This window comes from Rubrivirga sp. SAORIC476, assembly GCF_002283555.1.
Lineage (GTDB): Bacteria > Bacteroidota > Rhodothermia > Rhodothermales > Rubricoccaceae > Rubrivirga.
This window is the reverse complement of record NZ_MVOI01000003.1, coordinates 1,772,921-1,828,758: the sequence shown is the minus strand read 5'-3', so window position 1 is coordinate 1,828,758 and position 55,838 is coordinate 1,772,921. Positions and strand designations below refer to the sequence as shown.

The 55,838-nt window shown below is 68.7% G+C and carries 50 protein-coding genes, 2 tRNA genes and 3 rRNA genes (2 of these 55 running past the window's edge); 35 read left to right on the top strand and 20 right to left on the bottom strand.

The genetic code is table 11. The features are described 5' to 3' along the window. Nucleotides 1–170, top strand: partial view of a hypothetical protein gene (locus B1759_RS09460; RefSeq protein WP_095514759.1) — the final stretch only. 349 nt of this gene lie to the left of the window's left edge; 170 of the gene's 519 nt are visible here — the last part of the coding sequence; its start codon lies beyond the left edge, outside the window; its stop codon occupies nt 168–170. Here the strand turns inward: B1759_RS09460 and B1759_RS09455 are convergent. Together B1759_RS09455 and nusB are read right to left on the bottom strand one after the other, a co-directional pair. Then, nucleotides 167–871 carry a metallophosphoesterase gene (locus tag B1759_RS09455; RefSeq protein ID WP_095514758.1) on the bottom strand — a complete coding sequence of 235 codons (705 nt, stop codon included), beginning with the start codon at nt 869–871 and terminating at the stop codon, nt 167–169. The two genes, B1759_RS09460 and B1759_RS09455, sit on opposite strands and share 4 nt — an antisense overlap. A gap of 4 nt (nt 872–875) precedes the next feature. Continuing rightward, nucleotides 876–1,364, bottom strand: coding sequence for a transcription antitermination factor NusB (nusB, locus tag B1759_RS09450; protein WP_198948804.1), 489 nt, complete (start codon nt 1,362–1,364; stop codon nt 876–878). Nucleotides 1,365–1,475: 111 nt separating this feature from the next. Between nusB and B1759_RS09445 the strand changes: the two genes are divergently transcribed. Beyond that, nucleotides 1,476–3,953, top strand: a complete 2,478-nt coding sequence (locus tag B1759_RS09445) for a DNA internalization-related competence protein ComEC/Rec2 (protein WP_095514757.1) — start codon at nt 1,476–1,478, stop codon at nt 3,951–3,953. Between the two features lie 49 nt (nt 3,954–4,002). After that, on the top strand, nt 4,003–4,905 hold the full coding sequence (locus B1759_RS09440; protein ID WP_095514756.1) for an ROK family protein: 903 nt from the start codon (nt 4,003–4,005) through the stop codon (nt 4,903–4,905). Nucleotides 4,906–4,935: 30 nt separating this feature from the next. Here the strand turns inward: B1759_RS09440 and B1759_RS09435 are convergent, their stop codons facing one another. Next, nucleotides 4,936–5,718, bottom strand: a complete 783-nt coding sequence (locus tag B1759_RS09435) for a hypothetical protein (RefSeq protein ID WP_095514755.1) — start codon at nt 5,716–5,718, stop codon at nt 4,936–4,938. Between the two features lie 256 nt (nt 5,719–5,974). Between B1759_RS09435 and B1759_RS09430 the strand changes: the two genes are divergently transcribed. Continuing rightward, complete coding sequence (locus B1759_RS09430; protein WP_158225191.1) at nt 5,975–7,411, top strand: sensor histidine kinase; 1,437 nt, start codon at nt 5,975–5,977, stop codon at nt 7,409–7,411. 48 nt (nt 7,412–7,459) lie between these two features. Further along, nucleotides 7,460–8,917 carry a cardiolipin synthase gene (gene cls / locus B1759_RS09425; RefSeq protein ID WP_095514753.1) on the top strand — a complete coding sequence of 486 codons (1,458 nt, stop codon included), beginning with the start codon at nt 7,460–7,462 and terminating at the stop codon, nt 8,915–8,917. 39 nt (nt 8,918–8,956) lie between these two features. On the opposite strand, the gene B1759_RS09420 is transcribed toward cls, so the two are convergent. From B1759_RS09420 to B1759_RS09410, 3 genes are all read right to left on the bottom strand, one after another. Next, a complete protein-coding gene (locus B1759_RS09420; RefSeq protein WP_095514752.1) occupies nt 8,957–9,811 on the bottom strand; it encodes a universal stress protein in 855 nt (284 codons plus the stop codon). Between the two features lie 824 nt (nt 9,812–10,635). Beyond that, complete coding sequence (locus B1759_RS09415; RefSeq protein WP_095514751.1) at nt 10,636–11,919, bottom strand: glucose-6-phosphate isomerase; 1,284 nt, start codon at nt 11,917–11,919, stop codon at nt 10,636–10,638. Nucleotides 11,920–12,185: 266 nt separating this feature from the next. Beyond that, complete coding sequence (locus B1759_RS09410; protein WP_095514750.1) at nt 12,186–12,764, bottom strand: hypothetical protein; 579 nt, start codon at nt 12,762–12,764, stop codon at nt 12,186–12,188. Nucleotides 12,765–12,938: 174 nt separating this feature from the next. Between B1759_RS09410 and B1759_RS09405 the strand changes: the two genes are divergently transcribed. Continuing rightward, nucleotides 12,939–13,685, top strand: coding sequence for an SDR family oxidoreductase (locus tag B1759_RS09405; RefSeq protein WP_095514749.1), 747 nt, complete (start codon nt 12,939–12,941; stop codon nt 13,683–13,685). On the opposite strand, the gene B1759_RS09400 is transcribed toward B1759_RS09405, so the two are convergent. Genes B1759_RS09400 through B1759_RS09390 form a run of 3 tightly spaced genes read right to left on the bottom strand, consistent with a single transcriptional unit; the run spans nt 13,645 to nt 15,892 of the window. After that, on the bottom strand, nt 13,645–14,280 hold the full coding sequence (locus B1759_RS09400; RefSeq protein WP_095514748.1) for a GNAT family N-acetyltransferase: 636 nt from the start codon (nt 14,278–14,280) through the stop codon (nt 13,645–13,647). The two genes, B1759_RS09405 and B1759_RS09400, sit on opposite strands and share 41 nt — an antisense overlap. Beyond that, on the bottom strand, nt 14,277–14,816 hold the full coding sequence (locus B1759_RS09395; RefSeq protein ID WP_095514747.1) for a hypothetical protein: 540 nt from the start codon (nt 14,814–14,816) through the stop codon (nt 14,277–14,279). Before B1759_RS09395 ends, B1759_RS09400 begins: the two co-directional genes overlap by 4 nt. Before the next feature lie 8 nt (nt 14,817–14,824). Beyond that, nucleotides 14,825–15,892 carry a DUF1028 domain-containing protein gene (locus tag B1759_RS09390; protein WP_095514746.1) on the bottom strand — a complete coding sequence of 356 codons (1,068 nt, stop codon included), beginning with the start codon at nt 15,890–15,892 and terminating at the stop codon, nt 14,825–14,827. 34 nt (nt 15,893–15,926) lie between these two features. Between B1759_RS09390 and B1759_RS09385 the strand changes: the two genes are divergently transcribed. The 10 genes from B1759_RS09385 (at nt 15,927) to B1759_RS09340 (ending at nt 24,502) form a co-directional block, all read left to right on the top strand. After that, nucleotides 15,927–16,595: a DUF4159 domain-containing protein gene (locus B1759_RS09385; protein WP_095514745.1), complete on the top strand. Its 669-nt coding sequence runs from the start codon at nt 15,927–15,929 to the stop codon at nt 16,593–16,595. A 67-nt stretch (nt 16,596–16,662) separates the two neighbouring features. Then, nucleotides 16,663–16,992, top strand: coding sequence for a hypothetical protein (locus B1759_RS09380; protein WP_095514744.1), 330 nt, complete (start codon nt 16,663–16,665; stop codon nt 16,990–16,992). Between the two features lie 133 nt (nt 16,993–17,125). After that, nucleotides 17,126–18,445 carry a serine hydroxymethyltransferase gene (gene glyA, locus B1759_RS09375; protein WP_095514743.1) on the top strand — a complete coding sequence of 440 codons (1,320 nt, stop codon included), beginning with the start codon at nt 17,126–17,128 and terminating at the stop codon, nt 18,443–18,445. A 282-nt stretch (nt 18,446–18,727) separates the two neighbouring features. Beyond that, nucleotides 18,728–19,336, top strand: a complete 609-nt coding sequence (locus B1759_RS09370; protein WP_095514742.1) for a hypothetical protein — start codon at nt 18,728–18,730, stop codon at nt 19,334–19,336. A 126-nt stretch (nt 19,337–19,462) separates the two neighbouring features. Beyond that, on the top strand, nt 19,463–20,443 hold the full coding sequence (gene tatC / locus B1759_RS09365) for a twin-arginine translocase subunit TatC (RefSeq protein WP_198948803.1): 981 nt from the start codon (nt 19,463–19,465) through the stop codon (nt 20,441–20,443). Between the two features lie 76 nt (nt 20,444–20,519). Next, nucleotides 20,520–20,951 carry a lipocalin family protein gene (locus B1759_RS09360; protein WP_143537328.1) on the top strand — a complete coding sequence of 144 codons (432 nt, stop codon included), beginning with the start codon at nt 20,520–20,522 and terminating at the stop codon, nt 20,949–20,951. A 56-nt stretch (nt 20,952–21,007) separates the two neighbouring features. After that, nucleotides 21,008–22,627: a S41 family peptidase gene (locus tag B1759_RS09355; RefSeq protein WP_095514740.1), complete on the top strand. Its 1,620-nt coding sequence runs from the start codon at nt 21,008–21,010 to the stop codon at nt 22,625–22,627. 14 nt (nt 22,628–22,641) lie between these two features. Further along, entirely contained in the window at nt 22,642–23,229 is a 588-nt protein-coding gene (locus B1759_RS09350) for a hypothetical protein (RefSeq protein ID WP_095514739.1), read from the top strand. A gap of 179 nt (nt 23,230–23,408) precedes the next feature. Continuing rightward, nucleotides 23,409–24,221: a sulfite exporter TauE/SafE family protein gene (locus tag B1759_RS09345; RefSeq protein WP_095514738.1), complete on the top strand. Its 813-nt coding sequence runs from the start codon at nt 23,409–23,411 to the stop codon at nt 24,219–24,221. Between the two features lie 32 nt (nt 24,222–24,253). Further along, the gene (locus tag B1759_RS09340) at nt 24,254–24,502 is read left to right on the top strand and encodes a hypothetical protein (protein WP_095514737.1); all 249 of its coding nucleotides are present in this window, start codon (nt 24,254–24,256) and stop codon (nt 24,500–24,502) included. A gap of 60 nt (nt 24,503–24,562) precedes the next feature. On the opposite strand, the gene B1759_RS09335 is transcribed toward B1759_RS09340, so the two are convergent. Then, nucleotides 24,563–24,775, bottom strand: coding sequence for a dodecin family protein (locus tag B1759_RS09335; protein WP_095514736.1), 213 nt, complete (start codon nt 24,773–24,775; stop codon nt 24,563–24,565). Here B1759_RS09335 and B1759_RS09330 point away from each other — a divergent pair. Continuing rightward, nucleotides 24,756–25,466: a class I SAM-dependent methyltransferase gene (locus B1759_RS09330; protein ID WP_198948802.1), complete on the top strand. Its 711-nt coding sequence runs from the start codon at nt 24,756–24,758 to the stop codon at nt 25,464–25,466. The two genes, B1759_RS09335 and B1759_RS09330, sit on opposite strands and share 20 nt — an antisense overlap. Nucleotides 25,467–25,496: 30 nt before the next feature. Here B1759_RS09330 and B1759_RS09325 read toward each other — a convergent pair whose 3' ends face one another. Both B1759_RS09325 and B1759_RS09320 read right to left on the bottom strand, forming a co-directional pair. Beyond that, complete coding sequence (locus tag B1759_RS09325) at nt 25,497–26,036, bottom strand: hypothetical protein (protein ID WP_143537327.1); 540 nt, start codon at nt 26,034–26,036, stop codon at nt 25,497–25,499. Between the two features lie 69 nt (nt 26,037–26,105). Further along, nucleotides 26,106–26,753, bottom strand: a complete 648-nt coding sequence (locus B1759_RS09320; RefSeq protein WP_095514733.1) for a hypothetical protein — start codon at nt 26,751–26,753, stop codon at nt 26,106–26,108. 393 nt (nt 26,754–27,146) lie between these two features. Here B1759_RS09320 and B1759_RS09315 point away from each other — a divergent pair, with 393 nt between their 5' ends. Together B1759_RS09315 and B1759_RS09310 are read left to right on the top strand one after the other, a co-directional pair. Continuing rightward, nucleotides 27,147–27,710: a T9SS type A sorting domain-containing protein gene (locus tag B1759_RS09315; protein ID WP_095514732.1), complete on the top strand. Its 564-nt coding sequence runs from the start codon at nt 27,147–27,149 to the stop codon at nt 27,708–27,710. 41 nt (nt 27,711–27,751) lie between these two features. Further along, nucleotides 27,752–29,491, top strand: a complete 1,740-nt coding sequence (locus B1759_RS09310; RefSeq protein WP_095514731.1) for a hypothetical protein — start codon at nt 27,752–27,754, stop codon at nt 29,489–29,491. Between the two features lie 120 nt (nt 29,492–29,611). Here the strand turns inward: B1759_RS09310 and B1759_RS09305 are convergent, their stop codons facing one another. Genes B1759_RS09305 through B1759_RS09290 form a run of 4 tightly spaced genes read right to left on the bottom strand, consistent with a single transcriptional unit; the run spans nt 29,612 to nt 34,955 of the window. Beyond that, nucleotides 29,612–30,613 (bottom strand): WG repeat-containing protein, encoded by a 1,002-nt coding sequence (locus tag B1759_RS09305; RefSeq protein WP_095514730.1) that lies wholly within the window; start codon nt 30,611–30,613, stop codon nt 29,612–29,614. Between the two features lie 37 nt (nt 30,614–30,650). Next, nucleotides 30,651–31,658 (bottom strand): WG repeat-containing protein, encoded by a 1,008-nt coding sequence (locus tag B1759_RS09300; protein WP_095514729.1) that lies wholly within the window; start codon nt 31,656–31,658, stop codon nt 30,651–30,653. Then, nucleotides 31,658–33,397, bottom strand: coding sequence for a DUF1501 domain-containing protein (locus B1759_RS09295; protein WP_095514728.1), 1,740 nt, complete (start codon nt 33,395–33,397; stop codon nt 31,658–31,660). Before B1759_RS09295 ends, B1759_RS09300 begins: the two co-directional genes overlap by 1 nt. Before the next feature lie 10 nt (nt 33,398–33,407). Further along, a complete protein-coding gene (locus tag B1759_RS09290; RefSeq protein WP_095514727.1) occupies nt 33,408–34,955 on the bottom strand; it encodes a DUF1800 family protein in 1,548 nt (515 codons plus the stop codon). A gap of 337 nt (nt 34,956–35,292) precedes the next feature. Between B1759_RS09290 and B1759_RS09285 the strand changes: the two genes are divergently transcribed. Beyond that, nucleotides 35,293–36,345: a methyltransferase domain-containing protein gene (locus B1759_RS09285; RefSeq protein ID WP_095514726.1), complete on the top strand. Its 1,053-nt coding sequence runs from the start codon at nt 35,293–35,295 to the stop codon at nt 36,343–36,345. A gap of 24 nt (nt 36,346–36,369) precedes the next feature. On the opposite strand, the gene B1759_RS09280 is transcribed toward B1759_RS09285, so the two are convergent. Together B1759_RS09280 and B1759_RS09275 are read right to left on the bottom strand one after the other, a co-directional pair. Beyond that, nucleotides 36,370–37,842: a 1-acyl-sn-glycerol-3-phosphate acyltransferase gene (locus B1759_RS09280; protein WP_095514725.1), complete on the bottom strand. Its 1,473-nt coding sequence runs from the start codon at nt 37,840–37,842 to the stop codon at nt 36,370–36,372. A 31-nt stretch (nt 37,843–37,873) separates the two neighbouring features. Then, nucleotides 37,874–38,740 carry a DnaJ C-terminal domain-containing protein gene (locus B1759_RS09275; protein ID WP_095514724.1) on the bottom strand — a complete coding sequence of 289 codons (867 nt, stop codon included), beginning with the start codon at nt 38,738–38,740 and terminating at the stop codon, nt 37,874–37,876. Nucleotides 38,741–38,849: 109 nt separating this feature from the next. Here B1759_RS09275 and accC point away from each other — a divergent pair, with 109 nt between their 5' ends. From accC to pyrR, 4 genes are read left to right on the top strand one after another with little or no spacing between them, the layout of a single operon-like run. After that, nucleotides 38,850–40,358, top strand: a complete 1,509-nt coding sequence (gene accC / locus B1759_RS09270) for an acetyl-CoA carboxylase biotin carboxylase subunit (protein WP_095514723.1) — start codon at nt 38,850–38,852, stop codon at nt 40,356–40,358. A gap of 36 nt (nt 40,359–40,394) precedes the next feature. Continuing rightward, nucleotides 40,395–40,871 (top strand): Fur family transcriptional regulator, encoded by a 477-nt coding sequence (locus B1759_RS09265; protein WP_095514722.1) that lies wholly within the window; start codon nt 40,395–40,397, stop codon nt 40,869–40,871. Then, nucleotides 40,868–41,674: a PhzF family phenazine biosynthesis protein gene (locus B1759_RS09260; protein WP_095514721.1), complete on the top strand. Its 807-nt coding sequence runs from the start codon at nt 40,868–40,870 to the stop codon at nt 41,672–41,674. The genes B1759_RS09265 and B1759_RS09260 overlap by 4 nt, the downstream gene beginning before the upstream one ends. Continuing rightward, entirely contained in the window at nt 41,671–42,177 is a 507-nt protein-coding gene (gene pyrR, locus B1759_RS09255) for a bifunctional pyr operon transcriptional regulator/uracil phosphoribosyltransferase PyrR (protein ID WP_095514720.1), read from the top strand. Before B1759_RS09260 ends, pyrR begins: the two co-directional genes overlap by 4 nt. 63 nt (nt 42,178–42,240) lie before the next feature. Here pyrR and B1759_RS09250 read toward each other — a convergent pair whose 3' ends face one another. Continuing rightward, on the bottom strand, nt 42,241–42,996 hold the full coding sequence (locus B1759_RS09250) for a PASTA domain-containing protein (RefSeq protein WP_158225190.1): 756 nt from the start codon (nt 42,994–42,996) through the stop codon (nt 42,241–42,243). A 668-nt stretch (nt 42,997–43,664) separates the two neighbouring features. On the opposite strand from B1759_RS09250, the gene B1759_RS09245 reads away from it, so the two are divergent. From B1759_RS09245 to rrf, 5 genes are all read left to right on the top strand, one after another. Next, nucleotides 43,665–45,197: ribosomal RNA gene (locus B1759_RS09245) — 16S ribosomal RNA — on the top strand. Nucleotides 45,198–45,444: 247 nt separating this feature from the next. Then, nucleotides 45,445–45,518: transfer RNA gene (locus B1759_RS09240), tRNA-Ile, on the top strand. A gap of 39 nt (nt 45,519–45,557) precedes the next feature. Next, nucleotides 45,558–45,630, top strand: a tRNA-Ala gene (locus B1759_RS09235). A 244-nt stretch (nt 45,631–45,874) separates the two neighbouring features. After that, nucleotides 45,875–48,795: ribosomal RNA gene (locus B1759_RS09230) — 23S ribosomal RNA — on the top strand. A 130-nt stretch (nt 48,796–48,925) separates the two neighbouring features. Beyond that, nucleotides 48,926–49,036, top strand: a 5S ribosomal RNA gene (gene rrf / locus B1759_RS09225). Together the 16S, 23S and 5S rRNA genes with 2 tRNA genes alongside form the textbook arrangement of a ribosomal RNA operon. A gap of 45 nt (nt 49,037–49,081) precedes the next feature. On the opposite strand, the gene tmk is transcribed toward rrf, so the two are convergent. Next, nucleotides 49,082–49,699, bottom strand: a complete 618-nt coding sequence (tmk, locus tag B1759_RS09220) for a dTMP kinase (RefSeq protein ID WP_095514718.1) — start codon at nt 49,697–49,699, stop codon at nt 49,082–49,084. 189 nt (nt 49,700–49,888) lie between these two features. On the opposite strand from tmk, the gene B1759_RS09215 reads away from it, so the two are divergent. From B1759_RS09215 to B1759_RS09190, 6 genes are all read left to right on the top strand, one after another. Further along, the gene (locus B1759_RS09215; RefSeq protein ID WP_095514717.1) at nt 49,889–51,313 is read left to right on the top strand and encodes a tetratricopeptide repeat protein; all 1,425 of its coding nucleotides are present in this window, start codon (nt 49,889–49,891) and stop codon (nt 51,311–51,313) included. Between the two features lie 30 nt (nt 51,314–51,343). After that, on the top strand, nt 51,344–52,171 hold the full coding sequence (locus B1759_RS09210) for a shikimate dehydrogenase (RefSeq protein WP_095514716.1): 828 nt from the start codon (nt 51,344–51,346) through the stop codon (nt 52,169–52,171). Further along, the gene (locus tag B1759_RS09205; protein WP_095514715.1) at nt 52,168–52,842 is read left to right on the top strand and encodes a polyphenol oxidase family protein; all 675 of its coding nucleotides are present in this window, start codon (nt 52,168–52,170) and stop codon (nt 52,840–52,842) included. Before B1759_RS09210 ends, B1759_RS09205 begins: the two co-directional genes overlap by 4 nt. A 64-nt stretch (nt 52,843–52,906) precedes the next feature. Beyond that, nucleotides 52,907–54,697 carry a single-stranded-DNA-specific exonuclease RecJ gene (gene recJ, locus B1759_RS09200; protein WP_095514714.1) on the top strand — a complete coding sequence of 597 codons (1,791 nt, stop codon included), beginning with the start codon at nt 52,907–52,909 and terminating at the stop codon, nt 54,695–54,697. Nucleotides 54,698–54,880: 183 nt separating this feature from the next. Further along, nucleotides 54,881–55,579 carry a ferritin-like domain-containing protein gene (locus B1759_RS09195; protein ID WP_095514713.1) on the top strand — a complete coding sequence of 233 codons (699 nt, stop codon included), beginning with the start codon at nt 54,881–54,883 and terminating at the stop codon, nt 55,577–55,579. Between the two features lie 58 nt (nt 55,580–55,637). Further along, nucleotides 55,638–55,838, top strand: the beginning of a protein-coding gene (locus B1759_RS09190; protein WP_095514712.1) for a ferritin-like domain-containing protein. 621 nt of this gene lie beyond the right edge of the window; the window shows 201 of its 822 coding nt (coding positions 1–201); the start codon lies at nt 55,638–55,640; its stop codon lies off the right edge, out of view.

Here is a 55,838-nt window from a genome sequence, read left to right as displayed (position 1 = left end):
CGGCGTTCTTCGAACAGTCGGCCGAGAGCCGGTCGCGGGCGTTCGCCGTCATGATCGATCCGTTCGCACGGGTCACCCTGCGGAGATCCTCCAACCGGGTCTTCTTCGCCGAAGTCGGCACGCAGAGTCCCTCCTTCCGAGCGGGGCTGTCGACGTCGTTCGGACGCTAACCGCCGACCACGTCGACCGTCGGCACGGACAGGAAGCGGCGCTCGGGCATCGCCACGGCGGTCATCCGACCCAGTCCGGCGCGATGCGTGAACACGGCGCCGGTGTCGATGGCGATCAGCGCGGGGTGGTCGACAGGCTCGGAGACCGGCGTGTGCCCGCACACGACCGGCATCTCCCATCGCGAGAGATCCGCGTCGAAGTGCTGGCGCGTCCAGAGGACGATTCGCGGGTCCGGGTCCGCGAGATTGTCCGCGACCGACCGGCGCGTGTCGAGGCCCGCGTGGACGTAGGCCGCCCCGGCGCCCTGAGCGGCGAGGACCGTACGCCGCAGGAAGGCGATGTGCTCGGGAGGAAAGCGCAGGTCGCCCCGTGCTTCGTAGGCTGCGAGCGTCGTCCGGCCGCCGTTGACCCACCAGAGGTCTGCGTCGCCGACGCCGTCGGCGTAGTCGAGCATCATCTGGTCGTGGTTGCCGCGCAGGAAGAGGGCCCGGGGACCAGTCCCCGCTTCCGAGGCAGCCTCCAACTCCAGCATCCGGTCCAGCACCTGCGGGCTGGCCGGGCCACGATCCACGTAGTCGCCGACGAACACGAGCGTGTCGGCGGGTCCGAGGGCGCCGCCCGCATCCTCTGCCAGGCGGTCGAGCAGCGCATCGAGCGTTCGCGCGCAGCCGTGGACATCGCCGATCGCGTACCACCCCATCGCCCTACGCGCCTCCGCCCCGGTTCGTCGAGTCGACGAGCCCGCGGCCGGACTTCTTCAGCCGGTCGCTCTGGCGAAGCTCTCGCAGAACCGCGTCCAGCACGCCGTTGACGAACGAGGCGCTCTTGTCGGTGCCGAACGCACGGGCCACCTCCAGCGCCTCGTTGAGCGTCACCTTCGGGGGGATGTCCTCGAAGTAGAGGAACTCCGTGATGGCGATCCAGAGCACGAAGCGGTCCGTCCGCGCGATGCGGCTGAGGTCCCAGTTTTCGACGTGCTTGTCGATCAGCACGTCACACTCGTGACGCGCGTCGGCGCTCTTGAGGAAGAGACGCTCGGCGAAGCGGAGGTAGGTCCGGTCGTCCTCGAAGGCGGGCCGGATGACCGTCGCGAGGACGTGGTCGACCGAGTCGCCGCTGGCTTCGAAGGCGTAGAGCGCCTGGAGGACGCGCTCGCGCACCTGGCGGCGCTTGCTCGGACGGGGCTGGGACACAGGACGGGAGAGAGCGAGGGATTCCAAAGATACCCGGCCGAACGCGATGGACCGGATCAAGAGGCAACGAAGTGGGGGGTAGATCTGGAGAGGTTCCGGGTCTATGGGGTCATGCCGCTCGCTCCTCCCCCTCCCCCGCTCCACCTCGGGACGCGCCCCGCACTGGCCGTCGCCGCGGTCGTCTCGGTCGGGATTGGGATCGGCCATGCCGTCCCCGAGGTCGGCCCGATGGCGTGGATCGCTCTCGGCTTGGCCGCCGCCGCGGCTGCAGCCGGATACGTTGCAGGAACGAGGAAGCAGCTGGTCACGCTGCGACCTCTGGTGGTCGCCTTGGCTGTGGGGGTCGCAGCCATCGCCCTCGGAGCCGCCCGACACGCGGCGTGGCGCGCGGTACCGCCAGACGCCATCGCCCACGTCGCGAGGTCTGCGGAGGAAGCGGACAGCCTGGACCATGCGACACCCATCACCGTCTGGGGCACCGTCGCGGACGTACCTGAGCGGACGTGGTCCATCCGCTTCGCGGCCGACGTGGACTCGGCCGGACGCGGGGACCGACGGGCACGGGCGAGCGGACGGGTGCAGGTGTCGCTCCAGATCGGAGAGGCGGGTGCCGTGTACCCGGTCCTGCGCCCTGGCGACCGCGTCCGGCTGACGGGCCGACTGGCACCGCTGCCGAGGCGGCGCAACCCGGCCCAGTTCGACTACGCCGCGTACCTCGCGCGGCAGGGAGTCGGCGCGATGCTGGATGTAGCGAGCGAGGCCGACGTGACGTTCCTCGGCGCGACCGACCATCCGGTGCCGAGAATCACGGAGGCAGTCCGGGCCCGCGTCCGTCGGGCACTGGCTCGCGACATCCCCACGCGTGACGTGCAGGCGCTTCTGAGTGCGCTCCTTCTCGCCGACCGCAGCGCCATCGACGCGCCGACGCTGGACGCCTTCCGCGCGACCGGCCTGATGCACCTGCTGGCCGTATCTGGCCTCCACGTCGGCCTGGTGGGGCTGGTGCTGTACCAGTTGCTGAAGCCCCTCCTCGGCCGCCTCGGACTTCGGCGGCAGCAGGTCGAGCGGACGCGAACGGCCATCACACTGGCGCTGCTGGCGGTCTATGTGCTCGTGGCTGGGGCGTCGGTGTCGGTGGTGCGCGCGTTCGTGATGGTCGCTCTCGTACTCGTCGGCCGGACGTTGGAGCGACCAGCCGACGCGCTGAACACGCTGGGCGTGGCCGCGGTCGCGATCCTCGTCCACCGCCCGGCGGCCCTGTTCGACGTCGGGTTTCAGTTGTCGTTCGGCGCGGTAGTTGCCCTCGTGACGCTGACGCCCCTCCTGACGTCCGCCGTACCCGAGCGCATCGGCCAGTCGGCTCCAGGGATGTTCGTGGCCGGGTCGATGGCGACCTCGGTGGCGGCGACGCTCGGGACGGCCCCAGCACTGCTGGCCCACTTCGGGCGGCTCCCCGTCGGCGGGCTGGTGCTCAACGTCGTCGCCATCCCGCTGACGGCGGCGACGCTCGGGGCCGGCATCGCCTGCACGCTCAGCGCACCGGTGCCCGTCCTGGCCGCGACCTTCGGCGCTCTCGCGGATGTCGCGGGCCGTGCGCTTCTCTGGACGACCGAAACAGGTGCCGAAACGCTCGGGTGGGCGACCTACGACGGCTTCCTCGATGCGCCCTTGGTCCTGGCGGCGAGCGTCCTCTTTCTGGCCGCGCTCGCGTTCAGCCGCCGCCCCGTCGCCCGGCGACGCCTGACGATGGCCGCCGTCGGCTGCCTCGCCCTCGGATCCTGGATGGGCGTGGTGCGAGGCGACGCCGAGCCAGCACTGGATGTCGTGTTCCTCGACGTGGGTCAGGGAGACGCGACGCTGATCTCGACTCCCGGCGGCGCGCAGGTCCTCGTGGACGCCGGGCTGCGCTCGCCGTACGTGGACGAGGGCGAACGAACGCTCCTCCCCCACCTCCACCGATACGGCATCCGCCGCCTCGACGCGCTCGTGCTCACCCACGCCGACGCCGACCACATCGGGGGCACCCGGTCGCTCCTCACGGCCGTCGAGGTGGGCCGGCTGATTACGAACGGGCAAGACGGCGAGTCCGCTCTCTGGACCGATGTCCTCCACGTGGCCGACTCGCTCGGCATTCCCATTCAGCCCGTGAGCGGGGGCGACACGCTGGCCGTCGACCCGGCGGTGCGGATTCGGGTCCTGGGACCTTCTGGGCCGATGTCATCACCCAACGACGCCTCGGTGGTCCTGCGCATCGAGCACGGCGCGACTCGCTGGCTGCTGACCGGCGATGCCGAGGTCGCCGGGGAGGCTGCACTCGTCGGCCGGTTCCGTGCTCACCTCGGTGCCGACGTCGTGAAGGTGGGGCACCACGGCTCCCGCACGTCGTCGACCGCCGCGCTGGTTGCAGCCGTCGGCCAGCCGGAGGTCGCTGTCGTGTCGGTGGCGCGGCGCAACCGCTACGGCCTGCCGAACGCCGAGCCGCTGGCGCGCTGGGCCGAGACCGGCGCCGACCTGCTCCACACCTCCGCCGAAGGCGCCATCTGGCTTCGCTCGGACGGGGAACGCGTCGAGCGGGTGGACTGGCGGTAAGAAGAGACCCGCTGTGCGTAGGCTTCCGGACACTCCCCCTCCCACACCCATGCGCATCGGCATCGACCTCGGCGGCACCAAGATCGAGGGTCTCGCCCTCCGCGACGACGGCACCGAGGCCGTTCGTCAGCGGGTGGCGACGCCGCGAGACTACGACGGCACCCTGGCTGCCCTGACGCAGGTGGTGGATGACATCGAGAGCACGGTCGGCGAGGGGGCGACAGTCGGTCTCTGCATCCCCGGCGCCATCGACGCAGCCTCTGGACTCGTCAGGAACGCCAACTCGTTGTGGCTCAACGGGAAGCCGTTCCGCGAGGACCTTGCGACGCACCTGGGGCGGCCAGTCCGGGTGACGAACGACGCGAATGCGTTCGCACTCTCGGAGGCGAGCGATGGGGGCGGCGCGGGTGCCGAGGTCGTGTTCGGCGTCATCCTCGGCACCGGCGTCGGCGGCGGGCTCGTGGTGCGCGGCGAGGTGGTGGACGGCGCCAACCGCATCGCGGGCGAGTGGGGGCACGTCCCCCTGCCGTGGCCGCGCGACGACGAGCGGCCGGGGCCACCCTGCTACTGTGGGCGCTCGGGCTGCATCGAGACGTTCCTCTCCGGCCCCAGCTTCGCTGCCGACCACGAGCGTCACACCGGCCACGCCCTCTCGACGCGCGAGATCGTCGCGCACGCCGAGGCGGGCGACACCGACGCGCAGGCCACGATGGACCGCTACGTCGACCGCCTCGGGCGTGGGCTGGGGCAGCTCGTGACGCTGCTGGACCCCGACGTCATCGTGCTCGGGGGCGGGATGTCCAACCTGCCCGGCCTAGCCGAGAGCGCCGCCGAGGCGCTCGCGCCGTGGGTCTTCTCGGACCGAGTCGTCACGCGCGTGGTCCAGAACGTCCACGGCGATTCGAGCGGCGTCCGCGGGGCAGCGTGGCTGTGGCCGGTGAGCACGCCCTAGGCGTCATACGACGGGCGAAGAGACCACCCCTCACTCCAGGTCCACCTGCATCCAGCGCGTGACCGTCGCGATGTCGATCTCCGGCTCCACGGCCGGACCTTCCGCCGGGGGCATCGGCCGGTCGTCGGCGCCCTCGCGGGGGCGAGCCGGGCGGCGTCCGTTCCGCATGCGGGCCTGCATCGCGGTCGTCCGCACGTCGAGCAGCTCGACGCCGATGCCGACCGTTCCATCAGCAGAGGTCTCCAGCAGGCCCGGCGCTGCCGTCAGCGGAATCCGCATCTCGACGACCAGACCGCGCGCCCCCCAGGTCGCAGAGGCAGCCAGCCCGCCGAAGGAGCCGTCCGCCGCCGCGCGCTGCGTCAGGATGCCACGGGTCACCTCCATCTGGTCGAGGCCGGACTCGAACCGGCGCCGGAGCCGCTGGGGATCGTCGCTCGCCGCCGGGCCGCCGGCGCGCGGACCGTTCCGCACCACCGACCGGGCGTCGGGCGCCTCGGGCGACGGGTAGCGGATGCCGAGCGCGCGATCGGTCCCACCCATCGGGTCCACCCACACGCGGAGGCCGCCGACCGCGATGCGCCGTGCCTGCCGGTCGTCACCCGCGATGACGGCGACCACGAGATCGTCCCCGTCGTGACGGAAGCCGACGCTCAGGCCCGACTCTTCCGGCACCGGGCGTAGCGCGGACGGCCACTCGCTCGCTCGCCCATCGACGACGGTGTCGGATGTGGCGGGCGACGCCGCGTACAGAAGGGGCGAGGAGCCGCACGCGGTAATGGTGACGGCTGCGACGAGAAGAGCGAGGAAACGCATTCGAGGGCGTGGGATGGAGACGCAGGCTACCCTGCCGGTCGAGTCGAGAGAAGGCGAAACGCCGAGACTGCCACCACATGCCCGCGGAGCAAGCACGAAGGAGGCCGACCGGAAGAAGGGGTCAACGTTCCGATCCGCGAACCCGTGCCGACCGGGCCAGCTCGTTCCGAGGCCGCGAGGAAAGCCCTCGGCGGCAGGTAGGTCCGGAGCCTGCCTCCTGGGCCCGCGTTCACGCTCCCCCCTCCCCTGCGCTGCCATGATCACCGCCGCCGACCTCCGCACCATCGACGTGTTCTCCGACCAGGACGACGACGCGCTCGAGTGGCTGGCCTCCGTCTCCGAGGAGCGTACGTTCGCCGAGGGCGTGCGGCCGTTCGAGCACGGCGCGAAGGCAGAGGCCATGTTCGCCGTGCTCGAGGGAGGCTTCCAGATCTTCTCCCTCACCAACGGCACGCGGACGTTGTTCGGGACGGTCCGGGAGGGGGAAATCAGCGGCCTGCTGCCGTTCTCGCGGATGGAGACGTTCAGCGGCGAGGGGGTGACGATCGCGGACAGCCGGATCGCGAGCGTCGACCAGCAGCACTTCGCGGAGATGCTGAACCGGATGCCGGAGGTGGGCAAGCGGCTCGTGGCGCGCATGACGGATCGCGTCCGGGAGTCGTCGAAGAACGACGTGCAGCGCGAGAAGATGATGGCGCTCGGCAAGCTGTCGGCCGGGCTGGCCCACGAGCTCAACAACCCGGCGGCCGCCATCCGCCGCTCGGTGTCCGACCTCCGCGAGCGGCTCGACCTGATGCCGAAGCTGGTGACCCGGCTCACCGGCCACGGCCTCACGCCGGACCAGGTAGAGGCCGCTCGTGCCGCGCTCATGACCTGTACCGCTCCCACGCCCGGCACCCTCACCACCCTCGAACGAGGCGAGCGAGAGGACGCGCTCGCCGACTGGCTGGAGGACCACGACGTGCCCCATGCCTACGTGATCGCGGAGGTGCTGGCCGAGGAGGGCGTTACGCCGAAGGCCCTCACCCACATGGCCGAGCACGTGGACGAGGACGCGCTGACGGACGTGATCCTGTGGATCGAGAAAGGACTGGCGTCCAACCGTCTGCTCGCCGAGATCGAGCGGGCGGCCGGGCGGATCTCGGATCTGGTGGCCTCGGTGAAGGGCTACACCCACCGCGACCAGTCGCCCGACCGCCAGCGAGTCGACCTCGGCGAGGGGCTGGACCAGACGCTGACCATGCTCGGCCACACCGTCCGAGCCAAGTCGGTTCGCGTGGTCCGCGACTACGGCGAGGACGTGCCGGAGGTGTGCGTGTATCCGGGCGAGATCAACCAGGTCTGGACCAACCTCCTCGACAACGCGCTCGACGCCGTGCCGGAGGGCGGGACGGTCGAGATCGCGACACGCACCGAGGGAGCGCTCGTCTGCGTCACGATCGCTGACGACGGGCCGGGCATCCCGGAGGAGGCGCAGGAGCGCATCTTCGAAGCGTTCTACACCACCAAGGAGCCTGGTGAGGGCACGGGCCTGGGCCTCGACATCGCCCGACGGATCGTGATGCAGCACGAGGGGACGATTTCGCTGGAGAGCGCCCCGGGCCGCACGGTCTTCGAGGTCTGCCTGCCCATCGACGCGCCCAAGGCGTCGGTCACGGCGCTCGACGCGCTGGAGGAGACCGAGGCGGGCTGACCTGGCCGCGCGGGGGAACGCGGCGGCGGCGGGGTGGATACGGAGGTCATGGACATCGGCACCTTCAACTTCGGACTGGCAGGCATCGGGCTGGCGGTCGTGTACGCGCTCGGCTTTCTGTCGGCGGTGGACGCGGTCATGAAGACGCGGACGCCGCAGGGGACCACGGCGTGGGTCTTCGCGCTCGCGACGGTGCCGCTGGTCGCCATCCCGCTGTACTTCATCCTGGGCCGCTCACGCTTCGACGACTACGTCGACGCGCTACGGACCTTCGACAACGAGATCGCGGACGGACTGGAGCAGGCCTCGCATGGTGCGCTGAAGGCGTTTCTCGCCCCGCACGGGACGGCCGAGGGCCGGGAGGTGGGCGAGATGCAGGCCTTCGACCAGATGGCCACGGTGCCGTTCACGACCGGCAACCAGATCGAGTTGCTCGTGGACGGCGACGACACCTTCGACGCGCTCTTCGCGGGCATCGACGCGGCAGAGCGGTACGTGCTGGCACAGTTCTACATCATCCACGACGACCAGATCGGGCGGGCGTTCAAGGAGCGACTGATCGCGGCGGCCCGCCGTGGCGTCGAGGTCCGGCTGATGTACGACACGGTGGGCTCGATCAAACTGCCTCGCAGCTATCGCCGCGAGCTCGACGCGGCGGGAGTGACCGTCTGCCCCTTCAGCGGGCCGCGCAGCTGGCTCAAGAAGCTACGCCTCAACTTCCGCAATCACCGCAAGATCGTGGTGTGCGACGGCCGGGTCGCGTTCGCGGGCGGCCTCAACGTGGGCGATGAGTACCTGGGACGCGACGAGACGATCGGGAACTGGCGGGACACCCACCTGCGGGTCCACGGGCCGATCGTGCAGGGCCTGCAGCTGTCATTCTGCCGCGACTGGTTCTACGGGACCCGTGAAGAGATCGACGGCCTCCAGTGGGAGCCCACGGCCTCGGAGGAGGCCGACCAGACCGCGCTGGTGCTGGCGTCCGGACCGGCCGATGAGATCGAAACTTGCGGGCTGCTCTACGCGCACGTCATCGAGAGCGCTGAGCAGCGGATCTGGATCGCGACGCCCTACTTCGTGCCGGACGGGCGCGTGCTCGGTGCGCTCCAGCTGGCCGCTCTCCGCGGCGTGGACGTGCGAATCCTGATGCCGCGGACGAGCGACAGCATCTTCTTCAAGTACGTCCCCTACGCCTACCTGCCGGATGTGGCGCGCACGGGTGTCCGCGTGTTCCTGTACGAGGACGGCTTCATGCACCAGAAGGTGGCTGTCGTCGACCGGGACTTCGCGGCGGTGGGGACGGCCAACTTCGACAACCGCTCGTTCCGCCTCAACTTCGAGGCGACGGTGGTGGCCCACGACGAGGGCGTCTGCGACGACGTGGCGCGAATGCTGGAGCGCGACTTGGCGTCCTGCACCGAGATCGGGCTCAAGGACATCGAGGGGAAGTCCTTCGCGTTCCGGTTCGCCGCCAACGCCACCCGGATGCTGGCGCCGGTGCTGTAGCGACCCGCTCCACCTCGACGCCGAGGCGGAGCCTTCTGGCTAGTGGTAGAGGAAGAGCGGGACGGTGGCCTGCTCCAGCAGCTTCGTGGCGCTCGACCCGAACAGCATCTTGCGGAAGCCTTTCTTGGCGAACGCGCCCGAGACGACGAGGTCGGCGCGGTCTCCCTGGGCGAGTTCGCAGATGCGGTTGGCCGGGTCACTGCTCTCGATGGCGGTCGTGGTGACGCGCTCGAAGCCATGGGCACGGAGGTAGGCTGCCGCGTCCTGCCGGAGCCGGTCGCTGGCGAGAACGTCCGCCTCGGAGCCGCCGCGGACGTGGACCACCTCGACATCGAGGTCGGTGCCGAAGGGCGCGAGGTGAGCAAACTTCTGCATCGCCCGCGCGGAGGGCCCGCTGCCGTCATAGGCCACCGCGACGCGTCGGACGGTCGGCCGCTCGGTGCCGACGATGAGCGTGGCGGCGGCGGCGTCCTGGAGAACCTTGCCGAGGGTATGGGTACGGCGCTCGGGCTCCGCGTAGTAGAAGTGGCTCTCACGCCCTGCCACCAGCAGGTCGTGCGTCCGCATCTCGTCGAGGAGGCTCTTGACGAGTTCGCCCTCGCCGACGCGGTCGCCGGAGTGTGCGACACCCTGCGCCTCGACGCGTGCGGTAAAAGCGGCGATCAGGTCCTTGGCCTTCTCGCGCGTCTCCTCGGTAAGCTGCTCGCGGAGGCGCTCGGCGAAGTACATCGACCCGATCCCACCTCCGGCGGCGTCGTTGCCGATGGAGTCCTTGTCGACGAATGCGAGGCCCGTGACTTCGCCTCCGGTCAGGCGAGCGATGTCGATGGCGGTGTCTGTGGCGACGGGGGTGTCAGAGTCGGGATCGAGGACGACGAGGATGCGCTGAGTCATGGCCGAAGGATGAGGGGACGGGAAGGTACGCGGGAGCGGCAGGATTCCGCGCCGGCTGACAGCCTGTCACCGACTGGTATACCGGGTGCGATCAGTGATCTATGGAAGCTCCGTGGCGGACGGAAGGCTCTGCGTTTCCTCTCCTGAGAGCTCCCCTCCTTCCTCCCGTTCGTCCACACCCTCTTAGACATCAGGGGGATTTGATAAAAGAGTAGGATCAGTAGTAGGCCTGTGGACAGAGTGGACAACCGGGGGGAGCGGACGGGTTGTGGAGGGACGTGGACAACCGGCAGCCTCATCCACGGGCTCGTCCACGAGACGGTAGCCATTGAACGTCGCTGGAGAGAGACTGTACGGGGATCTTCGGAGCGTCGTCCACTTCTCCACACTCGTCCACAAGGAAGCCCCCGGCCTAGCCCGGATGTGAGGAGCCGACCTTCGGTGTGGACAAGGGTCGGAGCATCTCGTGGGCGGTTGGTGCTTGCATGGAGGGTGTCCGACCCCATCGGAGAACGCGTCCACAGGCCTCCCCGACGAACGGTGGGTTATCCACACGGTCATCCACGATGTGGATAGCCCTTTTTCGAGCGTTTGGGCCGGTCGGTGGATGACCTCCGAGGCTGTCTCGCACGATTTCGAAGCTGGGGACGACGGGTGGCCTGAGAAGCCGCGTGTGGTGAGTGCCTGCCGGGATGTCCGAAGAGGGCCGGATCGGTGGGCCTCAGCGGGGTGGACGAGCAGCCAAGGGCGCGTCCTTCTGACAATGAGAGAGCCGCCGCCCCGGGAGGGAACGGCGGCTCGGACCGGAGGAGGCAGAGAGGCCCCTACGGCTTGCCGAGGAGGGAGAACATCTTCTGCTTGTAGGTCTCCACGCCAGGCTGGTCGAAGGGGTCGACGCCGAGCATGGTGCCGGAGACGGCGACGGCGTGCTCGTAGAAGTAGAGGAGGCGGCCAACCGTCTCGGCGTCGAGACGGGAGAGGGTGAGGGTCCAGTTGGGGACGCCGCCCTCGGCGTGGGCCTCGGCGGTGCCCTGGTAGGCCTTCTCATTGACGCTGCCCATCGGGACACCGGCCAGGTAGTTGAGGCCGTCGGGGTCGCCGGGCTCGTCCTGGACCGTGAGGCCGGCGTCGGCGTCGTCGAGGCGGAGGAAGGTCTCGACGAGGAGGCGCTTGCCCTGCTGGACGTACTGGCCGACGGAGTGGAGGTCGGTGGTGTACTGGAGGACGACGGGAAAGAGGCCTTTGCCTTCCTTGCCTTCGCTCTCGCCGAAGAGCTGCTGCCACCAGGCGCCGAGGCCCTTCAGACGAGGGTCCATGACGGCGAGGACTTCGGTGGCATAGCCCGCCTCGTGAAAGGTGTAGCGGTCGGCGGCGTACTGAAGAGCGGGGTGGGAAGCGTCGGCGTCAGTCAGATCGCGAGCCTCGGCGACGGCGCCGTAGAAGAGAGTCCGGATGTCGATGCCGGCGGCGGCGATGGGGAGCAGGCCGACGGGGGTGAGGACGGAGAAGCGTCCGCCGACATCGTTGGGGACGACGTAGCGTCGGTAGCCCTTCTCGACAGCGAAGTCGTGGAGGGCGCCGCGCTCGGCGTCGGTGGTGGCGATGATGCGCCGGTCGGCGTCGTCGAAGCGCTCCTCCAGAAAGCGGCGGGCGAGGCGGAAGGCGAGGGCGGGTTCGAGGGTGGTGCCCGACTTGGAGATGACGTTGACGTAGACGCTCTTGCCGTCGAGGTACTCGAAGAGGCGCTCGTGGTAATCGGGGCCGAGGTGGTTGCCGGCGAACAGGATCTCGGGCCCGTCGCTGCCGAAAGGCGGGACGAGGGCCTGCATGACGGCCTCGGCGCCGAGGTAGGAGCCGCCGATGCCTATACAAAGGAGAACGTCGGCGCGCTCGCGGATCTCGGCGGCGTCGGCGGCGATGCGTTCGAGGAGGGCGTCGTCGGGGGTGAGGAGCATGTCGCGCCAGCCGAGCATCTCGGGGCTGCGGGTCTCGCCACTGAGGACGCGGCGGTGGGCGTCGAGAGCTAGGGCCTCGGTGGTGTCGCGGGCGGGGCCGTCGAGCGAGGCGAGGGCGTCGGCTGCGTGGTGGCGGTCGAAGGTGAGCGGCATCGGGTCGGGAGCGAGGGGTGGGGCGTACGCCTGCGCTCGGATAGGGTGCCGGTCAGGAAGTGACAGAGATCAGAGAGCGCTGCATGGGGCGGGGATGCGTCGCGGCGTCTCGCTCCGGGCTCCTTTGGCTCTGTCGCCGAAGATGGGGCGGGCGATGCGTTCCTGGCCGACGGAGACCGGATCGATGGCGTCGGTGTGGTCGGCAACTCGCCGTGAGGCGACTCACGTCGACGCTCCACGCCTTGCACCTCTCCGGTTCTCCCGCGTCAGGCGGGGACTTCGCGCTGGACCCACTCGGCTTCGTAGGCGAGGACGAGACGGCACTCGGAGGTCGCGCCGATGGTGACGGTGCCGGGTCGGCGACCGAGCGCGAAGGGGACCGTTCGTGCGCCGCGTCGGTTGCTCATGTCGCCGTCGCGGATGGCGCCGTCCCACTCCGTCCCGAACACGACGGCCTCAATCCGACCGGGGCTGGACATGCTGGACCACGTGTAGGTCCTCGGGGCAAAGGTGATCTGTTGACCGGCGACGCGACCGGTGACGACCCCCAGGCGGGAGTTGTAGTTCTGGCTCTCGAAGCCGTTGGTGCGGCCCTCGCCGTTCACCTCGACGCGGTACTGGAACTCTCCAGCCGTCGGTGATCCGAACACCTTGTCGCAGGAGCCGACGACGTCGATGTAGCGGGGCGAGACCTTGAGGTCGTAGACAGTCCGCATCCGCACGGGTGGTGGAGGCGGGTCGTCAGGGTCATCGGGTCCGGTGAGGTCCTGGACGCAGGCGGAGAGGAGGACGGCGCAGAGCAGCAGGGCGAGCAGGCGGCTGGCGGAGAGCAGGAAGCGGGACATGGACGCTGAGGCTGGCGAGGAAGGGGTGCGTGGACACCTGCTTCCTATCGCACCGAATCATCGCCGAACCGATCACAGGAGGCGAAAATCCTCTCCTCGCCGGATCCGGGAGCCTGTGCCATGTACCGGGGGTTGGGGAGCGGGTCTGTCCACGTCTCCCCTCTCTCCTGAGCCATGTCCTCCCCCATCGAAGGAACCGTCGTCGTCATCACCGGAGCCAGCAGCGGGCTGGGCGAGGCCGCGGCACGGATGCTCTCGGCACGCGGGGCGAAGGTCGTGCTGGGCGCGCGGCGGTCGGACCGGATCGAGGCGCTGGCTGTTGAACTGACCGAGGCGGGCGGGGAGGCGCGGGCGGTGACCACCGACGTCACGGACCGCGCGCAGGTGTCGGCACTCGTGGACACGGCCGTGAAGGCGTTCGGTCGGGTGGACGTGATGATCAACAACGCGGGCCTGATGCCGCAGTCCCTGCTCGAACACCTGAAGGTGGACGAGTGGGACCGGATGATCGACGTCAACATCAAGGGGGTGCTCTACGGCATCGCAGCGGTGCTGCCGCACATGACGGCGCAGAAGAGCGGCCACATCATCAACGTGGCGTCGGTGGCAGGGCACCGGGTGGGGCCGGGCAGCGCGGTCTACTCGGCGACGAAGTTCGCGGTGCGGACGCTGACGGAGGGGCTGCGTCAGGAGGTGAAGCCGCACCGCATCCGGACGACGATCATCTCGCCCGGGGCGGTAGCGACGGAGCTGCCGAACTCGATCTCGGACCCGGCCGCGGCAGAGCGGATGAACAAGCTCTACGACGAGGTCGCGATTCCGGCGGACTCGTTCGCGCGGGCGGTGGTGTTCGCGATGGAGCAGCCGGAGGACGTGGACATCAACGAGATCCTGTACCGGCCGACGAACCAGGCGTATTGATCGGAGTCGAGAAGGCTCCTTGCGCCAACCGGGCGGTAAGGCGGTCGCGGACGGCGGGCCACTCGTCGGCGGTGACGCTGAAGTAGACGGTGTCGCGGAGGCGGCCGTCGCGGACGACCATGTGGCTGCGCAGCGTCCCCTCCTCTATCGCGCCGAGGCGGAGGATGGCGGCGCGGGAGCGCGCGTTGAGGGCGTCGGTCTTCCACTCGACGCGGGTCAGGCCGAGGGTGTCGAAGGCGTGGGCCATCATCAGCAACTTGGCCTCGGTGTTGACGGCGGTCCGCTGCCACGGGGGCGCGACGAACGTCCACCCGATCTCGACGCGGCGATGAGCGGCGACGTAGTTGCCGAAGCGCGTGCTGCCGACCACGCGCCCGCTGGCGCGGTCGACGGTGGCGAACGGGAGCGCGGTGCCGTCGGCCTGCCCGGCGAGGGCGGTCTCGACGTAGGCCGCCAGATCGTCGCGGGTGCGGACGGTGGAGGCGGTCCAGGTCCAAAGGTCCGGGTCGAGGCCCACCTCGGCGAGCGCGTCGAGGTGGGCGCGGGTGAGGGGCTCCAGGCGGACGTGGGCGCCTTCCAGGGTGACGGGCGTCATGAGTCGGGGAGAAGACCGCGACGGTCGAGCCGGGCGCAGAGGCGCCGCGCCCTCGCGCGAACCGACGGGGCGGGATGGTCGAGCGCGACGTGGATGCGAGGGACGATGCCAGGCGCGAGGTCCGGGTGCGCCAGGGCGACGGCCGCCAGCGCGCTGAGCAGGTTTGCCTGGTCGGCCATGCGCGAGCGGTCGAGGATTCCGAGCGCCCAGTCGGTCACGTGCCGGGCCTGAGTTGGGGTGAGAGGCACCCGAGACAGAAGGGACGGGAGGAGGCGCCGGAGCATCCCGCCGTTCCGGTCCGCCTCGGCGACGGCGAGGAGCGCGTCGGCGTGTGGCGCCAGGCGACGCGGATACGACCGCGTCGCGACGTCGAGCGCCCACGCGCTCCGGTTGCGGCCCCCCTCGTCCGGGTGCGCCAGCCCGTCGACCACGACGGCGAACGCGTCCGAGTCGTGCGCGATCTCGGCGGCCACGTCGCGGGCGGCGCCGATGGGGCCGCGCGTCGAGTCGGCGAGGCGGAGGTGGAGCGGGTGCACGGGAGGCGCTAGCGGTAGCGGCCCTCGCGGAACACGTCGCGGATGTCGGCCAGCACCTCGGGGTCGATCCGGAGCGTCTCCCCTGCTGCCAGGTCCACGTTGGCGACCTCGTCAATGCGGAGGTCGTAGTTCTCCCAGCCCATGTAGTCGGTCAGGATGCGCTGGAACTCGGCATCGACGACGCCGTCGGCGGGGCCGTCGTACTGGAAGTCGCGCGCGATCCAGATCTCCTGCAGCTCGCGGGCGATGGCGGGCGTGACCTCGATCATGTCCGCCGGGTCGGAGTCGGTGAAGTAGAGGTCGTTGAGGGCGACGAGTCGCTCCAGTTCCGCGAGGGGGGTCGGGTGGTCGTAGACCGAGATGTCGACGATCACGTCCGAGCCGTCATAGCCCGCTCCTTTGCGGTGGACCACGAGCGCAGCCGACTGCTCCCCTCGCTTGTCTCCGCCCGCCCGACCCCCCGCGACGAGCGCGGCCGTGAGGCGCTGGGCGAGGGTGCCGGTGCTGGCCTCGAACGTCTCGGCGATGGCGTCGACGGTCTCCTGGGAGACCAAGATGTTGCCCTGGGCGGCGTAGCCGTGCCCGACGGCGACGACCCCCGGCGTCGCAATGGCGTCGCTGCCGCCCACGCGCCCGCCGCGCCACGCGAAGGCGTCGGCCCCGGTGAAGGTGGCCGCGTTGCCGTGTGCGTCCACCATCCCGACCTGCCGGGCGCCGGTGTCGGGGTCGTTGCGCATGGAGATGCGGAGCGCCTCCTCGGCCGTCGCGCCCTCGGCCATCATCGCGATGCCCTCGGGACCGTAGGCGAGCCGCGCGAACGACTGGGTGGCGACGGCGCCGACGCCCGCCACGACGGTCGGGACCATGAACCGGACGTTGGGGAACTTGGACTGGACCGCGACGCCAATCTCGCCCGTCGTCGTGTCGACGGCGACGATGGAGAACGTCGACACGAGCGGGTCGCCGGCCTCGTTGCGGATGATCTCGTGGTCGTCCGAAGTCGGCGCGCAGCCGCCGGCGACGAGCACCGCCAGCGCGGCGAGGGAGACGAAGCGGCGGGGGCGTGGCGTTGGCATCGGCGTGGGGCGGGTGTCCCCGTATTCTAGCGCCATGACCCTCCTGCGTCTGCTCCTGCTTTCCCTCATCGTGGCCCTCGCCAGTGCGGCATCGGCGCAGGGCGAGGTCCAGATCGCCCGCGTCCAGTACGGCGGCGGGGGCGACTGGTACTCCGGCGACCCACTGCCGACGCTGATCGCGTACACCCGCCAGCACTCGCTGCTGGACCTCGCGCCGGAGCCGATCACAGTCGAGTTGACGAGCGACCGGCTGTTCACCGTACCCATCCTCTACCTCAACGGGCACGGCAACGTGGTCTTCACCGACGCCGAGGCGGGCCGTCTGCGTCGCTACCTCGAAGGCGGCGGCTTCCTGATCGTCAACGACGACTACGGGTTGGATCAGGCCGTGCGGCGCGAACTGGCGAAGGTCTTCCCCGAGCAGCCGCTCCAGCCGTTGCCCGCCAGTCACCCGGTGTACCGCGCCCACTACGCGTTCCCGGATGGGCTGCCCAAGATCCACGAGCACGACGGCGAACCGGCGGTCGGCTACGGGCTGTTCCACGAGGGGCGGCTGGTGGTCTTCTACGCCCACGAGAGCGACCTCGCCGACGGGTGGGAGCCAGCGGGCATCCACCCGGATCCGCCGGAGGCGCGCGAGGCGGCGCTCCGGATGGGCGTCAACCTGCTCGTGTATGCCATGACGCAGGGGATCGTCCCGTAACCTGCCTCGCTATGGATGCGGCCGCCCCGGCCGATACCCCGACTGTTCGGCCTCTGCCCACACCCCCATGACCCCTGGACGCGTCCTGTTCGTCGGCCTGCTCGCCGTGGCGGCGTTGCTGTTCGTCCTCAACCCGGGGCCGGACGCCTTCGGCGAGTTCCTGACCGACGAGGCGGCGGCGCGGGCAGAGGGCAGCGACACCGTGAGCCGTTTCCTCCAGGGCCGCACGGGCCGAAAGACGGCCCAGACGCTGGGTGAGAACGCCGAGCACGAGAACTACTACCTGGCGACCGTCTACACGATCGACATGAACGGTCGGATGCCGGGCGGCGAGCAGCGGTACCTCGGCATTGCAGGCTGGTTCACGCCGCTGGAAAGCGACGAGTCGAGGCGGTAGCGCGAGGGACTGCCTCGGCACCGAGGCGGGGGCTGGGTAAAGAGTGGCCGAACCTGCGTGGAAGGGGTTCCGCCCGGGGACGCGGAAGAGGCGCCGTGCTAGCTTGCCGTCCGCTCCTCATCCGCCCGACGCCATGACCGCCCTCCGCGACTCCGACCCCGCCGTCTTCGACATCGTCCGCCGGGAGGTCGAGCGGCAGAACGATGGCCTGGAGCTGATCGCGTCGGAGAACTTCGTCAGCCCGGCCGTGCTGCAGGCGCTGGGCAGCCCGCTGACCAACAAGTACGCCGAGGGCCTGCCCGGCAAGCGCTACTACGGTGGCTGCGAGGTGGTCGACGAGGTCGAGACGCTGGCCATCGAGCGGGCGAAGGAGCTGTTCGGCTGCGACTGGGTGAACGTCCAGCCGCACTCTGGCGCGACGGCCAACAGCGCGATCTACCTCGCGTTCATGGCGCCCGGCGACCGACTCCTCGGCCTGGACCTGGCGCACGGCGGGCACCTGACGCACGGCTCGCCGGTCAACTTCTCGGGCAAGCTCTACGACGCCCACTTCTACGGCGTCGAGCAGGAGGGCGAGAACGCCGGACGGATCGACCTCGACGCACTCCGCGACAGGGCGAAGGCGGTACAGCCGAAGATGCTGTCGGTCGGCGCGAGCGCCTACAGCCGTGACTTCGACTACGCGGCCATGCGCGAGATCGCCGACGAGGTCGGCGCGATCCTGTGGGTGGACATGGCACACACGGCGGGGCTCATCGCGGCGAAGCTGCTCAACGACCCCCTCCCCCACGCTCACGTCGTCTCCACGACGACGCACAAGACGCTGCGCGGCCCCCGCGGCGGCATGATCCTCGTCGGGAACGACGCGCCCAGCCCGACGGGCGAGACGTGGGTCAAGTCCGGCAACCCGAAGTCCACCGGTCAGGTCCTGGACTCGGCCATGTTCCCCGGCACCATCGGCGGGCCGCTGATGCACTGCATCGCGGCCAAGGCCGTCGCCTTCGGCGAGGCGCTGACGCCGGAGTTCGTGACCTACCAGCGGCAGACGATCGCGAACGCGCAGGCGATGGCGCAGGCGTTCGTGGAGAAGGGGTACGACGTCGTCTCGGGCGGTACCGACAACCACCTCGCGCTGGTCGACCTCCGGGGCAAGTGCACCGGTAAGGACGCCGAGGCGTGGCTGGGCGAGGCCGCCATCACGGTCAACAAGAACATGGTCCCCGGCGACCCCGAGAGCCCGTTCGTGACCTCTGGCATCCGCGTCGGCGCGCCGGCCATGACCACGCGCGGCTTCGGCGCCGACGAGTTCCGGACGGTCGTGGACCTGATGGACCGCGTCATCGCCAGCCGCGGTGCCGACGCCGAGGCGGTACGGGCGGAGGTGCAGGCGCTCTGCGACCGCTTCCCGCTGTACGACGTGGCGAGCCTGGGCGCGGAGCCGGTCGGCGCCTGATCTCCTCCGCCTCGGTCCTGAGGCGGGGGCAGCGGGATGTGGGGAGATTCCGGCCCGACGCCGGTCGTATCTCCGTCTGAGCCGCGTCCCGTTCGGCGTCTCCGCATGCGAGCACCCGTTCGCGTGCGTTGAGCGAGTCGGGGACGTGACGGCGGCGCCCACGGTTGGCGCAACCTCGTCGCGTCCGCGGTCGTCCCGCTCGACGGCACGCCGCTTGCCGGTCCCCCCTCCGTATGTTGTCGCCTGCCGCGCCGAGATCGTCGCGGCCCGCCGTCGCCCCCCATGCCGAACGATTACAGCACTGTCCCCGAGTCGGCCCTGGCAAAGCTGGGGCACACGCTCTACCAGCGGGCGCTGGTGCGGCGCGAGGACGAGTCCATCACCGACCCGCGCGGGCAACCCATCGGCTGGCTCCTCGACACGCGGACGCCGATGCTCGACGGTGACGTGTTCAACGAAGCGGGCGCGGTCCTCGCCGAGCGGCTCCGGGCGCGCGGCATCGATCAGGTGGCCGGCTTCGGCTACGGCGCCTTCCCGCTCGTGACGGCCGTGCTGCCGCACGGGACCGCCGAGCGCCCGTTCCGGGGCGGCTTCATCCGCGAGCGGCGCAAGGCCTACGGACGGCGCCGGCTGGTGGAGGGCCCACTGGACCGGTCGCGCCCGGTCGCCCTCATGGACGACATCCTCAACAGCGGCCGGAGCGCGGCGCGGGCGGCGGCGCTCCTCCGCAGCGACGGCTTCGACGTGTCCGGCGTCGTGACGCTGTTCAACTTCACCTGGAGCGGCGGGCGGGCGCGGCTGGAGGCCGAGGGCCTCTGGGTCGAGTCGCTGCTCGAACTCAACCTCCGCGAGAGCGCCCGGGTGACCTCTGGCGACACGGCCGGAGGGTGAGGCGACCGGGCCATGGTGAAGGGCCTGCGAGCCCGAACCCATGTCCTCGACTCGTACGTTGTGGACGGTGCGTCGGCCGGTCCTGAGTGGACGGCCCTTCCCTCTTTCCCCTCTCGCTTCACCCGCATGGATGTCTGGCGCTCGCGGTCGCAGAAGGCGGCTGGCTCGCAGGGCGACGGCGCGGCGGACCCCATCCGCCTCGATCAGATGCCGCCGCCAGCACCGCCGGTGCCCCCCGGCGGCGGGGTCCCTGCGCACATGACGCCGGGACCCGGTGAGATGCCGTTCCTCGACCACCTCGAGGAACTCCGCTGGCGCATCCTGAAGGCGCTCGGCGCCATCGTCCTCTGTGTCGGCGCGTGCCTGTTCTTTACGGGCTGGATCATGGACACGCTGCTGCTCGGGCCGACGCGGGCGAGCTTCTTCATGTACGACGTGCTCCGCATCCCGGCGGTCGACATCGTGCTCCAGAACCGGACGGTGACGGGCCAGTTCTTCGCCTACTTCGGGACCGTGATCGCGGCGGGCGTGGTGATGGGCTCGCCGCTGGTGGTGTACCAGACGTGGAAGTTCATCGAGCCGGGCCTCTACCCGGAGGAGCGCCAGGGCCTGCGATTCGCGGCCGTCTTCGCGACGTTCTTCTTCGCCCTCGGCATCTCGTTCGGCTACCTCATCATCGCGCCGATCGCGCTCCAGTTCTTCGCCCAGTTCCAGATCTCGGACTCGATCGTCAACGAGTTCGACATCTCGAAGTACTTCTCGATGCTGATCACCTGGGCCTTCGGCGCGGGCATCCTGTTCGAGCTGCCGGTGGTCGTGGTGGTGCTGGCGAAGGTGGGCGTCCTGACGCAGGACATGCTGCGGACGGGCCGCAAGTACGCGCTCGTTGCCGTGCTGGTGATCTCGGCGTTCCTGACGCCGCCGGACCCGTGGAGCCAGCTGCTCATGTCGATCCCGCTGATGGGCCTCTACGAGCTGTCCATCGCGCTGACCGGCGTCGTGGAGCGTCGCCGGGCTCGCGAGGAGGCCGCTGAAGCCGCCCGGGAGGCGAAGGCGGCTGCCAAGCGCGCCGCCGCCGAGGCGAAGGCAGGGGGTAAAACGGAGTAGGGATCGGAGAGGGGATTGCCGTTCGTGCCGGGTGGCCCCGATGTTCAGCGACACCCTTTTCCTCCGCGACCATTCCATGCTTCGGCTCCTGCCCGTCCTCGCTCTCTTCGTCCTCGTCGCCTCCGGCTGCGACACGGCCGCTCCTGACCGCAACGGCATCGACGTGACCGCGCTGGGACACGACGCCGACGCGCTGGTCGGCACCTGGGACCTCGTCACGGTCACGCCCTCTGGCGAGTGCATGGGGGAGGACTGCACCCGGACGCGACCTGCCGAGGAGGTGGGCCAGTCCGCCCGCCTCGTGTTCCGTGCCGACGGGACGGCCACCTACACCTCCAACGAGACCGTTTCTGCAGAGGGGAACTACAGGGTCAGCGCTCCGGAGCCGGGGGATTCTCCCCGACTGACCATCGGGGACGCGCGCTACGTGTTCGGGATCGACCGCGACCGGCTGTACATCGAGCATCGGTACCTGGACGGCCCCCTGCTGGAGTTCCGGCGCCGGTAGCAGGCGCGAAGCGCCGGGCGTTGGCGTTAGCCTGCGGTCCTCGTCCCCTCCGCCCGATGCGCCGCCTCGCTCTCGCCGTCCTCGTCCTCCTCGCCGCGTCTGCCGAGGCGCAGGAGGTGGACTACTTCGCCATCCGCAAGAGCTTCGGGCTCTACGGCGCCGTCTACGAGATCCTCGCCTCCGAGTACGTCGACGCCATCGACGCGGAGGCGCTCATGCGGAGCGGCATCGGGGCGATGACCGGCTCGCTGGACCCCTACACGGTCTACTACGACGAGGCGACGGCCGCCGCGAGCCGCCTCCAACAGGGCGGCGACGTGGGCGGCGTCGGCGTGGTCGTGGCCGAGCGCGGCGGGCGGCTGGTGGTCGTGTCCGTGCTCGACGGCTCCGACGCCGAGCGGCAGGGGCTCCGCGCGGGCGACACCGTCGTCTCGCTGGCCGGGCAGATGGCCGCGGGGCTGGCAGCTCAGCGCGCCAATGGCCTTCTCCGTGGAGAGCCGGGCTCTACGGTCCCCCTGGAAGTGACGCGCGAGGGCGAGGCTGAGCCTCTCCGCTTCGTCCTCGTCCGCGCGGGCGACCCGGACACCGAGGTGACGTATTCCGGCTTCCTCGGCGACCCCGCCGAGGGCGTCGGCTACGTCCGCCTCGGACGCTTCCTGCAGGACGCCGCCGGGCAGGTGGCACGCGCCGTGGCCGGCCTTCAGGAGGACGGGGAGTTGCGCGGACTCGTACTCGATCTGCGCGGCAACCCCGGTGGCCTGCTCGACCAGGCCGTCGCCCTCAGCGGACAGTTCCTGCCCCTCGGCACCGTCATCACGCAGACGCGCGGGCGTGCGGCGGGCACCGACCAGACGTACCACACGCAGGAGCCGCCCACGGTCCCCGACCTGCCCGTCGTCGTGCTGCAGGACGGCGCCAGCGCGTCGGCGAGCGAGATCGTGGCGGGGGCGTTGCAGGATCACGACCGTGCGGTGATCGTCGGCGAGACCTCGTTCGGCAAGGGCCTCGTGCAGGTCGTCCGTCCGATGCCGTATGGCACGGCGCTCAAGCTGACGGTCAGCCGCTACACGACGCCCTCGGGCCGCGAGATCCAGCGCCTGACGTACGCGCAGGGCACGGAGGCGACCGAGGCCGGACCGGGCCGGACGTTCGAGACCGCCGCCGGGCGGACCGTCCGCAGCGGCGTCGGCATCGAGCCGGACGTGGCGGTGTCGCTGGGTGAGGAGAGCGAGCTGGAGCGGGCGCTCGTCCGCTCGGCCGCCTTCCTCCGCTTCGCCAACCGCTTCGCTGCCGACACCCCCACCCTCCCGACTGGCTTCCGTGTGGACGACGCGCTCCTCCGTCGCTTCCAGCAGTTCGTCGAAGGCGAGGGCCTCGACTACCGCACCGACGCCGAGCGCACCGCCGACGCCCTCGCCGACGACCTCGCCGGGGCGGGCTACGACGGGGCCACCCGCGCCCTCCGAGACCTTCGCGAGGCCGTCGCCCGCGAGAAGGCGCGCGACTTCGAGCGCCACGCCGACCGCCTCCGCTCTTCCCTCCGGCAGGAAATCCTCTCGCGCTACGTCGGTCAGCAAGCTCAGACCGTCGACGCGCTCTCGGAGGACGCCGTCGTCGCCGAGGCCCGCCGTCTGATCCTCGATCCGGCCGCTTACGCCCGCGCCCTCAGCCGCTAGCCCGATCCGGTCCCATGCGAACCGCCCTCTGCCTCGCCGCCCTTCTTGCCGTCAGCGGCTGCGCCGCTGACGCCGCCGAGGAGGCCGAGTCCGACCTGACCATCGGCCCCTTCGAGCGGGTCCAGGGGCACCGCCACCTCCGCGCCCACCTGCGCCAGGACGGCGAGTACGGGGTCTCGATCTCGGGCCGCGGGAGCCGGGCCGCCCGGGACGCCAATGTCATCTTCTACGACATCGACGGCCGTGAGGGGCGCTGGCTGTTTCCCGACTCCGACCGCGTGATCCTCTCCGAGCGCGACATCGGCGACAGCATGCGCGTGCGGATGGTCGTCTACGAGCTGGTCGAGGAGGACACCAACGGCGACGGCCGCTTCGACCGGGCCGACGCGCGCACCATCGCCGTCTCTGACCCCGAGGGTCGCCGCCTCGTCCGCCTCGCGGAAGGCGCCACACGCTACCGCGAGACGATCCGCCTCGACGACGACTCGGTCCTCGTCCTGTTCGACTCCGCCGGGACCGTTCAGACCGTCGAGGTGGGCATCGACGACCTCCGCGTCGAGGCCGAGGTGACGATGCCGCCGCCGCCGAGAGCTTCCTCGTAGGGACACGCGGGGGAATGAGGCGGGGCGTTCCCCTCCGCGCCCGGAGATCTCCTCTCCGGCCGCGCGGACCTCGCGTCGGAGCGCGCGGACCTCGCGTCGGACCGGTCGGCGACGTGCCCGAGTCGGGGCGAGTCGGGGTGGGCGCCCGGCTGTAGGTTCGCCGCTCCCCTCCCCCGCCGATGCTCGTCCTTCTTCTCCTCGCCGGCGCCCTCGGCGGATTCGTGGCCGGGCTGGTCGGCGTCGGTGGCGGCATCATCTTCGGGCCGGTCCTCTTCTTTGTGTTCCAGGCCGCGGGCATCACCGACCCCGTGCTGACGCCGCTGACGCTCGGGTCGAGCCTGCTCTGCACGTTCGCGGCCAGCGCGTCCGGCGCCGTGGCCCAGGCCCGGCAGGGCGCTATCGACCGACGGACAGCGCTCATCGTGGGGAGTGTCGCGGCCGTTGCCGTGGTTCTGGTCGGGCGCTTCGTGACGACGGCGCCGTGGTACGACAAGGAGTCGTTCCAACTCACGCTCGGCGTGCTCCTGGTCATCGTCGTCGTCCGGATGGTGCGGCGAACCGACCGCGGGGACACGCTCTCCACGACCGACGCTCGGCGCGGGCTGGGGGCACTCGCCGCGACCGGCCTGGGTGCCGGAACCATCGCGTCGCTGGCGGGCGTCGGGGGCGGTGTGATTATGGTGCCCGCCTTCAGCGGCCTCATCCGCCTGCCGCTGCGCGTCGCTGCCGGGACCTCCACGGCGGCCATCGTGCTCATCACCGGGGTCGGCGTGGCGACGTACACCGTACTCGGGTGGGGCGCGGCCGTGCCCGAGGGCGCGCTCGGCTACGTGGACTGGCGCGGCGCCGCGGCGCTGGCGCTGCCCGCCATCGTGACCGCCCGCCTCGGCGTCGCGACGGCCCACCGGATCGACGTGCGGAAGGTGCGGCTGAGCTTCGCCGCCTTCGCCGCCCTCGTCGCCGTTCGGCTTCTGTGGAACGCACTGACGTAGGGAGGGTGTACCCGGCCCTTCGTCCCACCACCATGTCGCCGACCTCTCTCTCGGGCCGCGCCCTGCTGCTCGCCGCCGCTCTCTCGTTCGCCGGGTGCGCCGACGACAACCCGCCCGGCCCCACCCTCGACGGCGTCGACCCCGTCCAGACCGACGAGGACCTGACGCCCGACGCGGGGCTCCAACCCGAGGCCGACATCGAGCCGGAGAGCAACTTCGAGCCTGAGGAAGGCCTCCCGCCCGAGCAGACCCTCCAGCCCGACTCGTCCGCCACCCTCTAAACGACGCACGCCCCACCGGCCGAAGCCGACGGGGCGCGTGAACCGAGCGAGGTCGTGACCTCAGCTCGCGTTGTTGTTCACCAGGAACGTCACCTTGCAGTGGACGCGGAACGAACCCGCCTGGTCGACGCCGGGCTCGTAGATGAAGTCCTGGACGTAGACGCTCTGCACGTCGCGGACCGTCTGCGACACCTCGGTGTACGCCTGCTTCACCGCGTCGTCGAAGCTCTTGTCGGAGATGGCCGACACTTCGATGATCTTTGCGATTGCCATGGGAATGGGGTTGGTTGAGAAGAGGACGCCTGCAACGTCGCCGTCGGGTTCGAAGGTCCGGACGGGCCTCCGGGCACGCCTCTTCGCGTGGTCGCTCGGCCACGCGGACCATACCCAACACCGGCTCTATGCCGACCGCAAACGGGCGCTGTTCACTCAGATCGAGGGTCGTGCCGGATCGGCGCCGGTGGTGGTCGAGATCGGCGCCGGGACTGGGCTCAACGCTGCATTCTTGCCGACCGGCGCCCGGTGGGTCGTCGTCGAGCCCAACGTCCACTTCCACGGCCGCATCCGCGAGGCGGCCCAGGCCCACGGCCTCACGGTCGACCTCCGCGACGGCGCGGCGGAGTCGCTGCCCGTCGCCGACGGAGAAGCGGACGCGGTCGTGAGCACGCTCGTCCTCTGCTCCGTCGCCGATGTCAGCCGGTCGCTGGCGGAGGCCCGGCGCGTGCTGCGACCCGGCGGGCGGTTCGTGTTCGTCGAGCACGTCGCCGCGCCCCCGGGCTCGCTCCTCCGCCGCGTCCAGCGGCTCGTGCGCCAGCCGTGGGGCTGGCTGGCCGATGGCTGCCGACCCGACCAGGACACCGGCCGTCGCCTCGCCGAGGCAGGCTTCGCCGACCTGCAGATGGATGCGTTCCGCGTCTCGGGCGGTGTGGTGGCGCCTCACATCGCGGGCGTCGCCACCCGGTGACCGCGCTCAGTGCATAGACCTCGGCGTGTCCTACCGGAAGCTCGAATCGAACGAGGTTGGCGCGCTACCGATCTCGTCGAAGGGAATCCGGATGCGCTCGCTCACCCAGTCCTTCGTCTCCTCCGACAGCGCCTCCCGGTCCACGCCAACGGCGGGACGGTAGAACGGGAAGCCGCCGGTAAAGGAGCGGAGGAGGGTGAACACGTCTCCGTTGTCGCCATTGACCACGACCCAGATCCGCCGGTCGTCGTCCGCCAGCGCCTCATCCGGCGTGTACTCGATCACGAACGAGCCGCCCACGAACTCGACGGGCGTGGCGGTGTAGGTCGCCACCGAGTCCAGATTGCTCAGCTTGTCGAGCACGCCGTACTCGACGGAGAGCGCCTGCTCCAGCGCCGGGCGGATGGACGGCTCCTCGACGAACGACAGCCCGTCCTCCCCGACCGGCGACTTGCCGATCCAGTCGCTCAGCGTCTCGGCCGGAGTCGGCTCTGCGGTCTGGGCGGGCGCCGAGCGATCGGCGCAGGCGGCGAGGATCAGGGTGAGGGCGAGAAGAAGGGGACGGGGCACGGCAGTGGAGGGATCGGAGATCGGATCATACTCCGCCGGGCCGGTCGTCATTGTGCGATTCCTGGCGAACTACGGCCCGACCGGCGCCTCTTCCGACATCCGCGCGAGGTCACCGAACGGCCGGCCGGACGCGTGCTCGACCCATGCGATCGCCTCCGGCCGGAGGTCGGCAACGCGAGCGTCGTAGGAGGCGCGGTAGTACGTGTCGCGGTCGTCGGCCAGGAGCGCGAACACGGCGCCCGTCTCGGCCTCGATCAGCATCCACAGCGAGCGCGCGTCGTCGTTCGTCGCGGGGTTGCTGGCGAATGCGAGCGCGAACGCGCCGCCCGCGAAATCCACCGGCTCCATGAGGTAGGAGGGCTCCGTGTCGAGGTGGCTGAGTTTGGCCATCAGCCCGGGCTCGACCGAGAACGCCTCCTCGATGGTCGGGCGGACGCTCGGGTCGAGCACGAAGTGCGTCCCGTCCTCCCTGACGGGCGAATGTCCGACCCAGCCGCGCAGCGCCTCGTAAGGGGTCCAGTCCGGACCATCGGTGCTCGGCTCGTTGGATGCGGAGGCGAGCTCTGACGAGTCGACGGCAAGGGGCTCCGAGGAGCCAGCGTCCACGAACGTCTCCGAAAGGTCGCCGACGGCGCGTGGCGTACCGGGCACCTCGGGCGCCGGTGACTCGCAGGCGGCGAGGGGCAAAACGAGGGCGAGGAGCAGGAGACGAGGCACAGTCGAGGAGGAGATGTCCTGGAAGCTATCGCCCCATTGATTGGCTGCGCGGCGACCAGACCGTCGTCCCCTGCTCGTCGATGCGGCCCACGTTGTCGCCGAGGGAGGCGCCCGCGAGACCTCCTGCGCCCGCCGACCCTCGCGACCGCGCCCAACTCGCCACACCGCGCGCAGGGTGCCTGACAGTCTCTCGGGTCGTTTCTCGTAGTCCTGATCCCGTCCTCTCCCCTTTGTGCTTCGTCTCAAGTCGGACCGTCGTCGGCCGCAGAAGCGGAGCGTCGTGAGCCCTGTGTCGTCGGCACCGACCGATGGCCCGGCGGCTTGCCGGACGCGCCGCTAGGATGTGAAAGGTGCCCCCCGTACTCTGCCCCTCACGCCGCACACCACCCGCCGATGCACTCCTCTCCATGGTCACCGGCCCGAACGTTCGGGCTGTTCCTCGCGGTAACGCTCGGTAGCGGGGTCGCTGACGTCGTCGCCGCCCAGAGCACGACCCGGCTCACGACGCTCTACGCCGTCCCGGTCTCGGCCGAGGCCGGACCGGTCCGGCTCGTCGCCCACGCCACCCGCGCCGCCCCCCTTGTCTCCGGCACGGCCCTGATCTGGACCGAGGCCATCGTGCCCGTGGCCAACCCCGTCGTCGAGCGCGACGCGGTCCTGCCTGGGCCCGCCGCACTCGCAGAGGCCGCGGTCACGGAGATCGAACTCGGCGCCGCCGCGCCCAACCCGAGTCGCGACCGGGCCCGCGTTCCCTACGCGCTGCCCGAGGCGGGCCGCGTCCACCTCGCCGTCTTCGACGCGCTGGGCCGCCGCGTGGCCGTGCTTGTCGACGGCCCCCAGTCCGCCGGGCGCCACACGGCCGCCCTGCCCACCGACCGCCTCGCGCCGGGGCTCTATCACGTCCGCCTCGTCGCTGGCGAGACGGTCCACGCCACGCGCCTCACGGTCGTCCGCTGACGCTCGCTTCGACTCCTCTTGTCTCCACCCCGACACGTCCCATGACTGCCCCCACCTTCACCAGGGCTGCGTTCCTCTGCGCGCTCGTGCTCCTCGCGTTCCCCGTCACCGCACAGGATCTGGCCACGGAGCCGACTGAGCCTGCCATCGAGGCGCCGACGCGAGTGACCTACTCGGGCCTGCTGACCGACGCCGACGGTGCACCGCTGCCCGACGGCTCGCGGGCGCTCGTCTTCCGTGCCTATGCCTCGGCTGCTGACGCCGAGTCGGGCTCGGCCCCGGCATGGCAGGAGGCGCACGACGTGGCGGTGGTGGGCGGCCGGTTCCTGACGCTGCTCGGCAGTCGGGCGGCGCTTCCGGAAGAGGCCCGCTGGCTGACCGTCTCGGTCGACGGCGCGCCGGCGAGCGCGCCGGTGGCCCTCGGGCGCGAGGCGGACGGTGCGGGCAGTGGCTTTGCGCCGGGCAACACGCTGCAGGACTCGTACGACAACGGCCGCTTCATCACGGTCGCTAACGGGGCACCGCTCCAAATCACCGGAGCGCTGGGCCAGATCGGGTTCATCACGCGCGACGTGACGCCGGTGTTCATCTCCGACCAGCTGATGCGCTTCCGGCTGCGGTCGGTGCAGGGCGGCCGGACGTGGGAGTACCGCGTCTACGGAAACGGGACGGAGCGCCCGGCCGGGACGTTCGCGATCACCGACGCGACCGGGGGCGGGGCGGACGGGTTTGTAATGCTGCCCGGCGTGGGCGAGGATCTGATGACCCTGGACGGGTCCACCGTGAACGTGGGTGCCGCGACAAGCACGGCCGAATTCCGGGTGTTCACCACGCCCAACCCGCTCGACCCGGAGGCCGGCTTCGTCGGCTTCGATGTCCGGAACGACAGCAACACGGGCGGGGAGAGCAACTGGTACACCGAGGATGGCGTCATCCACACGCGCATCGAGCCCGACGGGGGCGGCACGGGTGGGTTCTTTACGGTCGCCAATGGCACCGGTGGAGCCGCCTTCCAGGTCAACGGCAACAACGCCGGTGGGTCCAGGACTACCCTCGGTGTGGGCACCAACCGGTCGCTCTTCGACGACGCTGTAGCGGGCGACGGTTCGGTGATCCTCCCCACCGACGCGGTCTCGGCGGCCGAGACGAGCCAGGAGGCGGGCGCCGCCAACGCGTTCTCGGGGACCCTCGTCACGTTGACGCCCGGGTATCAGGTGCTCCTCTCGCGCACCCTGACGGCCCCGGCCAGCGGCTACGTGATCGCCATCGCGTCCGTCGATGTGCAGTTTGCCCACACGTCGGGCGGGTCGGCCTCGGCCGCCGAGTTCGCGGTCACCACCGACTGCGACGCCTCGCCGACGGCCGGGAGCGCCTCGGACTTCGACATCAGCATCCCGTCCGCCGTCGCGTCAGGGTTCTACAACTTCTCCGCCAGCCCGAGCGGCCTGTTCTCAGTCCCCTCAGGCACGACGACGTTCTGCCTCGTCGGGTCAGAGTTGAATGGGGATGCGACCTCGATCGACCACCAGCTGTCGCTGCTGTTTGTCCCGACGGCGTACGGGACGGCGGTCTCGAACCTGGCCGACGGCGCTGCGTCTGCAGCCGACGGCGAGGGCCCGGCAGGCCGAGCGCTGACGTCGTCCGACATCGCGGCCGAGCGCGCCGCGTCGGTCCGTGACAACGAGGCCCGCATCACGGCCGAGCTGGACGCCCTGCGCGCCCGCCTCGACGCCATCGAGGCCGAGCGTGCGGCCGACGGACAACAGGACGGCCTCCGCTAGTCACGATTCGGCTCCGGTCCAGCGGCCGTGCTCTCCGGAGCGCGGCCGCTGTCGGATCCGGGCGTTCGCCGCTTTCCGGTCGTTTCCAGCGTTCGCAACGACGGAGGTGTCGCCCGGTGGTCAGTTGCGCGGCAGCCAGACCGTCGCCCCCTCCTCGTCGATGTAGCCCACCTTGTTGCCGAGGTAGACCGCCGCGAGGCCGCCCGCGAAGTCGTTGACCTCATCGAACTCGGGCGCACGGAGGAACGAGCCGTCAGGACGGACGAACGTCCACAGGCCGTCCATCTTGACGGCGGCGCGGCCTCCCTTGAAGGCGCGGGCGCCCTGGAACTGCGGCTCGATGACGCGCACCCCGTCGCCGTCGACGAACTCCCAGGGGTTCTCGGTGCGCACCGGCGCGCGGCCCTCGCGGTAGTCGCCGGCCGAGATGAACGTCTGGCCGTCGCCGAGGCGCTGGTCCCGGGTGTCGATGTAGAACCAGCGCTGGCCCTGCTTGACGGCCGCGCGGCCGTCGGAGAAGTCGCGTGCGTCGTCGTAGACGGCCGGGATCACGACCGCACCGGTCCGGTCCACGTAGCCGACCTTGCCATCGCGTCGGAAGAGGGCGCGGTCGTCGTGAAGGTCGCCCAGCTCCTGGAACGTGGGCGGCACCACGATCTGGCCGTCGCGGTCGAGAAAGCCCCACTGGCTCCCGGTCGTGCGGATGCGCGCGCGTCCCTCCGAGAAGTCGCCGGCCTCGTTGAGGTACGGGTTGATGAGGAAACGGCCCTCCGTGTCGACGAACGCGAACTTGCCGTCGATCTTGACGCGGACGCGCCCTTCGCTCGGAGCGAGCGCCTCGTCGGCCTGGACCGAGAACGCGACCTCGCCGTCGGTGCGGTAGTAGTCCCAGACCTTGGGGCTGCCCTCACGCCGCGCCGGGGTGAGGCCCTCGGCCCCCGCACGGGCGTAATTGTACCCGTCGAGGGTCACCGCCACGCGCCCGGATGCGTCGATCAGCACGACCGTGCCGTCCTGCCGGGCAGGGAACAGGCGGGCGCTCGAGTCGGCGTCGTCGCCCCCGAACGTGTCGCACCCGGAGGCGAGGACGAGGAGCAGGAGGAGGGAAAGAAGCGGACGCATGGAGAGGAGAGGCTGCGAGCCAGGAGGAAGACGCGGGTCAGCGAGTGGGCTCCCAGACGACGGCGCCGTCGAGGTCGATGTAGCCGACGCGCAGGTTGTTGCCGCTGCCCGTCGTCACCTGCGCCAGCCCGCCGCGGAACGGCTTCGCGGTCGAGTAGGCCGGGCTCGTGATGATCAGCCCGTCGTCGCGGCGGACGTACGTCCAGCGGTTGCTGAACCGGACCGCCGCGCGGCCTTCCGAGAACGCACCCGCCGACGCCAGCGTCGGCTCGACCACGAAAGCGCCGTCGCGGTCGATGAAGCCGATCTTGTCGTCCACGCGGACCGCTGCGACGCCTTCCGAGAACGGCTCGGCGGCGTCGAACGTCGAGTTGATCGCGATCCGGCCCTGGCGGTCGGCATACTTCCAGACCTCGCTGCCCAGCTCACGGACGGGGGCCAGGCCCGCCTCGGAGAACGCGCCGGCTTCCTCGAAGGCGGTCGCGAAGGCGAAGGCTCCGCTCCGGTCGATGTAGCGCCAGCCCTCGGCCGTCTGCACCGCCGCGAGTCCCTCGGCGAACGGCCCGACGGCGGCGAACTGGAGGTCCACGGCGAGCGCGCCGTCCTCACCGACGTAGCCCCACAGGAAACCGCGGCGGACGGCTCCTCGCCCATCGGACAGGGGCTCGGCGATGTCGTAGCCGGCTTCGCCCACGCGCCCGCCCGTCTCGTCGATGTAGAACCAGCCCTCGGCGGCCGAGCGGACCGGCGCGAGGCGTCCCTCGAACCGACCCGCGGCCACGAACTGCGGCTCGATGGCGACACGCCCGTCCGGCCGGGCGTAGCCCCAGTCGGCGCCCTGGCGGACGACCGAGAGCCCGCCGACGACCTCGTCGGCGAAGTCGAACGACGGCGTGCTCACCAACCGGCCCTCGCTGTCGATGAAGCCCCACTGGCCCTCGAACAGGACCGGGTATCCGTCGACGGAGGCGGTGTCGCCGCCGCCGAAGGCGTCGCAGGCCGGGAGCAGGAGGACGAGCGCGAGAAGCGAGAGGAAGCGAGTCATCAGCGGACGACGGTGAGGGAGACGGTCCGCGCGTCGCGCGGCGTGCGCAGGCGGACGAGGTAGAGGCCGGCCGCGAGACCGGCGGTGTCGAGCGGGAGTGCCGTGTCGCCTGCGGGCAGCGTGCCGTCGGCGAGGACGCGGACGGTGCGCCCCTGGAGATCCACCACCTCGACCCGGACCGCGGCCGGTCCGTCGAGGGAGACCGCGACCCGCGCGTGCCCGGCCGTCGGGTTGGGGCCGACCGAGAGGCGGAGCGAGCCCGCCTCGGGCGGCGCGGTGGTGCTGACCGGACCGGCACCGGCCACCAGCCCGTCGAGGACGGAGAACCCGCCGCCCAGCACCGACGCCGTGTCGGAAGCGCTCAGCCCGAACCAGCCGCCGAGCAGGCTCGCGTAGACGCGCCGGAAGTCGACTGACATCGGCAACGCGCTTGCGTTCTGGGGGAGGCTGTCGAGGATCGGTCCGGGACCCTCGCCGTAGAGCCCGCCGCCGACGCCGGGGCCGAAGAGGAGCATCGGCGACGCCTCGGCGTGGTCGGTCCCCCCCGCCCCGTTCTGGCCGATGGTCCGCCCGAACTCGGAGAAGGTCATCGTGAGGACCCGGCTCGCGTCGGCGCCGAGGTCGGCGTTGAAGGCGGTCACGGAGTCCGCGATCTGACGCAGCAGGCCCGGCTGACGGCTGAGCTGGTTCGAGTGTGTGTCGAAGCCGCCGATGGAGACGGCGTAGATGCGCGACGGCAGGCCACCCTTGATGAGCCGTGCGACGGAGGCCAGCGAGGACGCGAGACTGCCGCCGGGGTAGTTCGCCCCGCCGTCGTTGCTTCCTGCCTGGGACGCGTCGTAGACCGCCTGGCGGTAGCGGAGGCCCGAGTTGTAGATCTCGCGCACGAACCGCAGCTCGTCGCCCGCCAGCGTCGCGGGAACGTCTGACTCGTCGTAGTACTGGCCCGTCTGCGCGAGGCGGTCGAACTGGTCCGGGTTGGAGAAGCTCATGCCCAGCGCTCCGGCCGAGCCGCGCGTCAGCAGCGACGACGCGCCGCCGATCCGGATCGCGACCGGGTACTCCAGCGGGTCCTGCGTGTGGCCGGGGAACATGCGGTCCACGGTTCGCCCCGTCCACCCGTCCGTGCGGACCTCGTTGTGGTTCGACGCCGATGCCCAGATGTCGGTCGAGCGGAAGTGCGAGCGGTTGTGGTTCGGGTAGCCCGCCGAGTGAATCACGGCGAGATCGCCCGCGCCCCACATCGGGTCGAGCGAACTCATCGCGCCGTTGAGGCCGTAGTCCTCGTCGAGCGTCATCAGCGACGACGCGGCCTGCCCGATGGTCGGGCGGCGGCGGTAGTAGGCGTCGCTCGTGTACGGGACAACCATGTTGAGCCCGTCGTTGCCACCGCCGAGCTGGATGATGACGAGCACGCGGTCGGTCTCGGCCTGTCCGAGCGACTGCAGCAGCGGGGTGTGCGACGACGCCCGGACGGTTCGCGCGTTCGCGCCGTGGCCGATCAGAAAGGCCCCGGCCGCCGCCGTGGTGGCGCTCGTCAGGAAGTCGCGTCGGCTCCAGGCCGCGTGGTCGCGGTCGTGGTCGCGCCCGTAGTCGAGCGAGATGGCTCGGCGTGGCGGCGCGTGGTGGTGGTGGTCGCACATGGGGAGGACGGTGTGGGGCGTCGCAGAGAGCGTGCTCGGGAGATGCGTGATGCGTGACTCTCCGGCGAGAGCACCGAGGCCGAGCGAGAGGATCACGCATCACGCATCAGACCAACTGGTATTCCGGCAGGTTGACGAGGGCGGCGAGGAGCTGGCGCAAGCGGTCCCGCGCGATGGGCTCCGACGAGACCACGATCTCGGTCCAGAAGCCCTGCCGCTCCTCGCGGGTGTACGACATCGGCACACCGTCGAGGACGGTCTGCTCGGCGAGCTCGTCGGCGGCAGCGTCGGTCAGGGGGACCGCCAGCAGGTGGGCGGCGAGGTCGCGCGTGAGGCGGTACGGGTCGAAGCGGTCCGAGAGCTGCTCCACGAGCGGCAGCGGGTCCACCTCGGGGAAGGGGCCGTCGCCGAAGATGGCTGCCTCCGAGATGCCGCGGCGCTCCGGAATGGTGCCGGTCGTGACCCAGGCGCGGTACTCCAGCGGGTCGTCGTAGCCGGGCCAGCCCTCCACCGACGGCGGGTTGAGGACCTCCTGCCCGAGCGACTCGCTGACCTCGCGGAACTGCTCCAGCACGTCCTGCGACGGTGTCAGGCCGAGCTCGCGCTGCAAGCCGACCAGCAACTCCATCGGCGTCTTGAGCCGCGCGCCGACGACGGAAGGGTCGTGGAAGTGGGCGCTCGACAGGAGCGCCTTCAGCGCCGCGGGGACGTCGAAGGCGGTCTGGACCAGCACGTCCGCCAGCGCGGCCACCACACCGGCGTTCGGGACGGGATGGACGAACCACGCGTACAGCTTGCCTGCCAGGAAGTGCGCCACGGACGCCCCGCGCTCCTCGAAGATGAGGTCCACGAGGTCGTCGTGGTCCCACCGGCCGCGGCGGCCGAAGATGGTTTTGAGGCCGTTGTCGTAGCGACTGCCCTGGAAGCGGGCGCGGACGTTGGCATCGTCGATGGTCCAGCCCGTCAGCGCGCGGGCGGCCTCGACGATCTCGCCCTGGGTGTAGTTGGGCGAGCCGTCGGGGGCGGTGAGGCCCATCGAGAACAGCTCCAGGATCTCGCGGGCGTAGTTCTCGTTGAGGTTGCCCGCTTCGTTCTGCTCGTTGTCGAGGAAACGCAGCATGGCCGGCCGCGTGCCGATGCCCTGGAGAAGCGGCCGGAACGGACCGACGGCGTGCTCGCGAAGGAACGTCAGGTACTCGACGGCAAACGCGGCGTGGCGGTAGACCTCGTGACCGGTCGCGAAGTGGTCGTGCCAGAGCAGCGCCAGCTTTTCGCGGAGTCCGCCTGCGGCCATCTCGGTGTACCACGCCCGCTGCCACTCGTAGACGCGGAGGGTGTTGAGGCCGTTGTCGGACGTGATCGTCCCCGCCCACCCGGGCGCGTCGGGCAGAGGTCGACTGGCCGCCTTGTTGACGAGAGCGCTGGCCGCTGCGCCGGCCGAGCCTGCCACCAGCGCAGACACCACGTCCTGCCGAGAGGCTCCGAAGTGGGTCCGGCGGACGAGGTGGGCGGCCTGCGTCGGTGTCCACGGCCCGGTGTAGGGCGTGAGGTCGGCGACGAGGGCAGCGTGCCGGTGCGAGGCCGGGCGGGCCGGACTCGTCGAGCGCGTCAGGAAGGCGCGGCGGTGCATCGCGGTCGGGAGTGGTGGGAGCACGGCCTGTCCGTACCTCCAGTAAAGCTATCGGCCGCTTCCGCGCACTCTTGATCACCGGCCGGGGTCGGGAGTCACCACGCTCCATTTCTGGGCAGTGCAGATCGCCGAAAGGATCCTCCTGCGCCTGGATTCGACGGTCCGTGCGGCCGCACCCCTCAGGTCAGGCGCTCATCCTCAGTCAATCCTCAGCGCGACCGGTTACCTCGGCAGCCGGCCCGAGGCAGTCGAGACGGTGCGGAGGTGTGTAGGCCGACCTCTCATTCTCGTCGTGGCGGCCTGCGAGACGTGAGAACTTGCGCCGTCGCGTCGTCCTCACTGCCCTCCCCTCTCGCGCCTCATGGAAGCCACCTTCACCCACGATCAGGTCCGCACGTACTACGGCCAGACCCTCCAGGCCACGACGGACCTCAAGACGACAGCGTGCTGCTCGGACGAGGCGGTCCCGGAGCATCACAAGCCGATCCTCTCGCTGCTGCCGGACGAGGTGATGAGCAAGTTCTACGGCTGCGGCTCGCCGATCCCCCCCGCGCTGGAGGGGATGACGGTCCTCGACCTCGGCTGCGGCACCGGCCGCGACGCGTTCGTCGCCGCCGCGCTGGCCGGCCCGACCGGGCGCGTGATCGGGGTCGACATGACGGAGGAGCAGATCGAGGTCGCCCGTCGCCACCAGCAGGCGGTCGCCGACGCGCTCGGCCACCCGACGCCGACCACCGAGTTTCTGCTGGGCACCATGGAGGACCTCGCCGCGCTCGGCATCCAGGAAGGCTCCGTGGACGTCGTGATCTCGAACTGTGTCCTTAACCTCGCGCCCGACAAGGCGCCCGTCTTCGCCGAGATCGACCGCGTGCTCAAGACCGGCGGCGAACTCTACATCTCGGACGTGTTCGTGGACCGTCGCCTGCCCGAGGCCGTCCGCAGCGACGAGGTACTGGTGGGCGAGTGCCTGGGTGGCGCGCTCTACACGGAGGACTTCCGCCGCATGATGGCGGACCTGGGTTGGAAGGACGTCCGCACGGTGACCGAGCGGCCCATCGAGGTGGAGGATGCCGACCTGCGCGACCGGCTGGGCAACGCTCGGTTCTCGTCGGCCACGATCCGTGCGTTCAAGCTGCCGGACCTGATCGAGGACCGCTGCGAGGACTACGGCCAGGTCGCTATCTACCGCGGTGGCGTCGAGGGGCAGCGGCACGCGTTCATGCTGGACGACCATCACCTGTTCGAGGCCGGCCGCCCGATGCTCGTCTGCGGCAACTCGGCCGCGATGGTACAGGACACGCGCTACGGCCGGTTCTTCGACGTGCTCGGCGACCGCTCGACCCACTTCGGCTTGTTCGACTGCGAGCCCGCTCCGTCTGCCGGCGGTGAGGCTGCGGCCGGCTCCTGCTGCTGATCCACCCCGTCTGCCTCGAAAGCGTCACCGAGGCGGGCCAGGGATGACGGAGGTCGGCAGGTGGAGGCCGTCGGCGAGGTTGAGGAAGCGGTCGTGGAGGTCGGCCCGGCGCTGGCGGAGGCCGTCGAGCTGGTGGTGGTGGCGCCAGCGCGCGATCCGGACGCGGAGGCCGCGCCACGCGCCGACTGCGATCTCGGAGTAGAGCAGTGCCGCCACGCCGCCCGCGATGCTCAGCGCGGCGACTCCGAGGCCGACGATCACCGGCGTGTCCGGCAGCCCCGGCATCAGGGTGTGCATCTTGACGACGCCGAGCCCGGCCAGCACTCCCGCGATCGCCCAGGCGAGCGGGAAGAGGACGAGCCCGCCGAAGATCTTGACCGTCGCCGTGTCCTTTTCGGCCTTCGACGCGAGCCGCGCGAGCCCCTTCAGCAGCCAGTACGGCGGCGTGTTGACGAGGAAGCCGATGACGAGCAGCGGCGGCAGCAGCAGCACGACGGCACTCGCCTGGAGCACAGCGCCCGCCACCAGAACGCTCGACCCCAGCCGCGGCGGGCGGTCGAGGTCGGCATCGTCCAGCCCGAGCTGGCGGAGAGACTCGTGGTAGGTGGTGATGTCACGGCGCAGGGCCTCGATCTCCTCCGGGTGTGTCTCGGTCCGGATCTGGTACCCCTCCCAGATCTGCGCGAAGCCAGTCGTACGAGAGACGACCGTTTCCGGAGCGACGTGCTCGCCGCGTCGTCGGGCGGCTTCGCAGGCGATCAGTGTCCGCGCCCGGTGCATGAGCGCATGGAGCTCCCACGACGCGGTCGGGTGAACGGCCCGTTCGAGGGCGTCTTCGATGGCCTCAGTCAGCCGGTGGGCCGCGTCGGCGCCAGACTCGGCGGCCGGAGCATCGAGGCCGAGAGCGTCGAGGTCGAGGGGCCGGTGGAACGCGACCAGCACGTCGGTGCGAAAGGTGTCTTTGTCCTCATAATGCAAGCCGACCGGGACGACGACCGGCGGCGGCTGGCCAGGAGGCGTCTGCTCGCGCGCCTGGAGGTAGAGACGCGCCGCCCCGGCTCGGATCTCGGCGAGGTGCGGCTGGTCGTGACTGGTGCCCTCGGGAAACAGCGCCGAGAACGAGCCGCCCGCGATCTCCTCGGCCAGCGCGCCCAGGCTTCGAGCATTCGCAGCGCGGCGCTCGTCAGGCGACATGCCCTCCTGGTCGATGGAGCGGTAGATGGGCACCGTCCCCAGGCCGCGCATCATCGCTCCGACGACTGGCCAGCGAAGGAGCCCATCCCGCGCGCCGAACACGATGCGGCCTGGGACCGTCGACAGGATGAGGGCGGGGTCGATAAGCCCGTTCGGGTGCCACGCGACGAGCAACCCGCCACGGTCCGTCGGCACGTGGTGGGTGCCCGCGACGGCGACCTTGCGGAAGAACAGCCGGACGACGGCCCGAACGATCCCTCGGAGGAGGCGGTACTGAAGCGGAAGAGCGGCGGCGTCGGGCATCCCCAAGACTACCACCGCGTCACGACCGGCTCTAGATCAGGCCGGAGTCGCGTGCGCACGCAGCGAGGGCCTCGCGCTGGGCGTCCGTAAGCGACCGTGGCACGGTCACCTGCACCTCCACGAACAGGTCGCCCCGGCGCGTGGCCGTCTCAACCCCCTGGCCGCGCAGCCGAAGGCGCTCGCCCGGCTGGGTCCCCGGCGGGATGTGAACCTTCATCGTCTGGCCGTAGGCGTTCGTGATCGACCGGGTCGTGCCGAGGATGGCCTCCAGCGCCGATACCGTCTCGATGACATGGAGGTTGTCTCCTTCGCGTCGGAACCGCGCCACCACGTCGACGCGGAACGTCACGTACAGGTCGCCGTGGTCGCCCGCCGAGCCGACGCGCCCGCGGTTCCGCACACGGACCTTCAGGCCCGAGCGGACGCCCTTCGGGACGGTCAGCCGGACGGTTTGTCCATCGGCCAGTCGGACCTCGGTGGTGCCTCCGCGTAGCGCCTGGTCGAAGGTCAGCTTGACCTGCGCCTCGACGTCGGCACCGCGGACGGGCCTCGTGGCAGAACTCGGCTCGTCACCGAAGAACAGCGCAGTGAGCGGGTCATAGCCCTCGACCGGCTCGAACGGCCACCCGACGTTCGGCTGGACGCGACCGTCGAGACCACCGCCGAGATTGCCGAGGGCAGCGTGGCGGACGTGATCGTACTGAGCACGCCGTGCCGCGTCTGACAGCACCTGATAGGCGCGTTGGATCTGCTTGAATCGCTCCTCGGCCTCCGGGTCGTGCGGATTGCGGTCGGGGTGAGAGTCCCGTGCCAGCGACCGATACGCCCGCTTGATCGCGTCTGGCGACGCGGTCTCGGGGACACCGAGCAGGTGGTAGTAGTCGGTAACTTCAGGCATCGGGGAAGAGCGGCAGACCGGTGATCGGTGCGCGTCCAGTGGGACGACCGTCACGTGGTCATGGATTCCCCGATACAGACTCTATGCCAATCCTCTACGCCGCGACGTGATGACACCCCGACCGATCCGCAAACTGCTCGTCGCCAACCGCGGGGAGATCGCCGTCCGCATCCTGCGGACCTGTCGCGAGCGGGGCATCGCGACCGTGGCCGTCTACTCCGATGCCGACGCCGACGCGCTCCACGTCCGCCTCGCGGACGAAGCTGTGCGCATCGGCCCGGCCCCATCGTCGCAGTCGTACCTCGTCGTGGAGAACGTCCTCGACGCGGCCCGCCAGACCGGCGCCGACGCGGTGCATCCGGGCTACGGCTTCCTGTCCGAGAATGCGGCCTTCGCGGAAGCGTGCGAGGCGGCCGGGATCGTGTGGGTCGGCCCGCCGCCCGCGGCGATCACGGCCATGGGGGACAAGACGGAGGCGCGCAAGCTGATGGCTGGGACATCGGTCCCGATGGCACCCGGCACGCCCGACGCCATCGACGACCCGGCCGAGGCGGAGCGCATCGCCGGCGAGATCGGCTACCCGGTGCTGGTCAAGGCCGCGGCGGGCGGCGGTGGGAAAGGGATGCGTGTGGTCGAGCGTGAGGAGGACTTCGCGGGGTCGTTCGAGCGGGCTCGGAGCGAGGCCCAGAGTGCCTTCGGTGACGGGCGCGTCTACATCGAGAAGTACCTCGTGGGGCCCCGGCACGTCGAAATCCAGGTCCTGGCGGACGCTCACGGGCAGGTCGTCCACCTGTTCGAGCGGGAGTGTTCGATCCAGCGGCGCCACCAGAAGGTGATCGAGGAGGCGCCCTCGGCCGTCCTCACGCCGGAACTCCGGGACGCGATGGGCGCGGCGGCAGTCGAGGCCGCCCGTGCGTGCGACTACGTCGGCGCCGGGACGGTCGAGTTCCTGCTCGACGCCGACCGCAACTTCTACTTCCTGGAGATGAACACACGGCTCCAGGTGGAGCATCCGGTGACGGAACTCATCACGGGCCTGGACCTCGTCGCCGAGCAGATCCGGATCGCCGAGGGTGAACCGCTGGGCTACGGGCAGGGCGACCTCGCGATCTGGGGCCACGCCATCGAGTGCCGGGTTTACGCCGAGGACGTGCCCGCGGGCTTCCTCCCCGCTCCCGGTCCCCTGCTCCGGCACCGTCCGCCGTCCGGCCCCGGCGTCCGGGTGGATGCGGGCGTCGAAGAGGGGGACGAGGTGCCCGTCCACTACGACCCGATGGTGGCCAAGCTCTGCACCTGGGGACGGACGCGAGACGAGGCGATCGCGCGGATGCGTCGTGCCCTCGACGAGTACGACGTGGCAGGCATCCGCACCACCATTCCGTTCTGCCGGACCGTCATGGATCACTCCGCCTTTACGTCGGGTGCATTCGACACAGGCTTCGTCGGCGAGCACTTCCAGGCGTCGGATCTGGCGCCGTCCCCGGAAGCCGAACGGACGGCGCTGCTGGCTGCGGCCCTCGCCCGCCTCGGCACGCCGCCCGAGGCGGCCAGCGAGACTGCGACCCGAGCAACGGTCCCCGCCAGCCGGTGGGCTCGGCGGAGGCACACGGGGGCGTAGCCGGATCCCTCGCCCATCGCCCTACGTCCTAGCCTTATGTCGCTCACCACCCGCCAACTCGACGAGGTCCGCCAGCGCTTCCTCGCCTTCCTCAAGGAACGAGGCCAGCGCCGGACGCCCGAGCGTCTCGCCATCCTGGACGCGCTCTACGCCACCTCGGATCACATCGACGCCGATACCCTGTACGCCCGCCTCCTCGCGGACGGCGTCAGCGTCTCCCGCGCGACGGTGTACAACACGCTCGACCTGCTCATCGAGTGCGACCTCGTCGTCCGGCACCAGTTCGGACAGCAGCAGGCCAAGTTCGAGCGTGCCTTCGCCTACTGGCAGCACGACCACCTGATCTGCCTCGACTGCGGGGAGATCCTGGAGTTCTGCGACCCACGCCTCCAGGAGATCCAGGAGACCGTCGCCGATATCTACGGGTTCGAGGTCGCGCGCCACGCGCTGACGGTCTACGCTCACTGCCGCCGGGAGGCGTGCCCGAGCAAACCCGAGGCTGCTGCGGCATGACCATCACCGTCGTCGATGCCTTTGCGGATCGCCCGTTCTCCGGCAACCCGGCGGCCGTGTGCATTCTGGATACCCCTGCCCCGGACGCCTGGATGCGGGGGCTCGCCAGCGAGATGAACCTCTCGGAGACGGCGTTCCTGACTCCCGGTCCCGACGGTGCCTTCGGACTCCGCTGGTTGACCCCTGAGGTGGAAGTCGACCTGTGCGGCCACGCCACGCTCGCGAGCGCCCACGTCCTGTTCGAGTCTGGCCGCCTCGCGCCCGACGCCGAGGCACGGTTCGACACGAGAAGTGGTCGGCTCACGGTCCGGTGCATAGGCCAGGACACCTATAGAATGGACTTTCCCGCGACGCCGCCCACCGTGGCGCCTGCGCCGGACGGCTTCGAGGAGGTGTTCGGGACCACGCCCGTGTGGACCGGCCGGACACCGTTCGACGTGTTCGCCGTCCTGGCGGACGAGATGGCCGTCCGCACACTCGCCCCGGACCCAGCTGCCGTCGCCCGCCTTGGGGCCCGTGGCGTCATCCTCACCGCTCCGGCCGACGCCTCGACCGAGGCGGACGTGGTCTCGCGCTTCTTCGCGCCGGGGTCTGGCGTTCCGGAGGACCCAGTCACGGGCTCCGCGCACTGTGCCATCGGCCCGTACTGGGCGGAGCGGCTGGGGCAGAGCGAGCTCGCCTGCTACCAGGCGTCGCGGCGAGGCGGAATGGTGGGCGTCGAGGTGCTCGGCGACCGCGTCGCGCTCACGGGCCGCGCCCTCACCGTTTACCGCGCCGAACTGGCGCCTGCTGCCCGCCCATGAGCCGTTCCGTCCTGATGACGCCCGAGCGCGTCCGCCGCACCGTGACCCGCCTCGCCTACGAGGTGATCGAGCGCAACCGGGGCGTCGACGGACTGCTCGTGTTCGGGCTGAAGACGCGAGGCGCTGCCCTCGCCGACCGCCTCGCCGACGCACTCGCCGAGGCGTCTGGGGAGGGGATCGAACGCCACAGCCTCCACATCGCCGGGTTTCGCGACGACCGAGACGGCGAGCCTCTGCCTTTCCCCACCGACGCCCCCAGCGCAGAAGGCCGAGACGTTCTCCTTGTGGACGATGTGCTGTTCACCGGACGCACCATTCGCGCCGCGCTGGACGCCATCCTCCAGTACGGCCGCCCGCGCACGATCCGCCTGGCCGTCCTGATCGACCGGGGCCACCGCGAGGTCCCGGTCCACCCCGACTTCGTCGGTCGCGTCGTCCCGACCAAGCACGCAGAGCGGGTCGTCGTGGACCCGAGCGAGCCGGCGGTGTACCTGGAGGAGTAGCAGAGTCTTCTGTCCGATTGCCAAAGGAGGACTTACATCGGACGATCGGAGGACGTCAGAGGCTCAGTCGCCGCCGCTCTCTGTATAGATGCGCACTTCCTGCCCCGGGCTCAGGCGCTCGCCCCGAGCAGGCTCCTGACGCGTCACCTCCCCCTCGACCGCCCGAGGCGAGTCGACCCAGAGCTCCGCTTCGCTGATCGCAGCGCGTGCTTCCTCGACCAGCATCCCGGTCACATTGGGAACGGTCACCTGGCGGCCGCTCTCCACACCGGGGCTGATCCACAGCGTAACGCGTGTTCCGACCGGCACGCGGCTGTCAGCCGCCGGCTCCTGGCGGGTGACCGTGTTCTCATAGGGGGTCCGGAGAGTGTCCATCTCGACACGGTCCACCACGAGGCCGCGATCCCCGACGTCCTCCCTCGCCTTGCCTTCCGACAGCGAGACGACGCGCGGCACCACCACCAGTTGCTTCGGACTGACGTTGACGTAGTAGTAGATCCGCCGCCCCGGCTTGACAGTCGTCCCAGCCGACGGACTCTGATCCACCACCACGTCCGCCGGGACGTTGGGGTTGTAAGGCTGCTCCTGCTCCTCCCAGTCGAGTCCGGCGAGCAACAGAGCACTCTGGGCATCCTCCGGGGTGAGCTCCTTCACGTCTGGCACCTGCACGGCGGCGTCGTGACGCGTCCAGATCGGCATGACAGCCGAGTTGAAGAGGAGGGCGAACACGATGAGACCGACGACGATCACAACGAGGCCGAGCCAGAAGGCGCGGTCGCCCAGAACAGACAGGATGCCACCGCGGTCAGAGCGAGCCATATAGAGGGAGGAGAGAAGGGAGCCCCGGAACCCGGCGCGTGTCCTTAAAGATAGCGGAGCAGAGTCCGGACCCCTCACCCTCACACACCCCTCACTCCCTCTCCTCCGCGTGTCCATAGACACGGGCCGGAAGGGTGCCTATCATGGGTCTCCGCAGCAGGGATAGCGTCGTTCGCGACTCGCCCCGCTGCTCTGTTCTCTACCGGATGACGGATCCACGAGGGTCGCAGCCGAACGGGCGAAGGGTTAGTGAACCCGCCTCCCGGTCCTTGCGGCCTCCCGGATTCACCCGTACCATGGGCTCCCCTCGAAAGAGGAGCAGGAGCTTCGCCGACCGGCACTCGCCGGGTCTACAGATCGCAAGAGAAGAGACGACGAAGCACTTGACAGCCCACTACGGATTCCGTAGATTAGCAGGACGCCCCGGAGGCAAGGCTGGTTCGCCAGCTTGACTTCACCGGCACCGTTCATTGAGAGATTGGAAGCATAGCGAGCCCTCGTCGGCCGCTCTCCACTGGTTCACCAGTTGGAAGCGACCAGACGAGAATAAGTCAACCCGGAGTGCTTCGGCACTCCAAACAACAAGCTCAACAGCACGCTGTACCCGAGAGGGTATGGCAATCGATCCCTGGCTTCATCTTCGGATGGAACAGGAGATCAATCTCTCTACTATGGAGAGTTTGATCCTGGCTCAGGACGAACGCTGGCGGCGGGCTTAACACATGCAAGTCGAACGAGAAGCCGGGTGCTTGCACCTGGTGGAAAGTGGCGCACGGGTGAGTAACGCGTAGGCAATCTGCCCTCAGGCGGGGAATAACCACGGGAAACCGTGGCTAATACCACATAACGTCGGAGGTCCGCATGGACCACCGATCAAAGGCTTCGGCCACCTGAGGATGAGCCTGCGTCGGATTAGCTAGTTGGTGAGGTAACAGCTCACCAAGGCGACGATCCGTAGCGGGTCTGAGAGGATGATCCGCCACACTGGCACTGAGACACGGGCCAGACTCCTACGGGAGGCAGCAGTGAGGAATATTGCGCAATGGACGAAAGTCTGACGCAGCCACGCCGCGTGCAGGAAGACACCCCTCAGGGGCGTAAACTGCTTTTATACGGGAAGAACACCTCCTTCTAGGAGGTCTGACGGTACCGTACGAATAAGGACCGGCTAACTCCGTGCCAGCAGCCGCGGTAATACGGAGGGTCCAAGCGTTGTCCGGAATCACTGGGTGTAAAGGGTGCGCAGGCGGGCGTGTAAGTCAGGGGTGAAAGCCACCGGCCTAACCGGTGAACTGCCCTTGATACTGCACGTCTTGAGTCCCGGAGAGGCTATCGGAATTCGTGGTGTAGCGGTGAAATGCGTAAATATCACGAGGAACACCTGATGCGTAGGCGGATAGCTGGACGGGTACTGACGCTCAGGCACGAAAGCGTGGGGAGCAAACAGGATTAGATACCCTGGTAGTCCACGCCGTAAACGATGGATGCTCGATGTTGCACCGCTTCAGGTGCAGTGTCTAAGCTAACGCGTTAAGCATCCCACCTGGGGAGTACGATCGCAAGGTTGAAACTCAAAGGAATTGACGGGGGCCCGCACAAGCGGTGGAGCATGTGGATTAATTCGATGCAACGCGAAGAACCTTACCCAGGCTCGAACGCTACCGGACAGGCCCCGAAAAGGGCCCTTCTTCGGACTGGTAGCGAGGTGCTGCATGGCTGTCGTCAGTTCGTGTCGTGAGATGTTGGGTTAAGTCCCGCAACGAACGCAACCCCTATCGCTAGTTACCAGCGGGTAATGCCGGGGACTCTAGCGAGACTGCCTGCGCAAGCAGTGAGGAAGGTGGGGACGACGTCAAGTCATCATGGCCCTTACGCCTGGGGCTTCACACGTGCTACAATGGCCGGTACAATGGGCAGCCACTCCGCGAGGAGGAGCGAATCCACAAAGCCGGTCTCAGTTCGGATCGGAGTCTGCAACTCGACTCCGTGAAGCTGGAATCGCTAGTAATCGCGTATCAGCAATGACGCGGTGAATACGTTCCCGGGCCTTGTACACACCGCCCGTCAAGCCATGGAAGTTGAGGGCGCCCGAAGTCCGTGACCCAACCTTAGGGAGGGAGCGGCCGAAGGTGAACTCAGTGACTGGGGCTAAGTCGTAACAAGGTAGCCGTACCGGAAGGTGCGGCTGGATTACCTCTCACAGAGCTCGACGCTCCTCTGATCGCAGCCTCGCGCTGGCGGTCGACATGGGCTCGCTATGCTTCTCTCTCTCAACGTCGGCACCACGGGGTGTTCAATGGCAGTTCACGGGTAGGCTCTTTGGGGCTCCCTATGTTCTGTCCCCGGACGGTTCGCCGCCCACGAGGCCTTGGCCTTTGTTCTTTTAGACCGTTGTTGGTCCGCTCCCACCGGAGCGACCGTCCAGCCTCGCTCCCCGGAGCGTGATGCGGGACTGTAGCTCAGGTGGTTAGAGCGCACGCCTGATAAGCGTGAGGTCGGAGGTTCAACTCCTCCCAGTCCCACCGCTGGCTTGCTGCTCGCAGCAACCAGTCACGCTTATCGGGGCCATAGCTCAGTTGGCAGAGCGCCTGCTTTGCAAGCAGGATGTCGGGGGTTCGAATCCCTCTGGCTCCACTACCTGACACCCGATCCTCTCAATGGGATCACGACCGAAAGGTCAGGGTGGCAGACTGGCAAATCTCTTCGGAGATGACCCGGACGGTTCTTTGACGTGTTGATAGCCGTAGCAAAACTGCATCAGGGTCGAACCTGACGCTGGCTAGTCCTTCGGGGCGCTGGCAGATGGTTCGTCTTGCTGAGAAAATAGCATCGAGCGTCTGGATGAACTCCAGAACGAACGTAGACTCATACGAGGTCGCATCAAGCGACTAAGAGCACACGGTGGATGCCTTGGCACAAGAAGGCGATGAAGGACGTGATAAGCTGCGATAAGCCGCGGGGAGAGGCAAATACTCTACGATCCGCGGATTTCCGAATGGGAAAACCCAGCAGGCTGAAGGCCTGTTACCTGCATCTGAAAACATAGGATGTAGGGGCTAACCCGGGGAACTGAAACATCTAAGTACCCGGAGGAAGAGAAAACAATAGTGACTCCCTAAGTAGTGGCGAGCGAACGGGGATTAGCCCAAACCGGTAGCATTTCGGTGCTGCCGGGGTTGTAGGACCTGCGTACGGTGATCTGCAAGCAGAAGTCGAGGTGGCCTGGAAAGCCACACCATAGAGGGTGATAGTCCCGTAGGCGTACAGCGAGCAGCACCGCAGGCACCTGAGTACCACGGGACCGGAGAAATCTTGTGGGAATCTGCCAGCACCATCTGGTAAGGCTAAGTACTCTCTTGTGACCGATAGCGAACTAGTACCGTGAGGGAAAGGTGAAAAGAACGCCTAGTAGGCGAGTGAAATAGTACCTGAAACCGTGTGCTTACAACCAGTCGGAGCCCGTTTATCGGGTGACGGCGTGCCTTTTGCATAATGATCCTACGAGTTACTCTTCACTGGCAAGGTTAAGGTGTTCAGCACCGAAGCCGAAGCGAAAGCGAGTCTGAATAGGGCGTACAGTCAGTGGAGGTAGACGCGAAACCAGGTGAGCTACCCATGGCCAGGTTGAAGCGCGGGTAAGACCGCGTGGAGGACCGAACGGGTGTCTGTTGAAAAAGGCTCCGATGAGCTGTGGGTAGGGGTGAAAGGCCTATCAAACTTGGAAATAGCTCGTACTCCCCGAAATGTATTTAGGTACAGCGTCTCTCCAAAGTGTGCCGGAGGTAGAGCACTGATTGGACGCGGGCCCTTCACCGGGTACCAACTCCAGACAAACTCCGAATGCCGGACACATGTTCAGAGGCAGTGAGGGCGCGGGTGATAAGATCCGTGTCCGAGAGGGAAACAACCCAGATCGACAGCTAAGGCCCCCAAGTCCATGCTAAGTTGACCAAAGGAGGTCGGACTGCTTAGACAACTAGGATGTTGGCTTAGAAGCAGCCATTCATTTAAAGAGTGCGTAATAGCTCACTAGTCGAGCGGTCCGGCATCGAAAATGTATCGGGCATCAAGCATGGCGCCGAAGCTTCGGATTCTACTACGTAGAGTGGTAGGGGAGCATTCCAGCGACGCCGAAGCCGTACCGTGAGGTATGGTGGAGTTTCTGGAAGAGAAAATGTAGGAATGAGTAACGATAAGACAGGAGAGTAACCTGTCCGCCGTAAGCCCAAGGGTTCCTGTTCAACGTTAATCGGAACAGGGTTAGTCGGGACCTAAGGCGAGGCCGAAAGGCGTAGTCGATGGCAAACGGGTTAAATATTCCCGTACCTCCCAAAGGCGTTAACCTAAGGTGTGACGCAGAAGCGTAAGGCTCGCGACCCGACGGAATGGGTCGTTGAAGTACGTAGGCCGGAGCGGTAGGCAAATCCGCTGCTCCACATAGGCTGAAATACGACAGTAGAGGAATCCGCAAGGTGAACTCACAGTAGCCCCGAGCACACTGCCGAGAAAAGCATCGTAGGTTGTCAAGGGAGCCCGTACCGTAAACCAACACAGGTGGGCGAGGAGAGTATCCTCAGGCGCTCGAGTGATGCGCGGTCAAGGAACTAGGCAAATTGGTCCCCTACGTTAGCAATAAGGGACGCCACCCTCTGGGTGGCCGCAGTGAAAAGGCCCAACCGACTGTTTAGCAAAAACACAGCTCTCTGCCAAGTCGCAAGACGACGTATAGGGAGTGACACCTGCCCGGTGCTGGAAGGTTAAGGAAGGAGGTTAGCTCTTCGGAGCGAAGCTTTCGACCGAAGCCCCAGTAAACGGCGGCCGTAACTATAACGGTCCTAAGGTAGCGAAATTCCTTGTCGGGTAAGTTCCGACCTGCACGAATGGTGCAACGAGTTGGGCACTGTCTCGACCGCGCGCTCGGTGAAATTGTGGTCCCGGTGAAGACGCCGGGTACCCGCAGCGGGACGGAAAGACCCCGTGCACCTTTACTACAGCTTAGCATTGACATTGGCCAAAACGTGTGTAGGATAGGCGGGAGGCTTTGAAGGGGCGTCGCCAGGCGTCCTGGAGCCACCCTTGAAATACCGCCCTCGTTTTGGTCGATGCCTAACCCACGGCCGTGATCCGGTCGGGGAACAGTGTTAGGTGGGTAGTTTGACTGGGGCGGTCGCCTCCTAAAATGTAACGGAGGCTCCCAAAGGTGCCCTCAGCACGGTCGGTAATCGTGCGTAGAGTGTAAAAGCACAAGGGCGCTTGACTGCGAGACATACAGGTCGAGCAGGTACGAAAGTAGGGTTTAGTGATCCGGCGGTTCCGAATGGAAGGGCCGTCGCTCAAAGGATAAAAGGTACGCCGGGGATAACAGGCTTATCTCCCCCAAGAGTTCACATCGACGGGGAGGTTTGGCACCTCGATGTCGGCTCATCGCATCCTGGGGCTGGAGAAGGTCCCAAGGGTTGGGCTGTTCGCCCATTAAAGCGGTACGCGAGCTGGGTTCAGAACGTCGTGAGACAGTTCGGTCCCTATCTGCTGCGGGCGTTGGAGAATTGAGTGGAGCTGTCTTTAGTACGAGAGGACCGAGACGGACTGACCTCTAGTGTACCAGTTGTGTCGCCAGATGCATTGCTGGGTAGCTACGTCGGGAAGGGATAAGCGCTGAAAGCATCTAAGCACGAAGCCCACCACGAGATGAATTCTCCCTTGTAGGTCGTTCGAGATGAGGACGTTGATAGGCACTAGGTGTACGCACAGCAATGTGTTCAGCCGAGGTGTACTAATTACCTACTAGAGCTTGAAGCACTCCACCTCGTACGACTGTACGTACGTGACGAAGTGATTCGAGACGCTCGATAATGTTTACGAACGAGAGGCATGGTTCGCCATGCCACCCGATGCAGTTTTGCTACGGCTATCCGCACGTCACCGATTTCTTGGTGACTATAGCGCGGGGGTCCCACCTCTTCCCATTCCGAACAGAGCCGTTAAGCCCCGCAGCGCCGATGGTACTGCCATTAGGTGGGAGAGTAGGTCGTCGCCAAGTCCCTGTGAGCCCCGTCGCTTCTCGAAGCGGCGGGGCTCTCTTTGTTTAGCTCCCTTCGCTATTGGTGTGAGACAGCACATCGGAGAGGATCTGGAGGTGTTGGTCCTCAATGGTGCGGCGTCCGTCTACTACCACGATTCGATCTGGGCTGGAGGCTGCCAATTCTCGATAGGCTGAAATGACGCGGTTGAAGAACGCGGTGCCGCTGGCTTCCATTCGGTCCTCGCCACTCGTGCCACGACGAGTTGTGGCGGTGTCGAGGTCCAGATCAATCAGGTAGGTCTGATCAGGAGAGAGCCCTGCCGTTGCGAAGGCATGGAGGCGAGGCATCCACGCCTCGTCCAAATCACGCCCTGCTCCCTGGTACGCTGTTGACGAATCGAAAAAGCGGTCGGCGATGACGGTGGCCCCGCGGTCTAGAGCGGGCTGGATCACCTCCACGACCAGCTGAGCGCGGGCAGCAGAGAAGAGAAGGAGCTCGGCGCGGGGATCGATGGCTGCGGATGAATCCAGCAGCAGAGAACGTACCTGCTCCCCCAGATGAGTCCCCCCAGGCTCGCGGACTTCGACCACAGTATGGCCGCGGCTACGGAGGGCCTCTGCGAGCAGGCGAGCCTGGGTCGTTTTGCCCGACCCGTCGATGCCTTCGAAGCTGATAAACATGCGTCTGGTGCTGGAAACGGTGAAATGGAACCTCTGGCCGTCCGGTCGTAAGAGGGGGACAAGACCGCGCGAGGATCTCGCAGGACATTGCATCCCCAGCGGGGCCCGGCTATACTAGCGCCGACGGGGTGGAGCCTCGGTGTCCCCGTCCGTCCCCCACCTGTTGCAGAGCCTCGCGCTCGACCGCGAATGTTCGACTTCGAGTTCGACGACCCCATCGACGGTGATCGGTCGGACGACCTGATCGAGTCGTATGAAGCGCATCTCCGCGATGGCGGGGCGGCTTTTTTCGACGTGGATGACTTGGAGTACATCGCGACTACGTACTTCGAGACCGGCCGGATAATGGAGGCGCTCGGCGTGGTCGATGTCCAGATCGAACGGTCGGCTGGATCGTCGGACCCATGGATGCGACGCGGGGTGTTGCTGAACCACCTCGACCGGCATGAGGAAGCGTTGGAGGCTTACGACGAGGCACTGGCCCTCAACCCCGTCGACGCGGAGACGCTAATCAACCGCGGCATCACCCTGGACACGCTCGGACGGTCCGAGGAGGCCCTCTCTGATTTCGAGAGGGCGCTCGCCTTCGATCCCTTGGCGTCGGACGCGCTGTTCAACCGTGCCATCGCGCTCGAGAAGTTGGACCAGTTCGAAGAGGCGGCGGCGGCGCTGGAGGCCTGCGCTGAGACCGACCCGGAGCATCCGGAGGTGTGGTACGAGCTCGGCTTCTGCTACGACCAACTCGACCGACTCCAGGACAGTGTCGAGGCGTACGACCGCCAGATCGAGGTGGACCCGTACGCGCAGAACGCGTGGTACAACCGCGGGATCGTTCTCAACCGCCTCGGCAAGTATGAGGAGGCCGTGTCGTCGTACGACTTCGCCGTCGCGATCGACGATGGGTTCACCTCGGCGTGGTACAACCGCGGAAACGCCCTCGCCAACCTCGGCGAGGCACAGGGAGCGGCCGACAGCTACCTTAAGGTGTTGGAACACGAGGAGGGGGACGCCGCGACCTACTACAACCTCGGCCTCGCGTACGATGACCTGGGCGACTACCCTGCTGCCGTCGACTACTTCCGCCGGGCGGTCGCGGACGATGCCGACTACGCCGACGCGTGGTACGGGATGGGCTGCGCGCTGGACGGGCAGGGGCTGTACGCGGAAGCCCTGACGGCCTTCGCGCGCGCCATCGGACTCGCACCGGAAGAGAGCGAGTACTGGCACGCTCGCGCCGACACCGAGTACAACGCCGGCCATCTGGCTGAGGCACTCCGGGCCTATTCCCACGTCGTCCAGCTCGATCCTTCGAACACCGACGCGTGGCTGGACCTGGCGGAGACTCGTCTGGAGGCGGGCTTGCGCGCCGAGGCACTGGACGCGTTTTCGCAGGTGGTCCAACTCGACCCGACCTCATCGGAGGCCCACCTTCGGCAGGCCTGGGCACTGGCGTCGATCGGGCAGCGCGAGAGCGCGGTCCGGTCCTTCCGGCGTGCTGCCGAACTGGACCCGTCGCGTGCCGAGGAGATTCGCCGTGCGTACCCGGACCTGATGGGGGGGGGCGACACCCGGACCGGCGGCCTCGGACGGGGCACGGCGGGCGACGAGCGATAGGTGGAGACTCCGACGGCGTCGACGGGGCTGATGGTGCTGCTGGGGGAGTCCATCGGCTACTCCCTCTCGCCGACACTCCACAACGCCGCCTTCGCGCACGACGGCATCGACTGTGTTTACCTGGCCTGTTCGGTCGAGTCGTCTGGGGTGAGAGCGGCGATGGATGGGCTCTGGGCGCTCGGCGCACGTGGGGCCAATGTGACCATCCCCCACAAGCAGCAGGCCCTCGCTTGCGCCACCGAGGCGACACCCACGGCACAGGCACTGGGAGCCGCCAACACCCTCGTCCGAACCCCCGAGGGGTGGCGAGCCGACAACACCGATGTAGCGGGGTTTCTCGCACCGCTCGACGCGCATCGGAGCAGGCTGGAGGGCGCACGGGTGGTGGTGTTTGGCGCAGGCGGCGCGGCGAGAGCGGTGGTCTACGGCGTGCTGACAGCGCTAGAAGCAGCCAAGGTGACCCTGGTGGCACGTCGGCCAGAGCAGGCTGAGGCGCTGGCCGCCGACCTCGAGACGGCAGCGGGCCGAGCAAAAATGCAGGTCGCGACGCCTGGGACGGCGGCCTCGAGTGTCCGTGAGGCCGATCTGGTGGTCAACGCCACTCCCCTGGGGATGGGCGACGGACGGACGCCATGGCCTGGCGCCGACGACTTCCGACCGGAGCAGGTCGTGTACGATCTCGTCTACCGACCGGCCCAGACCCCCTTCTTGGACGCCGCCGCGTCCCGAGGAGCGACCACCATCGGAGGGCTGCCGATGTTGTTGGGACAGGCCGGGGCCGCGTACCGTCTGTGGACCGGTCGCGAGTTCCCTCTCGACGTCGCTCGTGAGGCCGCACTCTCCGCCCTGCAATCATGACCGAGTCGATCCTGCGTCCTGCCCTCGCCGCTGACCCGCGCCTCGTCGCCGGGTTCACGACGCGCGTTTTCTCTCCGGCCGACGAAGGACTCGCTGCTGCCCGCGCTCGCCTCGGGGATGCGACCGGGTTGCCCATCGCCTCCGTCGGTCAGGTCCACGGGGCCGATGTGGCGACTGTGCGCGAGGCTGGGCACGTGGAGGCGCACGACGGTCTGGTGACCGACCGGCCAGGGCTCCTTCTCAGCGTGATCGCGGCCGACTGTGCACTGGTTCTGCTCGCCGATGCCGAAGCGGGCGTAGTGGGGGCCTGTCACAGCGGATGGCGTGGAACGGTGGCCGGGATCGTCGGCGGGACGGTGCAGGCGATGGAGGCGCTCGGCGCTGAGCCGACACGGATGCAGGCCTACCTCGCCCCCTGCATCTCGACGGAGGCATTCGAGGTGGGCGAGGAGGTGGCGGCGCGATTCGATCCCGCTGTGGTCGTGCGTCGTCCCGAGTGGCCCCGGCCGCACGTCGACCTCCGAGGCGACCTCGCGCGCCAGCTCGCCGAGGCGGGCGTGGCCGATGTCGAGACGTCAGGCGAGTGCACGGTCGCCGACGACCGCTTCTACTCCTACCGTGCCGAGGGGGGCACGCCGGGACGGATGCTAGGCTTTATCGGCCTCCGCTGACGACGACCGGGTGGTTCCGGTCGCGCCGTGTATCTTCGTGGTCACAGAGACTGATCACGAAAACATGACTGATGATTCGCCCGTGGCGGCTCCTCCCGAGGAGGCAACCCGCCCGACCATCCGCTGGACGCTCCGCCCCGTCGCGGACGAACTGCTGGTCGACGCGCTCGCCAGCGACCTGAACGACTTGCCGCACGCTCTCGCACGTGCCCTCGCACTTCGCGGCGTCCGCTCCTACGACGACGCCCATACGTTCTTCCGGCCATCCCTCGGCCGCCTGCACGACCCCTACCTGATGCGGGACATGGACCGCGCGGTTCCCCGCATCGTGGCAGCCATTCGCGACGGCGAGCGCGTCATGGTCTACGGGGACTACGACGTCGACGGGACCACGTCGACGGCCATGATGATGACGTTCCTCCAGAGCCAGGGCCTGGAAGTGGACTTCTTCATCCCCAACCGCTTCGAACACGGGTACGGCATCAGCGAGGCCGGCATCGACGTGGCGGTAGAGCGCGGCGTCTCGCTGATCGTGGCGCTCGACTGCGGGATTACGGCTGTCGACGAGACCGAGTACGCCCGGTCGAAGGGCATCGAACTGGTCATCTGTGACCACCACACGCCTGGCGACGTCCTACCCGACGCTGCGGCCGTCCTGGACCCCAAGCGGCTCGACTGCGACTACCCATTCGACGGACTGAGCGGCTGCGGGGTCGGTTTCAAACTGATCCAGGCCGTCATCGCCGAACTTGGGTTGCCCGAGGAAGAGGCGTGGCCGTACCTCGACCTGGTCGCCGTCAGCACCGCCTGCGACATCGTCCCGATGGTGGGGGAGAACCGCGTGCTGATGCGGGCAGGCCTGAAGCAGATCTCCGAGTCCCCGCGCGCCGGGATCGTGGCCCTGGCCGACTGCGCGAACGTGGACCTGAGCGGGTGCACGTCGTCGAAGATGGTGTTCCAGATCGGCCCGCGGATCAACGCGGCCGGGCGGATCGCCGACGCAGGGGTCGCGGCCGACCTGCTCGCCACCACCGACCCCGTCGAGGCGCGCCGCCTCGTGGAGGTGATCGAAGAGCTCAACCTCCGGCGGCGAGAGCTGGATCGCCAGACGCGCGACGAGGCCTTCCGTGTCGCCGAGGCGCAGATGGCCGACGACCCGATGGCGCTCGTCGTCTACAAGCCCGGATGGCATCCGGGCGTCATCGGCATCACGGCCAGCCGCGTCGCCGAGCGCTTCCACCGGCCGACCGTGCTGCTCACCTCGGACGAGGACACGGGCGTCGCGAAGGGGTCCGCGCGGTCCGTCAAGGGCATCTCCATCTACGATGCGCTCTCTCATTGTGCGGACCTGCTGGACCGGTTCGGCGGTCACGCCTTCGCCGCCGGGCTCGCGCTCCCTCTCGACCGCGTCGACATGCTGCGCGAGCGGCTCCAGACGGCCGTCGGGCTGGCCGTGGCCGATACCGACGACCTGATCCCCGAAATCGAGATCGACGCGCACCTCCACCTCGGCGACGTGACGCCGCGCTTCTGGAGCGTCCTCAAGCAGTTCGGCCCTCATGGCCCCGACAACCTCCGGCCGACGTTCTGGGGCCGGGGGCTCCGCGTCGTCGGCCAGCCGTCCTGCGTCGGTGCGCAGAAGCAGCACCTCCGCATGCGCGTCGCCCAGGACGACGGCGGGCCGGTGTTCTCGGTGATCGGCTTCGGCCTCGCTGACCGCTACGACGCCGCGCTCGCGAGCGTCCGTCGCGGGCAGCCGCTGGAGCTCGCGTTCCAGGTGGACGAGAACACATGGAACGGCCGAACGACGCTCCAGCTTCGCGCGCAGGACCTCCGATTGGAGGAGAACGCGTAGGCCGACCGCAGGGACACTCTGCGGAGGAGGGAACACCCTTCGGGAGGCGGTGGGGGGCGCCCCCACTCGGGTGTAGGACTCGGCCTCATCCTGCCGGGAACGGGGACTGATGCACATGTGAGAGAGGTTGAGAGGACACGCGGCACTCGCTGCGCCCTCGTCTTTCTCTTTCCCGTCCCCTCTATGTCCTCCCCTCTCCTCCAAGACGCCGCGGCCGCGACCAGCCGCCGCGACTTCTTCAAGCGCGCCGGCTTCGGCCTCGGCGCCGTCGTCGCGGCCTCCAGCCTCCAGGCCTGCGACTCTGATCCCGTCGATGGCGATGTCGTGACGCTCGACTTCTCCAGCGATGTCGGTGTGCTGAACTACGCCTACGCCCTCGAACAGCTCGAGGCGGGCTTCTACGCGACTGTCGTCGGCAATGCGGCGTTCGCGAGCACCTTCAACGCAGACGAGCAGGCCATCCTCCGCGACCTCGCCGCGCACGAAGGCATCCACCGCGACTTCTTCGAGGCGGCCATCAGTGGGGCTGGCGCGACCCCCATTCCGGACCTGACGCCCGACTTCTCGTCGATCGACTTCACGAGCCGGTCGAGCGTGCTCGGCACGGCGCTGGTGTTCGAGGACCTCGGGGTCGGTGCCTACAACGGCGCGGGCCAGTACATCGCGAGTGCGGACTACCTGCTGATCGCGGGCAAGATCGTCTCCGTCGAGGCGCGTCATGCGTCGGTGATCGCGGGGCTGATCACGCCCAACTCGATCTCTGGGGCGGGCGTGGTGGACAACAACGGCCTCGACCAGGCGCTGATGCCGAGCGCTGTGCTGTCGGCCGCGGCCCCGTTCATCCAGGACACGATCCGGGCCATCAACGTCCCGGCCTCGTAGCGCCCGGCTCGCCGATCCTCTCCGCTCCGGCGGACCTCTCTTGACTTCCCCTCTTCTGATGACTTCCCTCCTCTCCTACTTCGACACCGAGGCCGACGCGCCCTCGTCGCGCCGCGACGCCCTCGGCACGGTCGGCAAGCTTGGCCTCGGTGCCGCCATCGCCGCCATTCCGTTCCTCGATCCCCGCGCGGCCTACGCGCAGGGCGCCGGTCCGAACCAAGTCGACATCGACGGCAACGGCACGTTCAACGCCTTCGAC

What these genes read in the sequence shown, in the direction of transcription:
- B1759_RS09455 (WP_095514758.1), bottom strand. Translation starts at nt 871, where the DNA reads ATGGGGTGGTACGCGATCGGCGATGTCCACGGCTGCGCGCGAACGCTC.
- B1759_RS09445 (WP_095514757.1), top strand. Translation starts at nt 1,476, where the DNA reads ATGCCGCTCGCTCCTCCCCCTCCCCCGCTCCACCTCGGGACGCGCCCC.
- B1759_RS09440 (WP_095514756.1), top strand. Translation starts at nt 4,003, where the DNA reads ATGCGCATCGGCATCGACCTCGGCGGCACCAAGATCGAGGGTCTCGCC.
- B1759_RS09435 (WP_095514755.1), bottom strand. Translation starts at nt 5,718, where the DNA reads ATGCGTTTCCTCGCTCTTCTCGTCGCAGCCGTCACCATTACCGCGTGC.
- B1759_RS09430 (WP_158225191.1), top strand. Translation starts at nt 5,975, where the DNA reads ATGATCACCGCCGCCGACCTCCGCACCATCGACGTGTTCTCCGACCAG.
- cls (WP_095514753.1), top strand. Translation starts at nt 7,460, where the DNA reads ATGGACATCGGCACCTTCAACTTCGGACTGGCAGGCATCGGGCTGGCG.
- B1759_RS09420 (WP_095514752.1), bottom strand. Translation starts at nt 9,811, where the DNA reads ATGACTCAGCGCATCCTCGTCGTCCTCGATCCCGACTCTGACACCCCC.
- B1759_RS09415 (WP_095514751.1), bottom strand. Translation starts at nt 11,919, where the DNA reads ATGCCGCTCACCTTCGACCGCCACCACGCAGCCGACGCCCTCGCCTCG.
- B1759_RS09410 (WP_095514750.1), bottom strand. Translation starts at nt 12,764, where the DNA reads ATGTCCCGCTTCCTGCTCTCCGCCAGCCGCCTGCTCGCCCTGCTGCTC.
- B1759_RS09405 (WP_095514749.1), top strand. Translation starts at nt 12,939, where the DNA reads ATGTCCTCCCCCATCGAAGGAACCGTCGTCGTCATCACCGGAGCCAGC.
- B1759_RS09400 (WP_095514748.1), bottom strand. Translation starts at nt 14,280, where the DNA reads ATGACGCCCGTCACCCTGGAAGGCGCCCACGTCCGCCTGGAGCCCCTC.
- B1759_RS09390 (WP_095514746.1), bottom strand. Translation starts at nt 15,892, where the DNA reads ATGCCAACGCCACGCCCCCGCCGCTTCGTCTCCCTCGCCGCGCTGGCG.
- B1759_RS09385 (WP_095514745.1), top strand. Translation starts at nt 15,927, where the DNA reads ATGACCCTCCTGCGTCTGCTCCTGCTTTCCCTCATCGTGGCCCTCGCC.
- B1759_RS09380 (WP_095514744.1), top strand. Translation starts at nt 16,663, where the DNA reads ATGACCCCTGGACGCGTCCTGTTCGTCGGCCTGCTCGCCGTGGCGGCG.
- glyA (WP_095514743.1), top strand. Translation starts at nt 17,126, where the DNA reads ATGACCGCCCTCCGCGACTCCGACCCCGCCGTCTTCGACATCGTCCGC.
- B1759_RS09370 (WP_095514742.1), top strand. Translation starts at nt 18,728, where the DNA reads ATGCCGAACGATTACAGCACTGTCCCCGAGTCGGCCCTGGCAAAGCTG.
- tatC (WP_198948803.1), top strand. Translation starts at nt 19,463, where the DNA reads ATGGATGTCTGGCGCTCGCGGTCGCAGAAGGCGGCTGGCTCGCAGGGC.
- B1759_RS09360 (WP_143537328.1), top strand. Translation starts at nt 20,520, where the DNA reads ATGCTTCGGCTCCTGCCCGTCCTCGCTCTCTTCGTCCTCGTCGCCTCC.
- B1759_RS09355 (WP_095514740.1), top strand. Translation starts at nt 21,008, where the DNA reads ATGCGCCGCCTCGCTCTCGCCGTCCTCGTCCTCCTCGCCGCGTCTGCC.
- B1759_RS09350 (WP_095514739.1), top strand. Translation starts at nt 22,642, where the DNA reads ATGCGAACCGCCCTCTGCCTCGCCGCCCTTCTTGCCGTCAGCGGCTGC.
- B1759_RS09345 (WP_095514738.1), top strand. Translation starts at nt 23,409, where the DNA reads ATGCTCGTCCTTCTTCTCCTCGCCGGCGCCCTCGGCGGATTCGTGGCC.
- B1759_RS09340 (WP_095514737.1), top strand. Translation starts at nt 24,254, where the DNA reads ATGTCGCCGACCTCTCTCTCGGGCCGCGCCCTGCTGCTCGCCGCCGCT.
- B1759_RS09330 (WP_198948802.1), top strand. Translation starts at nt 24,756, where the DNA reads ATGATCTTTGCGATTGCCATGGGAATGGGGTTGGTTGAGAAGAGGACG.
- B1759_RS09335 (WP_095514736.1), bottom strand. Translation starts at nt 24,775, where the DNA reads ATGGCAATCGCAAAGATCATCGAAGTGTCGGCCATCTCCGACAAGAGC.
- B1759_RS09315 (WP_095514732.1), top strand. Translation starts at nt 27,147, where the DNA reads ATGCACTCCTCTCCATGGTCACCGGCCCGAACGTTCGGGCTGTTCCTC.
- B1759_RS09310 (WP_095514731.1), top strand. Translation starts at nt 27,752, where the DNA reads ATGACTGCCCCCACCTTCACCAGGGCTGCGTTCCTCTGCGCGCTCGTG.
- B1759_RS09305 (WP_095514730.1), bottom strand. Translation starts at nt 30,613, where the DNA reads ATGCGTCCGCTTCTTTCCCTCCTCCTGCTCCTCGTCCTCGCCTCCGGG.
- B1759_RS09300 (WP_095514729.1), bottom strand. Translation starts at nt 31,658, where the DNA reads ATGACTCGCTTCCTCTCGCTTCTCGCGCTCGTCCTCCTGCTCCCGGCC.
- B1759_RS09285 (WP_095514726.1), top strand. Translation starts at nt 35,293, where the DNA reads ATGGAAGCCACCTTCACCCACGATCAGGTCCGCACGTACTACGGCCAG.
- B1759_RS09280 (WP_095514725.1), bottom strand. Translation starts at nt 37,842, where the DNA reads ATGCCCGACGCCGCCGCTCTTCCGCTTCAGTACCGCCTCCTCCGAGGG.
- B1759_RS09275 (WP_095514724.1), bottom strand. Translation starts at nt 38,740, where the DNA reads ATGCCTGAAGTTACCGACTACTACCACCTGCTCGGTGTCCCCGAGACC.
- accC (WP_095514723.1), top strand. Translation starts at nt 38,850, where the DNA reads ATGACACCCCGACCGATCCGCAAACTGCTCGTCGCCAACCGCGGGGAG.
- B1759_RS09265 (WP_095514722.1), top strand. Translation starts at nt 40,395, where the DNA reads ATGTCGCTCACCACCCGCCAACTCGACGAGGTCCGCCAGCGCTTCCTC.
- B1759_RS09260 (WP_095514721.1), top strand. Translation starts at nt 40,868, where the DNA reads ATGACCATCACCGTCGTCGATGCCTTTGCGGATCGCCCGTTCTCCGGC.
- pyrR (WP_095514720.1), top strand. Translation starts at nt 41,671, where the DNA reads ATGAGCCGTTCCGTCCTGATGACGCCCGAGCGCGTCCGCCGCACCGTG.
- B1759_RS09250 (WP_158225190.1), bottom strand. Translation starts at nt 42,996, where the DNA reads ATGGCTCGCTCTGACCGCGGTGGCATCCTGTCTGTTCTGGGCGACCGC.
- tmk (WP_095514718.1), bottom strand. Translation starts at nt 49,699, where the DNA reads ATGTTTATCAGCTTCGAAGGCATCGACGGGTCGGGCAAAACGACCCAG.
- B1759_RS09215 (WP_095514717.1), top strand. Translation starts at nt 49,889, where the DNA reads ATGTTCGACTTCGAGTTCGACGACCCCATCGACGGTGATCGGTCGGAC.
- B1759_RS09210 (WP_095514716.1), top strand. Translation starts at nt 51,344, where the DNA reads ATGGTGCTGCTGGGGGAGTCCATCGGCTACTCCCTCTCGCCGACACTC.
- B1759_RS09205 (WP_095514715.1), top strand. Translation starts at nt 52,168, where the DNA reads ATGACCGAGTCGATCCTGCGTCCTGCCCTCGCCGCTGACCCGCGCCTC.
- recJ (WP_095514714.1), top strand. Translation starts at nt 52,907, where the DNA reads ATGACTGATGATTCGCCCGTGGCGGCTCCTCCCGAGGAGGCAACCCGC.
- B1759_RS09195 (WP_095514713.1), top strand. Translation starts at nt 54,881, where the DNA reads ATGTCCTCCCCTCTCCTCCAAGACGCCGCGGCCGCGACCAGCCGCCGC.